Source organism: Ruegeria sp. BE9 (assembly GCF_056538765.1).
The window spans coordinates 226,478-281,684 of record NZ_JBQFTS010000001.1 but is presented as its reverse complement, the minus strand read 5'-3'; the positions used below and the strand labels follow the sequence as shown (position 1 = coordinate 281,684).

Below are 55,207 nucleotides of genomic sequence, written 5' to 3'. Positions count from 1 at the left end.
TGCTTGTTTCTTCAGCCTCAGGCTCCTCAACCGACAACGGTTCCTCAACACTGCTTTTCTCATCGTCCGGGCCATCAAATTCCGGAGATCCTCTTGGGGGATAACGTAACGTGCCCTCAAGCCTGTCGCGTTCGGCAGTTGCAAAATCCGGGAATGGAAGTTCACGCCGGCGGCGCCACTGTTCAACCTGTTCGACGGCATGCTTTGACTTTGCAGCATCAAGCCCTCCGTCCTGAGACATGTAAACCGTTTGGCTGGGAAACGCGAAGCCAGTACCCGAAGCTTCGACAATTTCCTTCATTCTGAACAAGACATCTTCCTGAATAGCATAAAAAGCGTTCCACTCGCGGGTTTGAGCGTAAACACGGATTTCAATATTCAGAGATGAGTCTCCATACCCTATAAACCTCACCCGCGCTGTATCTGAAGTGATACGTGGGTGTGCGTACATCATTGAACGAGTTTCGGCGAGAACATACCTCAACTGGTCAGTATCCGTTTCAAGTCGCAAGCCAAGCGTTGTCCGGATCATCATTTCATCACAACGGGCCCAGTTGACGAGCTCCATATTCACAAACTTTGAATTCGGAATGGCTATCGTGGTTCGGTCCAATCCACGAACATGGGTTGATCGTACTCCAATGCTTTCAATTGTTCCTTCCTTGTCGAGGAACGAACAATAATCACCAACCTTCACAGCCTTTTCCATATAGATCACAAAGCCGCTGATCAGGTTCTCAAGGGTCGGGCGGATCGCGAGCGCGACTGCAAGACCGCCAACGCCAAGTCCTGCTATAATGCTTAAGAGCGGGAATCCTAGGGTTTGCGCACCGTAGGCGAGAATCCATGTGGCTCCAACAAGAGCGATAATATGGTTGAGCAAACGCATCATACTTTCATCATACTGACGCACAATGGACGTTTTTTTCTCGGCTACCCTGTCGCTTAAGAGCGACATAAATCGCCAGAAGGTTACAGCCGCAGCTGCATAGATCGCGATTGTTGCAAAGAACGTCTCCGTTAGAGCCAAAGAACCTGTCAAAAAGAGTTGGTTGTTAAAGAAATTGTTGAGCGCGAGTAAGATCAAAAGCCCTGCGCTGGCAAAAACGAACTTCCTTGTCGACTCTGGCATTTGTCCCGAAGCAACGCGACGGTTAAGCAGAAACCTAAGCCCGTAAAGAAGTGCCAGAGAGACAATTAAGAAGAAGACAGTGAAACAAATCTTCCAAATTGGAGTTCCCCAAAAGATTTTACGGGAGGCGGGGGGAAGGGCGTTTTCGACAAACAAAGGGATAAACGGTCCACTCAGTTGAAGAAAACGAGTGCTCCATAACTCGCCGATGCGATGCGGTGACTGCATTGCAATTTCACGCAAGTAGCGTGGAGCGATTTGCGACGAACTCGCCGAGAAAAGAAACTCACCCTCCCGGTTTCCCGCGTTGACCCTTTGGATTATTAGTGGGGTATTGGGCACCAAAAAAGTAGTTCGATCCTCCAAGTACACCGTCTCATCGTCGGGTAGAGCTTCCGCTTCTTCCGTTCCAACTTCACCAATGATGTCGATGAGAGCCAGGGCAGTTCTAATGCTCGCATCACGTCTCTCCGCAACGTTTTCTTCCGTTAGATCAAGAAGTGAAATGAGCGCATCACCGATTAGAACCAGTTGCTCCCATTGTTGAGCTGATTTCCCAACCTGGTATTCCAAGTAGATACCAATGAGTGCATCGCGCAAATTTTCCAATGACTGCAACGTGTCTCGTGGCGAATGCGTCAAAACTGGCGGCAGGCTTTCGAATGGCTCAATATCTTCCGTAATTGCCTGCGCAATCACTTGCTGACCGATAAATATCCAGCAAAGAAATGCGGCGATGACCTTTGTCCAGCGGCGTAAACCAAGAACACTCAGCACTGACGTGCCAAAAGAACATCTTTTTGCAGCACACTTCGCGCAAAAATCTTCTTGCTTTCGGGTGACGCGTAGCTCGTGTTCTTGGCTTGCTGGAAGGTTGATCATGCGCTCATTTTTTCCTCAAACCCCCTGATCCAATGCTTCCCGGAGATCATTCGTCCAATCAGCATCCCTAGGCCAATCGCGAGGAGATTACCAAACAGCGGCATGAGGTCTGCAATACCTGTCATCTCACCATGAGAAATCCACGTTTCGATTTCACGAACACCGTGAGATCCCGGCGACAACGCAAAAACGACCGGCACCATCAGCACAAACGTCGGAACAGCGCGTGGTTTTTGTGAAATCCACAAGCTTACGTACATACACACTGCTGCTGAAACCAACGTCCCAAAGATACCATTTGTGCCTATCGCTACGGCCTGCGCTGTTGCCGTGGAGAGCAGCAAGACGCCCAGTGCAGTCAGGAAATGGTCTTTGTCCATCTGAAACGCCCACATGATACCAAGAAGGAATGGAATTCGAGCAAAATAGATGGCCCACCACGGAAACTCCTCGCCGTCAGGCGCAACAGGGAGAAGAGCTGAGACCGGTGTCGAAGTAACAACCGCAGCGAAGTATGCACCAGAAGCCAACAGCACCAGTATGAAGACACTGTAGAAAAATCGATCTACCGCAGGCGACCACCTACCCTGCGCCAGCTCGTAAGCCTGCATACTGATGGAGTCTCCTGGGATGAAGACAAAAGTGGATGCGATCAGCAAAAGTCCCGGTGCAGCTAAGGCATAACCCGTTTGCCAACCGACCATAGCAATCAGGCCACTCGCAAATGCTGCAATTAAGGGACCAAGCCTCGCCAAAGCCGGGTTCTTGTCCACGGCCAAAAACACAGCACCAGTTGCCATGCCCGTCAAAATACCGAAAAAGATACCTTCCCACGTACCGACGACTTCAACAGCAAAAGCCGCCGACACCGAGACGACGCCAAGCCAAACGAGCAATGGCGAATAAGGAGGTTTACTCGACTTCAGATCAGAAAGATTTTTGCAGGCTTCTTCCGGAGTCAGCTTGCCTTCAAAGACATCTGCGAGGTGGTTCTTTAGTTTTTGAGTGTTCGTGAGCGCCGGGAACCCAGGCATATCTACCTTCACGAGAACCGTCTGACCTTTGTACTCCAATATTGCAGACTCTGCACCATAGACGACCGTGACATCCTTTACACCAAAAGAGGCCGCAGCCTTTTCTACGACTTCCTCATGGCCTACGACGCCTTCCCAACTCCACGATAGAAGGAGCTGCATTAGATCGACCAAGTATTCCCTGATTTGTGCGTCGGGTTTCGCCGGGTCTGGTGTTTTGTTAGTCACTCGTTTTCCCTCTCATACGCTGGTCAAAGAAATCGTGTTGCACGCTTGGCCTACTATTCCATCTCCAGGAATTCGACTGTGATGCCGTCTGAGTTACGGACCCAAGCAACGGCATTAACCGGGCTGGAAAAATGATCGCTGTCCACCTCAATGAAGTCACCCAGAAGCGCAAAGCCGTGCCCGGTGGCTTTGGCAACCGCAGCCTTGGCATCATCAACGTAAACTCCGATGTGGACGGACCCCGTATCTACTGGCGTTGAGGAAATGACCGTGCGATTGGGCGGCGACTGGTAACAAAGCAACTCGATACGACTTCCGTTACCGGTCAGAAAAGCCTGCTCTGCCGTCGCATCTGCCACACCGATAAGGCGTCCGATCACCCCCGGCACCTGCTGCCGGAGCTCTACTTGGTAACCGAGACATTCCTCGAAAAACTGAATAGTCTTTCCAATATCGGTGACCGTAAAGCATGTATGATTCAGACTAACACAGTCGCTTTGTTCCACGAGCCTCTATCTCCGGTCCTAGAATAGTGCGATGTGGGCCGCGCGAAAGCATACGAGCGGCCCATCGATATTCAACCGCCTGCCAACTGCTTTGCCGCTGCGCGCATATAGCCGGGGTTGAGGTCCGGCGCGAGATTGACAGGCGACGTCGAGAAGAACACGCCCACGACATCGCGAGCCGGATCGGTGTAAATGCCCTGATACAAGTTACCGTGCTTGAAAAGCGCTCCGTCTTCCCACACTGCATCCCACTGGTGCGAGTTGAAGATTGGCATATCATTACCAAAGCACATCTTTACCCACGAATGGTCGGTAAAATCACCCGCCAGGTAGGCCTCTTTGCTGCTGGCGGTCTGCATCTTGCGCAGCACATCCGGCGACACTACGGGCTCTGCCGAAACCTTGCGCCAGCTTGGCGTAAATATCAGCGCATAGCGCGCTAGGTCTTCAAGCGTGGAATTCAATAAACCATAGCCAATGGCCAAACCGGCAGGAGAAATATTGATCGCCAATGGCGACCGCGCGCCGATTTTCGACCAGATACGCTCGCCAAGATAGGCGGTGTAGGTTTGTCCGGTCACGCTTTCCACTGCTGCGCACAATACTTTGGTGATAACGGAGCTATAGCGCGCAACTTTGCCCGGCGACTCGCCTGCTATGGGGGCTACGTCGCGCAGCACCTCATATTCATCTTCCTTTACCCCATCCGCATTCGGGATCCCAAAATCAGCCGCCAGCATCCGTTGAAACACAGAATGGGGGTCCATCGTGGCCTTGGCATCCTCGGAGATATCGAGACCTGACGCCATGTTCATCGCATCGATGAGCGCGACCTTGTCCCACTCGGACCCTTTTAGCATAGCCACAAAATCAGTAACTGGCTTGGATGTGTCGACCTTGCCTTCAAGCTCTAGCATCGTAAGCAGAGTGCCCACGGCCGACTTAGCGACTGAAGCCCAGATGTGCATCTGTTCAGGATGCATGCCCGGAAAGGCTTCGTAGACGACCTCGCCTTTGTGCAGGATCATCACGCCTTGAAGCCTCGTGTCAAAATCCGCGATGTGGTCATCCAAGGTTGCACTTTCACTGCCGTCACCCAGCATGTAGGTTAAGTCCCCCAGCGATGGGTTTGGTCGACGAGCTAGTTCACTGACCGGACCTTTGGAATAGGTAAAGGCAGCCGGCACGAATTCGGTCATGTTTGTGGTGTAATACAGCGCGTGGTCGCCACCCAACTGCATGTGCGTGTTGCTAAAGTTTTTTCGGGCTGCGGCGACGAACTCGAGGTCGAACCCATCGTGTACGGCACCTACTGGCAGCGTTACTTTAGCGCCTGGTACGCTCATTGGATCGTCTGGTGCATGAACAATACGATGGCCTAAGGGCAGAAAAATACCAGAAATCTCTGACAGGGGCGTTCGTGGTTTCATTTCAGTTTTTCCTTTTCACAGTGCATTAGTTTTGCTCAGTCAAAAAGCCCCGACGTCGCGATGGGCCTCAGGTATTGCATGATCGAATCGTCCGCCGCGTTCACCGAAAAATGCACGATAACCAAATCGCGAGACGACGACGCATAGATTGCCTGCCGTTGGAAGCCAGCCTTGAACATGTCGCCGTCCGGCCAGAGTGATTGTGCCGAAATTCTTGGGTTCAGTCGCGATTTTACCGATTTCCGGGTTGATGGGCTTCGGCAGGGCAGCTGGTGGCAACAGGTTCGGGGCGGGACCACTGGTCATAATTGCTTACTCCTATTGAAAAATCAGATCGGAGGAGGCAGAATCTTCTCACCTTTTTGGCTATTCACAATTCGGCTGGGTTGAGCACTGATCCGCCGCGCAACCACGCCAGTTCTTTTGATGGATTGAAACAGTCCGAAACCTCTCCCGTTGCTCGAATGTCCTTCTTAAGATCGAACATTACGACCGGCGCTCCGTCGCTCAGGTTGAGCTTGTGCAAATCTATCCAAGCGACTGTCGGATTCTGAGTGAACTCGAAATAATACCTTCCATTGGTCAGATCACTGATCGTGCGCCAGCGGGTGGGAGAGACGTTGGGCCGGGTTGGATCACTAATACCCCAAGGCGTTGACATGTTCCGAATGACGGCCAGTACATTTGCGACAGCCTCATGGTAGTCAGCCGGCTCCTCAGGCAGCGCACTGAGATAATAGGCGCCGCGCACAAAACGTTCGTCGGCCTGCGAGCCGCCCGGAAGCGGTTGATCCCCGCCAAGACCAACATACTTCTTCATGTTTTCAAGCTGTTGTTCGTATGGTGGCGAGTTCGTCATGATTGTGACATCACGGCCTTTGTGAACGCTGAACTTTCCGTCCAAAACCTCGATTACCGCCGAGTTGCCGGTCTTGTCGGCAATTGAGTAGTGGAAGGGTGACTGCACCTTGTCATCAAAATGCATCATGTAGATCGGCACGATCTGAATGCTGTCTAGCGCAGCGAGCACTTCGTCCACCGTCGCGAAGTTGTCGAGCATCCATTGCGCAAAAATCGAAACTGACAGACCGCCCTTTGAGGTATCGCGAGGGCCAAAGTCCGACTCCGCGAGATACAACAGGTTGGCGTTCAATCCCGCTTCGTTCATGCCATCAGTAATTGCCGCGCCGTAGCAGGCCCCAACTATACTTCCGTACTTCGATGTCCAGGTCTCAGGATTGTCGTCTACCGCGCCGTCACGCTTCATCCCTTTGGGAAACGCGTAAACTTTGGTTTGCAAGCTCTCGAACCAATCCTCATTCCGGCCTACCAGCATTGGTTGGCCATCCTTGTTGAAAAAAATGCGCGAACACATGGTCTTCTCCCTGTCTCAGACTCTACTGTTGATCTTGGCCTGACTGTCGCTTCAAAACTTTGAAGGTTACCTAGGCAGCGGATTACCGTTGATTGCCCGAACGATAGCACGCGCCATGCCTTCTTCCTGGTTTTCCCCATCACTGGTGCTGAAGAATGCCACGACGGTGTCGGTCTCGGGTGAGATGTAAATCCCCTGCCCGCCCACTCCGGCCTTGAACAGGTCGCCGTCTGAAAAGACAGCATCCCACTGGTAACGGTTAGAGATCGCGCCGGCATCATCCCAGAAGGTGATGCTGTTCTTCTTGCCGATCCAGCCCTTGTCGTACATGTCGAGATACGTCCGGTCATAGATCTTGGCCATGACCGCGTCAGGGATCAGTTGCTCACCAGCCAGCTTCGCGCAGCTTGGCGAAAAGGCCATGCCGAACCTGGCCAGATCGCGCAGCGTAGAGTTCATGCCGAAAAAACCGAGTGTATTTCCGGTCGGGCTGACCACGTAAAAAGCGTCATGCTCCATGCCAAGCTTAGACCACAACCGTTCTGAGAACTGCGCGTAGAGCGGTTTGTCGGCGATCCGCTCATTAATCCGGTTCATGACAAAGGTGTCGATGGAGTTGTATTCAAACTTCTGATGCGGTGGAGAATGCCGCTCCATATCGCGCAAGACATCAACCCATGTTTCATTGCGACCGCGCACATCGGGCAACATGCCGACCGCGCTCGTCGCCGCCCAGCGAAACCAGATTTGGTCAGGATCGGTGCGCGAGTTTGGCTCCGGCTCATCGTGCTCTGTGCCGTTGAGGCCCGTGGCCATGTCCATGGCTTCGACGACTTTCACCGTGTCCCATACCGATCCTTGCAATTCTGTCAGGTAGGAACTGACCGGCGCGTCCACATCGACATTCCCCTCATGTTCATGCATCGCCATCATGGTTGACCCGGTGACTTTGGTGACGGACATCCACAGATGCTTCTCATGCGGTTTCATCGTGCGATAGCGTTCGTAAACGATCTCACCACCTTTCACGACCATCATGGCGTCGATTGGTTTGGTGGCAAAATGTTCATCCACGCTGACCCAGTCACCATGCTTGTTCCGGTATTCGATATTCCCGATTGACGGGTCGACTGCGTAGGGCAGGTCGACCACGGGTCCACCGCGCATTACCTGCGCCGTTGGTCTGATTTTTGAGAAGTTCACATAGGAGTACTGCGTTTCAGGAGATGGAAACTGTACCTTGACCATATTCTCCGGCGCGTTGAGATAGGCGCTGATCTCGAGAACGCGGTCAAGCGGCACGTTTGTACTAAGATCTTCGGGTTTCGCGAGGATAGGTCCATCGGTCGATGTATTCGCCACTTTTTTGCTCCCAGCTGTAATGAAACTTGCGTTTGTCCAATATCACAATGAAATCAAACAAGATCATGAATCGAGATAGATGCAACTGTTTTCTGGTCAAACTTGTGGGTCATTCGCTTGGCGCCCCTATCTTGACCAAAGGTGCCTTACCAAAGACGTGGAAAGTAACCTTCCCCCGGTCTTTCGCGTGATGGGATACAGCCCGCCAGACCGGATCAAAGTCGGTGAATTCCTTGGTATCGAGGCGGAAGCCTAAAGTTACCCCTGAAGCTTGCGAGTCGCCGTTGAAAAAAGCTGCCCACAAGTAGGCACTTCGACAGATTTTTCTTTTTTCGCACTTTCACCAGTCGAGAGATGCACGTGCACCTCGCGACCTGTTTGATCAACAGCAAGACAATACACAATCGATTGAGAAACCGATCCAGTGGCGGCAAGAAGTCTTTTCAGGGCACTATGGCCAGAATGACGAGTCCGACGACGATAAATGTCAAGCTGGATACAGCGCCTGGTAAGCCAAAGGCAACAGCCGGTGCGGAACTCTTGGCATCCTTGCAGACCTCAGCGATTGCGACGCCTGTCATGACGCCAGTCGTGGCACCGGCGTTCTCAGCAACGTTCAACCTCATGATGAAGTGCCCGAACAAGAAACAAGAAATCGTGCAAACCGTCGTCACAAATGCTCCGGCAATCAGAAGGTTTACCCCAAAAGCCTGCATGGTCGAAATCAACGAACCACCTGCGCCAATTGCGACAGCCGCGATAAAGAGTGACAACCCTAGGTCAGAGAGCGCCGTTGCCGCGGGCGCGGATACCGACCCCATGCTGGGGCTGCGGGTCCTTAACCAACCGAGAATAGCCCCGCCAAACATGGCACCCATTGCGGACCCCCCGAGGGGTGGAATTTCAATCCCGGCTACGGTCACTGAAATCGTACCCAAGGCCGCAAATATGGCGATGAAAAATGAAGTATTCATCAAATCAGTCGTCATCTGGTTTGTGACCTCGTAACCGACTTCGTCGGCAAATATCGACACACACCGTGCTGAACCAAACACAAACAGCACGTCCCCAGCGATCAGTTCAAAATCCTCGTCGTCTATTGGCATTTCTGTACCGAGCCGCACTACGCGCTCCAGGCTGACACCGTAGCCATGCTCGTTTAGCAGTTCCGAGAGTCTTCTGCCGACGTGTGCATTGTTGGTGAGAACGAGTTCTGCCGATGCCATATCCACGGCCAAAGCGTCATTATCCACAACTTCCGGCCCCAGCGTCTCATTACCCCTCAAGAGCAAATGGCTGGGCGCAAGGAAGGTCAAGATATCATCTTTTGCAAGGACCAGATCATCGGTGACGGTCAAACGTTCTCCATTGCGAATTACCTGCTCAAGTGAAGGTAAAGCTCCTTCTTCTCGCCGCTTTTCAACGTTTTTGACAAGCTCGCCAGTTGTACTTCCGATGTACTTCGGTAATTCCAGCCTCCAGGCCCGAACGGATGGCGCTACGCGCTTCTGGGGCACACTCCCGACTGCGTCAAGTTTCGCCGCTTCTTTAGCTATGTCTGCTCCCACAAGCGTTGGGCACAATTTAATAAGGATAATTAGTCCAAATGTGCCATACAGATAAGTGATGGCGTAGGCGCTGGCGAGGATATTGCCCGCATCTGACGGCGCCATACCCTCTGGAAGCTGGACCGATCCGGAAAACACAGCGCCTTGAGCGGCGGCTAGGACCGCAGATGTTGTGACCGCGCCGGCAGTCAGCCCACCGGCGACAATGTTGTTCAAGCCAAACACCAAAGCCATGAGATAAACCGAGACCCCAGCGACCACGGCAGTAAAAACGCACATTACCAAGTATTTGAAAGCCGACTTACTTTTAAAACACGCACCAGGCCAGGTCCAACCATCGTTCCCAGAACAAAAAGGTAAATTGTAAACGTCAACCCTTTGATTATTTCCGGAACTTCGATTTGTGCCAATCCGATAACCAACCCGACAATCAGTATTCCTGTAGTTGGTCCAAGCCCGATACCGGCAATCTTCAGCTTGCCGACCAGATACCCCAATCCGATGACAACAAAGAGAAGAATGACAACATTTTCTCGAGCATAAGAAATCAAAGCTTCCACACGTCTCTCCCGATCAGGCTAGTTCCTCAACTGCAATATTGCGGCACACCAATCGATGTCCAAGGCCAAGTATTTTGTTTCAAACACCTTCGTTTCTGGCTGCTTTAGGCAAGTTATTCAGCAAAATATGACTTGTCATCAAGCGTTTTCAACAGCTTCACAATGTAGGCAATCATTCTGTGACACAGGGCTGTCACACGGGGCAAGGCTAGCTAAGGAGGAGAGTGAACGCGCCATTTCAGCCTGTTTAGGATTGCAATTGGAAAACTCATAAGATCAAGATACATCTCGATTAATGCATTATTGTGATCTCATCAAACGATGCCATGACCATGGACTCCTTGCGCCTTAAAGCTGCTATCAAATTGGCGTTGGCTTTGGTGCTTGCGTATTGGATCGCTTTGTCGATGGACTGGGCTAAGCCCTACTGGGCCGGTCTCTCAATAGTTGCTTGTTCGTTGACAACATTTGGCGAGTCCTTTCACAAAGGACTACTCCGGCTGGGTGGCACGTTCTTGGCAATTGTCGTTGCGATTGCTCTGCTGTCGCTGTTCCCGCAGGATCGTTGGCTATTTATCGCAGCGCTCAGTTTATGGCTGGCATTCTGTTGCTTCAATATGTTTCGAACGTCTCGCTCATACTTCTGGATGACTGCCGGATTTGTGGTGCCCATATTGGTCATTGGAGGCGGCGAAAACCCGGTCAATGATTTTACTGTTGTGGTTCTTCGGGCTCAGCAAACCGTCCTTGGTATTGTGTGCTTCAGTGTCGTCTACTCACTGCTATGGCCCTACAGCAGTCGGGAACAGTTCGAAGAAGAAGTACGCAAAGCACTTACTTTAAAACGACGTCTTCTCATGGCGACCTTGGACATCTTGACTGGAAATGAGCGCAAGGAAGACCTGCCAAAGCTTCGGATGCAGATCGCTCAATTGCGCTCCACTGTCGAAAGGCTTTTGGATGCCGCAATTGTCGATAGTTATGACGTCTGGGATAGACGCCTTGTCTGGCGGCAATTCGTGGCAAATATGGCGTCACTGGACCGAGAGCTTCAGCGTTTATATTTGAACGCAAGAGACTTGGAAGACTCCCGTGACACAGCCCAAGTCCAATCTCTTTGCTCCGCGATACTGAGTACCGAGCAATATCTTCTTGAAGCGGAGAAAATTCTGTCCGCAACCGCATCGCAAGCTGGGTATCACACCGAAAACCAGATTACCCAAGAAATGGTCAACAGCGGGCTAGGACACTTCCAACTTGCTGCCATGACTGCCACCCGTCACAATGTCCAACGGTCGCTAGAATACAGTCGGTCTTTGTCAGATTTGATGACCAACATTAAAGATGCAAGCTGGAAGGCAAACACCCGGCATTTGGCCTCATCCCAACAACCTAAACCCACATCCGAATTCCTTGATCGGGATATGTGGAGCGCGCTAATCCGTGTTCAGGTTATATTTCTTGCGACAGTGGCATGTGTCCTGTTTGTTCCAGGCTTTCCCAATCCGGCTCTTGTAATATGCATAGGCGTTTCTCTCGCTCTGAACCTTGCTTTACATCCGCAGGCGTCTGTCTCCGTCGCGCTGCCTTTCGCAGCGATCCTACTGTTGATTGTTGGAACTGTGCACCTTGTTCTATTACCGCTATTGGCCACCTTCTGGCAGTTGGCTTTATTAATCTTCGGCACCACAGTCCTGGTGGCTTACTTAACTTCCCGCCCGGAACAAATGATTGTTCGAAGTTTTTTCCTGAACTTGTTTCTGGTCGGCCTTCAGATCGATAATCAGCAGCAATACAGTTTCCTCTTCTTTGCAACCATGTTCATCGGTTTGTTCTGTGTAATTGTGATCATCGAATGCACGCGTTTTTTCCCGGTTTCTTTAAGGCCGGAAATCCGTGTGGAAGCTCTAATAAAGCGTTTCTTTTCTAGCGCGGATTATGTGGTCCGACACAGCCTTACCGACCAAAGAGAGCAACCAAACTGGTTTAATCGGATGCGCCTTTCGCTACATGTCAGCGAGATAGATAGCATTCCGACCAAACTTGTTCCTTGGCTATCTGCATTGTCGGAACCAGCACTGGGCAATACCAAAAGGACGGATGCGCTTCAAATCGCGACAAGTTTGGAAGCGCTGAGCAGCAAGCTAATTGAATTTGCCGCAACCCGAAGACTGTCACAGGCAGCTTCACTGAGAGAAGGCGGTGGCGAAGCAATGAAGCAGTGGCGCTTGGCCGTTGCGGATGTAATGTTGGATATTGAACGCGACCCAGGGGGGATTGACCCTGAATATCTGCAAAACAGGCTTCAAAGCGCTACTGTAGCCCTTGAGAAGACTGTAGAAGTCCTAATTAACAAAGAGTCTAGTTCAAATTTGAATACCGCTGACTACGAAAACATGTATCGTCTTCTTGGCGCGTATCGCGGTCTTGCGGAGGGTGTTTTGGGGTACACCGGCAGAGCGGCGTTCATTGATTGGCACGCACTACGAGAGTCCCGTTTCTGAAGTCGAGGAAAAAATGCTACCTGTTCCAAGCGAATTCGACTTTTTTGGCGTCTACCTCTCACCACTTTTCATATCTTCCCTACTGGCAGTCGTTCTAACTATGATGACGGCGCGTGTTTTGAACCGTTTCCGAATGTCGCGTTTCATCTCTCATCCGGCGTTGGTTTTTGTTGCACTTGTAGCAATCTATACGTCCGTCATCGGAACCTTTCTTATCCCGGCATAGTCAAATGAACCGAAACACCAAGTTGATCGTCACAGTTGCAATCGTACTCGTCGCTTTGGGCGCCGTGTTCTTGAAATATGCCATTTACGTATCCAACCCATGGACGCGCAATGGGCAGGTTCGCGCAAATGTTCTAGAAGTTGCACCGCGCGTTTCCGGGCCAATCGTCAACCTTCCGATACGAGACAACCAGTTTGTAAAGGCTGGGGATCTTCTCTTCGAAATCGATCCGCGCACTTTCGAAGCAGCACTGTCGCAAGCACAAGCGAGATTCGACAAAACCGTCGAAGATCTGGCTTCTTTGGATAAGCAAATTGAGGCCGCCCGTGCGAGTGTTCAGCAATATGAATCGTCGATCCAACAAGCCGAGTCTCAATTGTCTTCCGCAAAAGCCCAGCAGTCAGAGGCACAACGTCAATTTGACCGGGCCTCTGTTTTGGTAAGCGACGGTCGCATCCCCGAGTCACAGTTCGACGAATTACAAAGAGATTTGGACGTTGCTCAAGCAAACACCGCCAGAGCACAAGGCGGAGTGGTTCAAGCCAAAGCCGCGCTCGCCCAAGCGCAGGCTTCGCTGGAGGGCTCAATTGCAAGCCGCGGCGTAACTGGTGAGGAAAACTCAAGCCTCCGCGAGGCTAAAGCTGCTCTAGAAGCTGCGCGCCTCAACCTTGAATTCACTAAAGTACATGCCTCAGTTGACGGATATGTGGCAAATCTGACATTGCGTCTCGGCAGCCAGGCTGTCGCTAATCAACCGATCCTTGCACTCATTGATGCCCAAAGCTTTTGGGTCGACGCTTATTTCCGCGAAAACTATGTAGGCGATATATCCCCTGGTAACCGCGCCGCCATAACGCTCATGTCTAACCCCGATATCGTAATTCCTGGGGTGGTGGATAGCATCGGGCGAGGAATTGCCAAAAGTGATGGGAGTGTTGGAGTCAATCTCTTGCCAAACGTGAGTCCAACGTTTGAATGGATCCGACTGGCACAGCGAATTCCGGTAAGAGTAGAAATTGACCAACTCCCCGAGGGAGTCGAATTGCTTGTAGGCACAACGGCGTCGGTTCTTGTGATGACTAATACGGATTCAACCGATGTAAATGAAGCGTTACCACCGCCGGCGCCGACAATTCTACAATAGTCGGTTCAATAGGTTCGGTACTCGCGAGGCCTACAAGACGACTGGTTGGTGATACGTGAGTGGTTGGAAGCGCACGGTGTCGCTGCCCCTGATCGCGTCTTTTCTAAAGTGCCTGAGTTGGCGGGCAACATGTCCGATTGGCGCCCTATGTCAAAGCATGGCGCACAAGACTAGTGACGAGACGCCAGTTCTGCTGGCCACCAGTTGTAGTGCCGCATTCCTAGTTATAACAGTGCTTTGTCAGTATCGAGAGGCGCAAAATGAGCAGAAGACACCCCATTTGGTATGGCATAGGCGTTACTATTATCCCGTTGGTCGTTCTGATTGTCGGGTACTTTAATATCCACCCAGAAATCTATCGAGGAATCCCGCAAGGCTTTGGATCGGAGCGAGACTCTTCGCGATCTGGTATCGCGTGGGACGATGATGAAAAGGAAGATCCGCCCTTGGATTATGTGTCTGATTCTTTCGAGGGATTGTACATTTCAACCGAACGGGCGTCCGTGACTAGCTTTTGGAGCCTTTGGAACGCACCAAGCTCAGAAATCGAGTATGAATGGCGATACCGAGTTAAGAACCTGACTGATGATGACCTACGAATTTCCGTCGAATATGAACTCGTTGGAAAACATGATCGGGTTTTTGCCACGTCTGACGGCTACGAAGATGCCAAACCCGGCGAAACGGTGGAAATCACCGGCAAGGGCCGTATCGACTATTTCGACGCCAGACAGGTTTTGGGTTCAAGATGGGGAATTCGTCGAAGGCCAGTTCCTGGATCGTAGCACCGAGAGATTACAACGAGCACAGGGTTTGCCGCGAAACGAGGACTCAGGCACAGTGTCCGCACGGGGGTAGCTGGATAGGATTGTGCCCGCGGACACATCTAAGTGTGGCATGAGAGGCACTTCACAACTGTGACGTCTTGAGCTATGCCTAAGTTATGACTTGCTGCGTACACCAATTGAGCAACCGAATAACTCGCTGATTCAGCGAGCCTTTGGGAGTGCCATGGTGGGCCAGGAGTCTTATAAGCTCTTTACGCCAGATTAGCGTCGACGGTAAGGGATCATGCCCCTCCACTCCTACCATTTAGGAGGAGTCCGTCATGTCGGATAGCAATATCGGCGTCGTCGATTATGGCGACATCAAGAATTCAGTTGAGAAAGAGCTGGGTTACACGCCCGACGGCTGGGCAGGTCATGTCACGATCTTTTCCAGAAGATCAAGGAGCACTGCGACAAGCAGGAGATCGAGTATCCTGTGGTCTCTCAGATAAAGCAAAAGTTTGGCCAGTTGCGTATCTATTTCAGGACTGTGGTTAAGGACGAGCGGATCGACAGCTTGTTTCAAGCGACAATCGAACGAGCCAATCACAGCTGCGAAAAGTGCAGCAACGCAGCCCAGGTGCAGCTCGTAGAGGGCTTTGTCACAACGCTGTGCTGTTGGTGTGCACATGAGCTCGTGTCGTCCAGGCGTCCGCAGAGTAAGCGCCTATTCGGAGATGGGCGGCCTTTGAAGGATGGGATGGCCTGCAATGTGTGTGGCTATAGGGGTCAGATCGACCGGACTGATGAGCACGGACGTTGCCCTGCTTGCGTGAAGAAGAATTGGTGAAACATGCTCAAAGTCGTTGTCTTTGTGAATGAGAGAGAGGTTGCCAGGGCGCACCTGAGCAACATCAGCGACCTCGCTGAAATCTCCGACTATGAAGTCCAAATGAACGAAAGAGAATGCGCCAAGCTCGGCATTGCAGAGCGAGGCATCAAGGGCGAGATCCTGAGCCACAAGCGCAAGCAGACCGTCTGGGCTTTGGTCGAGAAGGCCGCAACGCTCTGGATGCGGAAAACAGGTGAGCGAGGTGATGAACTGACTAGGGCATTCCTGGCAAGGAGAAAGGCCGAGTTTATCGCCGGGCGACTGCCGCTGTCTGATCCGATCACCGCAGAAGAGATCAGGGCGCGCAAAGTGTATGATGAGAATGACGATGAGAGTGATTGAGCCGGTTTACACCGAGACTGAAGATCCGCGTTTTAGCGGATGACATTTGCTGTCAGAGACGACGAAAGCGGCCGGTGGTTTCCCATCGGACCAAAGGATCGCGCAGACCTGACTTATGAAGAGATGGCGGAAAAGCGGAGCTCTGAGTTCATCGACGCGAAGGCGGAGTAGCTGAAAGGAGGGCGAAATGAACGGAATCCATTTGAGGCCTGAAGAAATCGCCTATGGCTGGGCCGCATGGCGAGAGCAGATGGTCCTTCAACTCGAAGACGATGATGCGCCTGAGTATATCAAGCGAACCGTTAGGGAGTGGTTTTTCGAGGAATACGAGAAAGCCACCCTCCGCGGCATGGAGATGCCCTGCCCTGATTTCTTCGACATCCGGTGGACCGGCAATGATGGACTTATCACGCAACATGAGGACACGCCCATGGCAGACATCCTAGCATCGACGCTGCGAACGAAGCTCCAAGCTAACGTCATCCAGATCGAGAAGTTCATTGATCGGTGGCAGTTGTGACTATCGTCAGAGTTGTTTTCTGCGATAGATTCAATGTCCAGAGGTGTACCGAGAGAAATCGCTAGATTCTACTCAGCTTCTTCTTCAATTTCGGATACCAATCTGGTCAAAGATAGACCAAGTGCGCCACTGAGAAGTTGTAGCGTTCCGAGAGTTGGTTGGTGGTGGCCGGATTCCAGAAGTGAGATGTATTGCATGCTTCGGTTAGCCTGCGTGGCGAGCTCTAGTTGCGATAACTTCTTGGCGAGTCTGTGGCGACGCAAAACTCTTGAAAATGCCAATAGCAGAGGGTCGTTTTTTGCGTTCGCCATATTTTGACAAATCGCCCACGTAACGCTAGTCGTCTATACAGTATACTTTGAATCTCGGGGTAAATTTCAACTGCACAAAGGTTTGGCAAAAAGCGGGGGCCGTTAAATGGCGGAAAGAGTTCATCTGACAGAAACCCAGATGATTGAAATACTGAACAGACTGGAAATGCGCTTTTTGGAGCGATTGGCTCTCGAAAATGAACACAAGATTTTTGTCAAACCGCACCTTGCATCAGGTGAAAAACCAACTCGAACAGGTAGAAGGCCAAGGTCTCAATACGTTGGGCAACTGCATCTCTCGATTTTGGAGGAAGATGAAGCTTGGTTCAAAAAGACTGCACAAGCCAACAACCTTCAATACGGAAAGTTCTTCACCTGCTTACGCCAAATTTTCGAGCGACACGGTTAGGTTCGTAATGAAAGAAGGTCAAAAGCCAAACAGCTTTATGCTTAGCAAAGGCGCGAAAGTATAAACGGGATTTGAATCCAAATACCTGGTGGGGGTTCTCAAGGGCTACCGCACCGCAATCTAGGGCTGCGATGATTAAGGTCGCCGCCCCAGATAGCAGTGCTGTATCCCGCTTCGTCTAGTTTACCAGCCCCGCTCACCGATCCGTTCGCCAGTATCCCGAGTTAAAGGGCTGGCTCATCAACCGTCCGATCTTCTAATGAACCGGTCACTCAATATGCGCTCTCACGGACACACAGCCGTTGAATCGGGAGCGCATGATGGTTCAGACCACGCAGCAACCTGAAATCTGGACGCAGGCTGCGCCCTATAGTAGGCGTAGCGGGCAACCTTAAAAAGTTTGTTGCACCATTTGGTTAAAAGCCAAGCTCTGCTAATTCTACCGACCCGGGAGCAAGTTACCCATTGTCTAGCCGTACTGAAAAAGATGCTGAAACGCAGCATCCGACTACGCTAACTGCGATGGCAGTCGACGTGCTCTCCACGAAGGATGGTCACGCAAAAACAGCCAAATCACGAGCTTACGCTTCTGTTTGGAAAACTGCGCGGACTACAGGTGAAGTCATTGAAATCGGACGTTCTATTCCACCAGATCATCCTGCCCGCCCGCGGCAACCAGAGTTGCTCAGCCCCCGCAACGTACCAAAGCGCAAGCCGGGATCTCCGGCAGGAAGAATAGCGCTCCTGCATGCAGTCGCTCATATCGAACTCAATGCAGTCGATCTGCACTGGGATATTATCTCACGTTTCGCCCACGTACCGATGCCGATGGGATTTTATGACGATTGGGTGAAAGCCGCAGACGACGAAGCAAAACACTTCAATCTAATCTGTGATTGCCTGGAAACGATGGGAAGCTACTACGGAGCCCTGCCCGCTCATGATGGAATGTGGCGTGCGGCATCAGATACTGCAAATGACCTGCAAGGGCGGTTAGCTATCGTTCCAATGGTATTGGAGGCACGAGGGCTAGATGTAACGCCAGGAATGATAGAAATTTTCGAGAAAGCCGGCGAGACCGCGGCCGTTGAAAGCCTCAAAACCATCTACAGCGAGGAAGTCAGCCACGTAGCGTATGGGGCGAAATGGTTTAACTTCGGCTGTGGCAGAGACAATAGTGATCCAAAAGAAGTATTCCATGCGCTAGTAAAGCGCTATTTCAAAGGAGGTTTGAAGCCTCCGTTCAACGAAGAAAAACGCGCAGATGCCGGATTGCCACCTGACTTTTATTGGCCGCTCGCTGAGGAGCTTCCTGCTTATGTTCGCTGAGAAAATTGGCATTTGACCGCGCCATTGAAGCATTTTCCTTTGCGGACCTCGTGCTTCAAGTAATCACCCTGCGCGCTGATACACAAGGCGACAGTTACAACTCATCAAGGGCGAGACCGTTTCAACAAACGGGATCATTCTGTGTTTTCTTCCTCTTGCTCCGCTTCCAGAATTAGCTGGCTCAAGGGCGGTCTCAGAGCACGACTTAATCGGATTAATGTATCCAGGGTCGGTTGATGATGGCAGCTTTCCAGCAAGGAAATATAACGCATGCTTCTTTCGGTTCTGTGTGCGAGCTCCTCTTGGTTGCAGAAGAAGTTGGCTTGTGATGATGTAATGATATGGCCACGAAAAATATTTCTGAAAATCTCGATGTGTTTCCTATTTCTTCGAAACGTCCAAAACGAAAACATCAATGAAGCCTCTAATTTCTAATGAGATTTTGGCTTCTAGGTCGCGCTTTAGCTCCACCGGTTTTTTGATGCCGTGTTTCTTCTTTCCTGCAACTTTTTCTTTTTCGCCGAACCAAAGGACAAGATAGTTACCTTGTTTCTCTGCGTCTGGATGGATTGCATACAAGTTATTCAATTGTTCAGTGGCAGCCTCGTAAAGCTTTGGATGCCATTGCCCTTTGACCTCGGTTACAAGCAGACGTCTTTCGCTGCCTAATAGCTTTCCAGCCGTAAAATCGCAGCGCTTATCATGCTTTAGATGGTGTTCTGGCGTGATTGTAATGCTTTGAGGCCGCAGTATCAGGTCCAGCCGTTCAGCAATGATCTTGGTGCACGGTTCTTCGTCTAGCCTCTTATCTCCAGCGTAGAACAGAGATGCCGTATCGAATTCTCCACCGTCTATTGCGCCTTGAAGTTTGAATAGCTCGTGCAGCACGAGTTTTCTTAACCCATCGACGGTAACAACTGCGCCGTGGTCTAGCATCTCCACAATTTGCAGTGGTGTCGGTGGGGTGAAATCTGCAAGAGCTTTCTTTCTGGTCTGTGCGGAGCGTATGCTTTTGAGGTCTTTGACCATATCAGCGCAACGGCTATCCGAGATCAGGCGTTTCAACACGGGTATTGCCGCGTCAGGGTGATCGCTGGAAATTGACCACACCAGTTCAGTGAGGCAACGATAAGCCTTTTCTCCATTTGGGCTTTCCGATCCGTGGCTAATGGGCAAAGGTACTTTTGGCCATACTCCTATGAATACATCAAGGATGGCCTCGACTTTGCAAGAGGACAGGCTTGCTCGCTTTGGAAGATCGCAAGCTGCTGCGGTCTGACCAAGAAAGACTCGCTTGGGCCATGCGGAACTTTGCGTGATCCGAGCAGGCCCAGCTTGCACCAATGAGTAACCGCCTGAGCCTTCCAACCTATCCTAGTGAAGCAGAAGGATTACCCAAGCCAAACCTAATGCTCTTCCCGTTCGCCGTTTCTGTCCTCGTTTCGATCAAGATTGGAACTCAAGTACATGGGACTTTTGATCGGGTTTTGAGGCGAAAAAGTTCCACAATGTACGTGGAACTTTTTGAAGTGGAAGTATCTCGGTTCGATGTATTGATTGTTTTCAAGGGGATTGCACTGATGAATACAATGATAAAACGATTTTAGTTGGTATAACGAATCTCTGTGCGGGCGTGAAAACGCCGATCCAAAGGACGTCTTCCACCAGCTGGTCCGGCGCTATTTCCATGGCGTTCTCAAACCACCCTTCAACGAAGAAAAACGCGCCGAGGCCGGGTTGCCCCCCGACTTCTATTGGCCACTGACCGAAGAGCTGCCCCCGCCCGGTCACGCGTAAGATTTGCGCTCAAGTTGACGTTATCGGCAATTTCCCGCCGAGAATTGGCGGGAAATTCCTGCTTTGTTGTGTGAACTGGTTAACATTCTTGCCCAAATCAACATGGCGCTCTATGCACGTCGCCCAAGGGACGGCTACAACTCACGACCGATCCCGATCTTGGGGATGAGAGGTGAGGACGCGTGCGAACACGTCTTGCAATCAAACTACATTCACTGCTTGAGCGGCATTTTCCAGAGCGCCGTGTTTTTCTGAAGTCTGACAACGACACGCGGTTTATCCGGCTGAGCTCGGAAACGCAGGTGGTCGCTGTTGCCGGCGTTGCAGTTATTGTTGGCTGGACGGCGGTCGCCACTGCGATTCTGCTGATGGACAGCATTGGATCTGGCAACTTCCGTGATCAGGCAAAACGCGATCAGGCGACCTATCAGGAGCGCCTTAATATCCTGTCGGCGGAACGTGACGCTCGTGCTCACGAAGCTCTGGCCGCGCAGGACCGCTTTAACGCGGCACTTGAGCAGATTTCCGCGATGCAATCGGAACTGCTGGCTTCGGAAAACCGTCGGCGTGAGCTGGAAACCGGTATCGAAGTTATTCAGACCACCCTTCGCGCCACTATGAAACAGCGCGAAGATGCCCGAACCGAACTGGCAAACATGCAACAAGGGACAGGTGAAGGCGAAATGTACCTCGCCGCGATCGCCGATCCTGAGCAAATGAACTTCATGACCGAAGCTTTGGCCCGTACGGCACAGGAACGCGATCTGATAGCAGCCAATGCCAAGGACGCATTGGACCAAAGAGACGAACTTGAGTTGGAAATTCAGTTGATGCAGGAGCGCAGCGACGAGATTTTCCGCCAGTTAGAAGAAGCAATGGTTATCTCGGTCGAGCCACTGGACAAAATGTTCCGTCAGGCCGGTATGCCTACTGACCGTATCATCGAAGAGGTCCGCCGCGGATACAGCGGTATGGGCGGGCCTCTGACTCCCATCTCTTTCAGCACGCGCGGTGAGGAACTGACCCCCGACGAGATCCGCGCAAATGCACTGCTGCAACAGATGGACCAGCTAAATCTGTACCGCCTCGCCGCCGAAAAGGCCCCCTTTGCCAACCCCGTTCATTCTGTAGTGCGCTTTACCAGTGGATTCGGCAACCGCCGTGACCCCAAGACCGGTGGGCGGCGCATGCACAATGGTGTGGATTTTGCTGGACCACAGGGCACTGATATCTTCGCCACTGCCGACGGCGTTGTGACCCACGCGGGATGGCAATCCGGTTTTGGCCGTTTGGTGAAAATCAAACACGCCTTCGGAATTGAGACACTTTATGCCCATAACACCAAGATCCGGGTTAAGGTCGGTCAAAGGGTCTCGCGCGGAGATCATATTGCTGATATGGGTAGCACCGGACGGTCTACCGGAACGCATCTGCATTATGAAGTGCGCGTAAACGGAAAACCTGTTAACCCAATGACTTACATCAAGGCTGCGAGAAATGTTTTCTAAGAGCAAAATCAACGAGCCCGGAACCAACGCCCCCGAGGCAGCCAAGCCTGCCGCTCCGGCGACTCCGGCAACGCCAGCGCCGGCGGAACCCAAGGCCAGCACCGCGCCCAAGCCCAAGCCTCCGGCATCGGTTCTGTCATCGGACCTGCACATCACCGGTAACCTCAAGACATCCGGCGACATTCAGGTCGAAGGCACAGTAGAAGGCGACATCCGCGCGCATCTGCTGACCATCGGAGAGACTGCGACCATCAAGGGTGAAGTCACCGCTGATGATGTCGTGATCAACGGCCGTATCGTGGGCCGCGTTCGTGGTTTGAAAGTGCGCCTGACTTCGACCGCACGTGTCGAAGGCGACATCATCCACAAGACCATCGCAATCGAAAGCGGTGCGCACTTCGAAGGTTCGGTGCAGCGTCAGGACGACCCGCTGAACCCAGGCCGCAGCGCCAAGTCAGGTGCAAACCCAGCGGCTGAAGTTAAGCAGTAACTCTGCGCGAATAATCTAACAGCCAAACGCCGCAGACCATTCTGCGGCGTTTTTCTTTTACCCTTGCTGCAGGAATTGGTCGGTATAGGGTTCTGACATGCTGATCTTTTTTTCCATTCTTTTGTTGATCGTGGGTTTCTTTCTGTACCGTCACTGGTCCAAAACCCAAGTTCGGCAAACTTTGCTGTCCACGCCTCTGACCGTCCACCAACGGGATGTGATCGAACAGCAGGTTCCCCTAATACGTCGCCTTCCACCTGATCTGCGCGCAAAGCTGGACGGCAAAGTGAACCTGTTTTTGGATCAAGTGCAGTTTATCGGTTGCGATGGGCTGGAAGTCACCGAAGAGATGGAACTCGCGATTGCCGCGCAGGCAAGCTTGCTGCTGGTTAACAGTGACCTTTGGTATGATCACTTAACAACCATCCTGATCTATCCAAATGCCTTCAAGTCACGCCAACGCAGGCAAGACGGCTACGTCGTGAGCGAGAAGGAAATCGTTCGAACTGGCGAAAGCTGGGATCGTGGGCCAGTGATCCTGTCATGGCGGCACAGCAAAGAAGGTGCTCAGAATGATCGGGACGGTCACAATGTTGTACTGCACGAATTTGCTCACCAGATTGATGACCTTTCAGGTGGTACCAACGGCGTCCCGATCCTCAGCGACGGACAAAGCTTTGCCGAATGGGAGCGTGTGTTTCTGACTGCCTACGATGCCCATGTTCGTGCAGTTGAACACCGCCGGCACACGGTTATTGATCCCTATGGTGCTGTTGGTCACGAAGAGTTCTTTGCCGTCTCTGTCGAAGTGTTTTTTGAGCAGCCAAAACAGCTGAAGGCAGCTGTGCCGGAAGTCTACGAACAGCTTTCAAAACTGTTCCTGTTGGACCCAGCGACCTGGCCTTAGACAAACGCAGTTATCCTCATATCGCTTGATTTCCATTCGCGAAAAGAGCCCAAGAAATTTCCCCTTACCGCACCGTTTCACAAAATGTGATTTTTGAATTAACCTTAAAGTGGTGTTTTCAGGAGGATTTTTCATGTCATCAAAACTCATGGCCGAGTTTTTCGGCACGTTCTGGCTGGTGCTGGGCGGTTGCGGCAGTGCCGTACTGGCAGCGGGCGTTGCCGATGTCGGCATCGGCTGGCTAGGTGTTTCCTTTGCATTTGGCCTGACGGTCCTGACAATGGCATACGCTGTAGGACACATTTCGGGCGGCCACTTCAACCCCGCTGTCAGCTTGGGTTTGATGATCGGTGGCAGATTCCCTGCCAAAGACCTGATCCCCTATTGGATCGCACAGGTGGCCGGCGCGATTGCTGCTGCTGCAGTGCTTTACCTGATTGTCAGCGGCGCGCCCGGTTTCGAAGGCGTCGGCGGTTTTGCGTCCAATGGTTACGGTGAGGCATCGCCAGAGGGCTACTCGATGATGTCTGCTTTGGTGATAGAAATCGTGATGACCGCCTTCTTCATTGTGGTCATCCTTGGCGCCACTTCAAACTTTGCACCAGACGGCTTTGCCCCTCTGGCAATTGGTTTGTGCCTGACGCTGATCCATTTGATTTCGATCCCAGTCACGAACACTTCGGTCAACCCGGCGCGTTCTACTGGTGTGGCCCTGTTTGCCGACGGCCCGGCCCTCGCACAGCTTTGGCTATTCTGGGTTGCTCCGCTGATCGGTGCTGCCATCGGGGCAGTGATCTGGCAGGCAATGGGCGACGACTAAACTCAAAAGTACAAAAAGCCCCGGCGTTTCGAGCGCCGGGGCTAGCTTTTTAGTCTGTGACCGTGACTTTTTTCATCACGTCCGGCTGACCAATTACAGTGCCGTTGGGGCCGTCGCCGCGCTTAATCGCGTCTACCACGTCCATGCCATCAGTCACCTGACCGACAACCGTATATTGACCATTCAAGAACGGGCCCGGCTCAAACATGATGAAGAATTGCGAGTTGGCACTGTCGGGGTCCTGTGCTCGCGCCATGCCTACAACCCCGCGGTCATAGTTATAGTCCGAGAATTCGGCCGGCAGATCAGGGCGGTCTGACCCACCTGTACCCGCCCGGCGCATGTCGCCACCGATACGACCGTACTGAACATCACCAGTCTGCGCCATGAAGCCCTCAATCACGCGATGGAAGACCACCCCGTCATACTTACCTTCTGCGGCCAAAGTGCTGATCTGTTCGACATTTTTCGGAGCCAGGTCTTCGAACAAATCGACAGTGACGGTGCCGTTGGCGCCCTCACCCTCGATATCGATCTGAAGCCCGGTGGCCAGCGCAGGGCTGGCCAGAAGGGCAAAAGCAGCGGCCAGCTTATACATCTGCTGCCACCTTGACGCTGATCATGCGGTCAGGGTTCGCTGGCGGCTCACCGCGTACGATTGCGTCTACATGCTCCATCCCGTCAATGACGCGGCCATAGACGGTGTACTGACCGTTCAGGAAATGGTTGTCCTTGAAGTTGATGAAGAACTGCGAGTTGGCCGAGTCAGGGTTTTGCGAACGGGCGGCACCCAGCGTGCCACGGTCATGCGGCAACTTTGAGAATTCAGCCGGTACATTCGGCAGCGATGAGCCGCCTGTGCCCGCCATACGCAAGTTGAACCCGTCTTCCATGTCACCGTGCTGAACGTCGCCAGTCTGCGCCATGAAGCCATCAATCACACGGTGGAAAGCCACGTTGTCGTACTCACCGCCGCGGGCCAGTTCTTTCATCCGCGCGCTGTGCTGCGGGGCAACATCCGGCAGCAATTCAACGACGACATTACCGCCTTTCAGTTCGATGATGATTGTGTTTTCGGGATCCTTGATCTCGGCCATGAGGCCCTCCTGTCGTTTGTCTTGCGCAAATACCTATGACGCGGGCGCATGAATGCCAAGTGACGCATTGACCTGAGGGCAAAATGCAGGAAAAGAACCGCCTAAATCACTTTCAAATCTTCGAGGATTGCACGATGGCCTGGAAAACACTGGACGACATGGATCTGAACGGGAAACGCGTGCTGGTGCGCGTGGATATCAATGTGCCAGTCGTAGACGGGGTCGTGACCGATGCAACACGTATTCAGCGCATTGTGCCAACCGTCCGCGATATTCTGGCTGCAGGCGGCAAACCCATTTTGCTTGCGCATTTCGGACGCCCCGGCGGCGAACGGCGCGAGAACCTTTCACTGAAGCAACTCATCCCAACCCTTGAGGCCGCCTTTGGTTCCAAGGTTCTGTTTGCAGCCGACTGCGTCGGTACCGAGGCGGAACTGGCAGCTGATGCACTGCAGCCCGGTCAGGTTCTGCTGCTTGAAAACACGCGCTTTCACGCGGCTGAAACTAAGAACGACGCTGATCTCGCCGCCGGAATGGCCAAGCTTGGCGAAGTCTACTGTAACGATGCATTCTCTGCCGCACACCGCGCGCACAGCTCGACCGAGGCCATCGCCCGCTTGCTTCCCTCTTGCGCAGGGCGTTTGATGCAAGCCGAACTGGAAGCTCTAGAAGGCGCTTTGGGCGCACCTAAGCGCCCTGTCACGGCGGTTGTGGGCGGTGCTAAAGTTTCGACCAAGTTAGAGCTTTTGGGCAACCTGATCGACAAGGTGGATTACCTTGTTATCGGCGGCGGCATGGCCAACACCTTCCTTGTTGCCAAGGGCTTGAACGTGGGCAAATCGCTTGCTGAACGGATCATGAAGGACACAGCCGCTGAAATCCTGGCCAAAGCCGAGAACTCTGGCTGCACCATAGTTCTGCCTGTTGACATCGTGGTTGCCGAAAAGTTTGAGGCTAACGCCCCTCACAAAGTGTTGCCAGCCGACCAGTGCACCGACGAAGGCATGATTTTGGATGCCGGACCAGAGAGCGTGGCGGCCATTACCGAGATCTTCGCCAAAAGCCAAACCCTGATATGGAACGGACCACTTGGCGCGTTTGAGATTGAGCCTTTTGATGCAGCAACCAACGCCGCCGCTTTGAAAGCCGCAGCACTTACCCGTTCTGGTCAACTGACTTCGGTTGCCGGTGGCGGAGACACGGTTGCCGCACTGAACGCTTCTGGGGCAGCCAAAGACTTCTCCTATATTTCGACCGCTGGCGGCGCGTTTCTTGAGTGGATGGAAGGCAAAACACTGCCCGGTGTTGCTGCGCTGGAAGGCTGACCGGTCGGGAAAATTGGTCGCAAACTAGGTCTTGTGGTAAAATCCCCATCATTCGGTGGAGGTTTTGCCATGAGATGTATTGCCGGCCTTTTTGCCCTCCTCTTGCCCATGCCCGGCCTCGCACAATCCAGTTGCAGCGGGCAAACGCAGTTGGATGCGAATTTTTGCGCTAAGGAAAAGTGGGAGATCGCGGACCGCGAACTCAACCGGATCTGGAAAGAGGTCAAACCGCTGGCAGATACGCGCGGCAGCGGGCAAGCCTTGCTAAACGAGCAGCGCGCTTGGTTGAAAACCCGAGATGCAGCGTGCGAGCCAGAGTTGGAAAGCGATGGCAGCGCAGCACCCATGTTCTATTGGGTCTGCATGGAAGAGCAGACACTAACCCGAAATCAGGCACTCGAAGCGTGGCGATGACGGCAAGCAACAAACAAAGTGAAAAAAGTGCGAATCAAGGGATTCACAACCCGAATCGCCTGTGACATAGTGCGGACAGATGCCCGGAAAGGGCACGTTTTTTGAGGCAAGCTTCATACGGCGGTAAACAGAGTGTCCCGTTCCCATCGGCCCGGTTTGGGCGCAGTCGTTTTCTTCATGGTGGCATTTATGCTGGGTGTCTATTTCACCTTCGCTGCCGTGCAGGGCGACTATGGCCTGTTCAGACGGGTCGAAATTGCGGCGGAACGGGACGCCCTGTCACGCGATCTGGAAAAGCTTGAAGCTGAGATCGCCGAAATGGAAAACCTGACCCGTCGTCTTTCGGACACCTATCTGGATCTCGATCTTTTGGATCAACAGGCCCGTTCGGTTCTGGGCATGATCCGTTCGGACGAGATCGTCATTCGCTGATCCAGCCAGCCAAATCTTCTCCACCTTAGCTGCAGCCCCTTTGGTCTAGGCTTAAACCAGCCATGTTTTGCGGGTTCCGACGCTGCGTCACATTTACCCTCGCCAGAAAGCCGGAAATGCTTTATGAGATAGTTTAACGCTAAACTATCTTGCCGAGAGGGGGAGATCGCCACAATGGCTGCGCGAAAAACCACAAAGAAACCAAACGTTTCTGCGGAAGAGCTAACTACCTACTACCGTGAGATGCTGCTGATCCGCCGATTCGAGGAAAAAGCTGGCCAACTCTATGGCATGGGTCTGATCGGGGGCTTCTGCCACCTTTACATCGGACAAGAAGCGGTTGTTGTCGGCCTTGAGGCCGCCGCCAAGGAAGGCGACAAACGGATCACATCCTATCGCGACCACGGCCATATGCTGGCCTGCGGCATGGATCCGGGTGGAGTTATGGCCGAACTGACCGGGCGTATTGGCGGCCTGTCCAAAGGTAAGGGCGGCTCAATGCACATGTTCTCGAAAGAGAAGCATTTCTATGGCGGCCACGGCATCGTTGGCGCCCAGGTTCCGCTTGGTGCGGGTCTGGCTTTTGCGGACAAGTACAAAGAAAACGGCGGCGTCACATTCACCTATTTCGGAGATGGTGCTGCCAACCAAGGACAGGTCTACGAGACATTCAATATGGCTGCCCTTTGGGATCTGCCTGTAATTTTCGTGATCGAGAACAACCAGTACGCGATGGGCACCGCTCAGGCGCGCTCGACCTCGACCAAGGACATCTACCATCGTGGTGAAGCCTTTGGCATCCCGGGTGAGATCGTTAACGGTATGGATGTGCTGGCGGTTAAAGAAGCCGGTGAAAAAGCCGTCGCGCACTGCCGCGCTGGCAAAGGCCCTTACATTCTGGAAATCAAAACCTACCGCTATCGCGGACACTCGATGTCGGACCCGGCCAAGTACCGAACACGCGAAGAGGTTCAGAAGGTTCGCGAACAAAGCGACCCGATCGAACACGTCCGCGAGTTGCTTCTGACTGGCAAACACGCGACCGAGGATGACCTGAAGGCGATCGACAAAGAGATCAAAGAGATCGTTAACCAGGCCGCCGAATTCTCGAAAGAAAGCCCTGAGCCTTCGGTTGAAGAGCTCTGGACCGACATTTACGCCTGAGAGGACGAATAAGACATGGCAACCGAAATTCTCATGCCCGCCCTTTCGCCCACGATGGAAGAGGGCACGCTGGCCAAGTGGCTGGTCAAAGAAGGCGACACCGTTTCCAGCGGCGACATCATGGCCGAAATCGAAACCGACAAAGCGACGATGGAATTCGAAGCTGTCGATGAAGGTATCGTAGGCAAAATCCTAATCGCTGAAGGCACCGAAGGGGTGAAGGTGAATACCCCCATCGCGATCCTCGTCGAAGAAGGTGAGGACGCTTCCACCCTGCCCGCGGCCGCCCCCGCAGCCGAAGCGGTGGCTGAGGCCGCCCCGGCGGCGGTTGAGGCCCCCGCTCCTGCCGCTGCCCCTGCTGCGCCGGTTGTAGACCTGTCGCCCGACTGGCCTGCAGACGCTCCTATGGCACAGCAAACCGTCCGCGAAGCCTTGCGCGATGCAATGGCCGAAGAAATGCGTGGCGACGAAGACGTCTACCTGATGGGCGAAGAAGTCGCCGAATATCAGGGCGCCTACAAAGTTTCTCAAGGTCTGCTGGACGAATTCGGCGGCAAGCGCGTGATCGATACTCCGATCACCGAGCATGGTTTTGCTGGTATCGCAGTTGGATCGGCCTTTGGTGGCCTGAAACCGATTGTCGAGTTCATGACCTTCAACTTCGCCATGCAGGCGATTGACCAGATCATCAACTCGGCCGCTAAGACGCTTTATATGTCCGGCGGCCAGATGGGTTGTCCAATCGTGTTCCGCGGCCCGAACGGTGCTGCGGCTCGTGTGGCTGCTCAGCACTCTCAGGACTACACGGCTTGGTACATGCAGATCCCCGGCCTGAAAGTCGTGATGCCCTATTCGGCAGCCGACGCTAAAGGCCTGCTGAAATCGGCGATCCGCGACCCCAATCCGGTGGTCTTCCTTGAAAACGAAATTCTCTACGGCCGCTCGTTCGACGTACCGCAGGTGGATGACCTAGCCATACCGTTGGGCAAAGCGCGCATCTGGCGTGAAGGTTCGGACGTGACCATCGTCAGCTTCGGCATTGGTATGCAATACGCGTTGGAAGCCGCCGACAAGCTGGCCGAAGAAGGCATCAGCGCCGAAGTTATCGACCTGCGCACCATCCGGCCCATGGACACCGGCGCGATCATCAACTCGGTGATGAAAACCAACCGCCTGGTGACCGTTGAAGAAGGCTGGCCGCAAGGTTCGGTCGGCAGCTACATCTCGTCCGTCGTGATGCAGGAAGCGTTCGATTACCTCGACGCCCCGGTTATCAACTGCACCGGCAAGGATGTTCCAATGCCTTACGCCGCCAACCTCGAAAAGCTGGCCCTGATCACCACCGATGAGGTGATCGCCGCCGTCAAACAAGTTACCTACCGGTAAGGAGCGACAAACAGATGCCCACCGAAATTCTGATGCCCGCCCTTTCACCGACAATGGAGGAAGGTACGCTCGCCAAGTGGCTGGTTAAGGAAGGCGACACTGTCTCCTCAGGCGATTTGCTGGCTGAGATCGAAACCGACAAGGCCACGATGGAGTTCGAGGCCGTTGACGAAGGTACGATTGGCAAGATCTTGATCGCCGAAGGTACCGAGGGGGTCAAGGTCAACACTGCCATCGCAGTCCTGCTAGAGGACGGCGAGAGCGCTGATGATATCGCATCTGCGCCTGCCGCAGCGCCAGCGGCTGCCCCAGCAGTCGCTGCGGGCAACGAGGCCGCCCCTGCGGCGTCCGAGGCGTCCGCCCCTGCCCCGGCTGCTCCGGTCAAGGCCGATGGCGGTCGTATCTTTGCCTCACCTCTTGCGCGCCGGATCGCATCACAAAAAGGCCTGGACCTGGCGCAAATCACAGGCACCGGTCCGCATGGTCGTATTGTCAAAGCAGATGTAGAAGGTGCGTCGGCAGCACCCGCCACGACAGCCGCTCCGGCCGCAGCTTCTGCGGCAGCCCCTGCAGCGGCTGCACCTGCCGGTCCATCAGCAGACGCTGTTGCCCGTATGTACGAGGGACGCGAATACGAGGAAATCAAGCTCGACGGTATGCGCAAGACCATTGCTGCGCGTTTGTCTGAGGCCAAGCAGACCATCCCGCATTTCTACCTGCGCCGCGACATCAAGCTGGACGCACTGCTAAAATTCCGCAGCCAGTTGAACAAGCAATTGGAAGGCCGGGGCGTGAAGCTCAGCGTCAACGATTTCATCATCAAGGCGGTAGCCAACGCGCTGCAACAGGTACCAGCCTGTAACGCGGTCTGGGCCGGTGACCGTGTGCTGCAACTGAAACCTTCGGATGTGGCTGTAGCGGTAGCAATCGAAGGTGGCTTGTTTACGCCGGTCCTACAGGATGCCGACATGAAATCGCTGTCTACGCTGTCGACCGAGATGAAAGACCTCGCATCTCGCGCACGCGAACGCAAGTTGGCACCGCACGAATACCAGGGTGGTACTTTTGCGATCTCGAACCTCGGTATGTTTGGCATCGACAACTTTGACGCAATCGTGAACCCACCTCATGCCGGTATTCTGGCTGTGGGTTCTGGCGTTAAGAAACCGGTCGTTGGTGATGACGGAGAACTAACCGTCGCCACCGTCATGTCGGTTACCATGTCGGTAGATCACCGTGTTATCGACGGCGCGTTGGGTGCAGAACTTCTGCAAGCCATCGTCGACAATCTGGAAAACCCGATGGTCATGTTGGCGTAATCGTTCGCAGAAACAAAAAAAAGCCGCCTCGGATACGAGGCGGCTTTTTTTGTTCATAAGCTGACGATTACTTATCTTTGCCCAGCATGTGATCCATCGAGATCGACGGCTGATCACACCCGGCCTCACCCACAATCTTGGCTGGAATGCCAGCAACCGTCGTGCAAGCCGGAACCTCTTGCAAAACCACCGAACCTGCGGCGATGCGGCTGCAATGGCCCACCTCGATATTACCCAAAACCTTAGCACCAGCCCCGATCAGAACTCCATCACCAATAGTGGGATGGCGTTGCTCTTCTTCTTTGCCGGTTCCGCCAAGGGTCACCGAATGCAACATCGAGACGTTGTCGCCAACCACGGCCGTTTCACCAATCACGATCGAGTGAGCGTGATCGATCATAATGCCCTTGCCGATACGGGCAGCCGGGTGAATGTCGATTCCGAAAATCTCGGAAGAACGCATCTGGAAGAAATATGCCAGATCATGGCGGCCTTTATTCCATAGCCAATGCGCTACGCGATAGGCCTGCATTGCCTGATACCCTTTGAAGTACAGGATCGGCTGCAAGAGACGGTGGCACGCTGGATCGCGTTCGTAGACGGCCATCAAGTCCGCACGGGCGGCCTCGACCAGAGACGGGTCATCCGCATAAGATTCATCTACGATTTCACGCAGCACCATCATCGACATTTCATTCGAGCACAGCTTGGCCGAAATCCTATAAGACAGAGCTCTTTCCAAACTGCGGTGGTGCAGAACACACGCGTGCACCAAGCCTCCCATCAACGGCTCGTCGTCGACGGCCGCTTGGGCTTCGGTGGTAATACGGGTCCAAACCGGGTCAACCGGTGTCACGTGACTGCGCTTTTCCAACATGGCTTTTGATCCTTTGCTGCGCCTAGAATGCCATTTAGTTGTAAAAACACCAAACGCAAACCCGTGATCTGCTGAGTAACAAAAATGAATGAAACCGAGTTAGCGGAATTTGAGGCCCGTATAAGAACTAGGCTAACCGAACTCGAAGAGCATTCTGCTTCGGGTAAAAGCGCGCAGGCTATTGTAGAATTGGACCAGCAAGCAGTTGGCAGGCTCAGCCGAATGGACGCGCTACAAAGCCAAGCGATGGCCAAGGCCCAGCAAGCAAATCGTGATCTGGAAGCGCGCCGGTTAAGCGCTGCCCTAACTCGGATACAACAAAGTGATTTCGGATATTGCGAGGATTGCGGCAGTGAGATTCCAATCGGACGATTAAACTTGGACCTTGCCGCAACAAAGTGCGTCAGATGCGCATCCGGGTGATTTGTAATCGGATCAGGTGGCGCAAAACGGTTTCAAAACACAGGCAATAATTCAAATCGTCGAATCCCGGCTCGTCAGCAAGCTGTCTGATGCGTGCAACGGCCATCAAGGAACCGTTGCCAAAAACGGGGTGTAATCGCCCGGTTTGGCCAACATGTTTGTCGGCCAATTCCGCTTCTTCTAGCATCCGCGAACATAAGTCTTCGCGCATTTCTGGGCGCGCGCTTACAAAGTGCGCGCGCCGCAGCCGAGACATCTCCATGCAGGACAGGTCGCATATTTTTCAACCGACCCTTAACGCTGCGGGCAAACCCGGCCCATAGCTCGCCGAAACTTGCGATACCTGCACTTGATAGCTGTCAGTCACGCCATCGGACGCTTTCAACGACGTCGGATAAGTCCATTCTTGCGCTGCCAATACGTGCTCACGAACAAGGCTGCCGTCAGCAAAAACTCGAAGAAGATACGACTCGCTTTCTTCCCCTAAAGGCACGTCCAATCCGGCCCAATCATCACCGTCTATCCGGGTGCGACGAATCCACGATATCCGGTCACCAGCGGAAGAATGCGTCGCCTTCAAATGAACTGGTGCGTAAGGACGCAGGCCATTCCCTTCAAAGGCTTCTACCAGATGAACAAAAGAAGGGTCGTCGTATCCTCGCACCCCAGGACCGATGCGGTAGTGTTTCGCAATGCGTCGCTCCGCGCGCGACAGGTTCGTTTGGTACACACGCTGATCGAGCAACACGAACATCGAACCTTGCGGCCACACATCAGGCATATTTGCATCAGTACCCAATTGACCTCGTAACCGACTGGAAAGGTGATAAATTCCCGTCTCTTGCAATGCTGCTTCCGCGAACTGAAAAACCTCCCAATTTCCGGGCGTTCCATCGCCAATTGCGGCTAGATTTGCTCCGTTCAGCAGAGCTTCCCTTGGTCGAGAAGACAGCACCCCGTCGATTAGGTTAACCGGTAGCGCAGCGCCTTCGTCCCAGACACCGGCGCTTGCACGGTTCAACGGGGTTTCGGTGAAACCGATGACCGCTTGTCCCGAAATCACATCTTGCAAGGCATAGTCTTCATCGCGGGCCGCTGAATACACAGCTACACTGCCTGGCCAAGGAGATGCGGATGTCGCCAGATACGGAGCGTGCGGCACTTCTGATCCAGTGATTAAAGGCAGATCCATAAACACAGGCAGCACCGGTACTGGGGCTACAAACTGTTTAGGGGTTACAACATCATCTGGCAGGTCAGCCGGAGCGTATACAGCGGGCTCGATCCGAACGGCTTCGGCCAATTGAATATCGGCTTGCTCCAATCGATCGATACGATAGCGCGCCTCTCCTCCTTCTCCCGGCAAGGTGACAACATCGCCCGCCCCGACATGCAAAAGTGAAGGAGGCAAAGCGAACCGAGCCGTTTCGCGAGATATCCGCGCTTCGCTCAACCAACGCTCGGCGGTTTGTCGTCCCTCGGCGCGCGTCAAGGACAAGGGCATTTCGTTAACCGACACTGCGTGCGTCCGCGTATCGGGCAGAACGGCCTCTTCCGAAACGATGTCATGATTAGCATCCGACTGCACAAAGCGCAGGCGCACGCGCCCGGTCATCTCGGCCTCGGCTTCTCTACGGTATTCAACGCGGCCTTCGACTTCGGAACTGTCGACAAGTTTCTCGGAATCCAATTCAATGACACCGCGCCCATCCCGCATCCTAAACAGAAGCAAACCTTCTCGCTCGATTGCGTCGAATCCATAACTCAGCATAAGCGGTTGCAAGGCGGCCCGAGCGCTGGAGACATCCTCAACGGCATAACCGCGTACCACTCCATTAAGCTGTGTTACGTCGATATCGGTCACACCGGCGCCATGACAAATCTCTGTAACGACAGAAGACAACGTCCGGGACCCGGACCGCCCGTTCAACCAGTGGCCTCGCGCGTAATTTTCACCGTCGCTCCATTGGCTGCGCAAGTTGGGGAATGTTGGAAACGGGCGTGCGTCCCATGCCCAAACATAAGCATTCGCCAGGTCAACCATTGGGGCTAGGTACAAGTCCGAAACCGGATTTTTCTTGGGGTCAGACCAATACCCTAGCATCGCCTTCAGATATTGAGTCTGAATAAAATCATCCCGCAATCCGTTGGAGTACTTAGGTAATTTGGACTCCGAGGACTTCGCGTCCAAAAACTTATTCGGCTGATTTGTGCCTTTATTGATGGCAGCACAACCCAATTCCGTAAACCAAATTGGTTTCGAACCAGGAACCCAACTGGTCCGGTTACTCTGCCGCACACCACCTATGCGTTCATGATGTGGCTTTGACCACCAGTTACGCAAATCTTTGTATCGCCAAATCCATGCTTCGCCGTGGTCGGCGTCTGCTATTGGGGTACGTACCTGCGCCTCAGCTTCTTCCGGGGACGCGTAGTACCAATCATAACCTTCACCGCCTTCGATATTGCTGCGAAGATAGTCGAGATCATAAATCGAATCCGCACCGGCCAAGGCATCCAGATGGTCTTCACCATCCCGCCAGTCTGACAGGGGCATGTAATTGTCGATGCCAACAAAGTCGATATTCTCATCAGCCCACAAAGGGTCCAGATGAAAAAAGCGGTCACCGCTCCCATCTTTAGGTTGGTAGCCGAAGTACTCGCTCCAGTCCGCTGCATATCCAATTTTTGTTCCAGCGCCCAGAATTTCCCGCACTTCCGCTGCAAGCGAGCGCAACTGTAACACGGCCGGAAATCCAGATAGTCCGCGGATCTGTGTCAGCGCTCGCATTTCAGAACTGATGCAGAATGAATCCACACCACCAGCGGCTTTGCAAAGCACAGCGTAGTGAAGAATGAACCGCCGCAGTCCCCATTCATGTGGACCGCTGTAAATGACCGTTCCATCGGCGATTGCAAAGTCGCTGGCCCGCGCATGCCCAAAGAATGAAGCCACCTGGCTATCAGCCTCGGCAGTTTGATCAGGCGATCCCTCACGCCCCGGAGCGGCGCTCAGAGTAATACGTCCTCGCCAAGGCAATTGCGGCTGGTTAGCAGCACCAGACCAAGGATCGGGCAAACCGTTTCCCAGCAGTTGATCCATTAGGATAAACGGGTAAAACATCACGCGTTTTCCCGTCGATTTCAGGTGCTGTATCGCTTGCACAACGGAAGCATCAGCCGGAGTCGCTCCGTAAACAGGGCGCTCATTATCGTGGCGGACCACTTCAGCGTTCGCGCGATCGACCCCGGCCACATGCCACGGCATATTTTCGCCTTCTAATTCCTTATGGAGTACCTTCGGCTGAATTTGGCAATCACCACAACGCAGGTCATTCCCGAACCACGAAACGATAAGCGAAGCGGCATCACACGCTGGCAATTCTGTTTGCAATGCACGCGTCGAGGTCACCAAATCGGGAAGACCAGAGGCCGAGTTCACATTAGCGGCCCAACTCTGCCCCGGCCCTTTGGTATAGTTTACCTGTTCGCTGGCCAGTGCATATTCGCCCGTACCCGGCATGAGGGCCACGCCGCGCACAGTTTGGGAAACCGAGTTTTTTGTGTCTGGAAGCTCAGGTTGTTCCTGACGAACAACTTCAAATGAGAACTGTGGCACCCGGTTCCCGAAAGGCGCCAGTTGCAAGTTTTCAATCACGACATAAGCTGTTCCACGATAGGCTGGAACATTACCGGCTCCTTCGATGGCTTCGATCAACGGGTCCGGCAGTTGGCCTTCTGTACCGCGGTAGATGCGCATGTTGAGCCCAGCGCGCTCTAGTTCTTCTCCGTCCGCCCAGATACGCGAAACGTCAGAGATGCGGCCCGCTCCGACAGCAATGGCCAACGAAATCGAGTAGCTATAGCTGTGCGTCGTTGTCGTAACTTCGGGCGATCTGGAGGAGCCCTTGCCCCCACCACCGCCTGATTGTGTCGTCGTACTCGTACTTTGGGTTTCCAAAAAACCCGAGGCCCAAATAACCTGACCTCCGACGCGCATCCGCCCAAAGATTGTTGCGATTGCAGCTCCTTCTCCGGACTCCGTAAGACGAAATCGATCCAGTCGTCCGGTCTCAACAACTTCACTTCCGCCGCCCATTACGGATTGGCTCATTAGTCGTTGATCGATGACTCGTCCCAATGTTGCGCCAATCGCGCGCCCGATAACAGCCGTAGACAGCCCAGCAACTGTGCCGCCAACGGCCCCGCCAATCGCAGCACCTGCCGCCGAAAGAACAATCGTAGCCATTTACTTTTTCTCCAACGGAAATTCAAAACAGGCGACAATTCTTCGACGCCAAGGCTCACTCAGTGAGTTTTCGACCACGCCGTATCCTGAATACGCGTGAATAAACCGGGGAAGGTCGCCATCCTGACTGACGATGCCAACATGTTTTGCGACCCGCCCATCACGCATCCGAAACAGCAAAACATCCGCGCACTTTAGGCAACCTGGATTTTTTTCGATCAAGTGACGCCGGGCCGCAGCCCACATACGTTCTTCGCCCTGGGGTTCGGACCAATCCATACTGTAGCTTGGGACAGGTTCAGGTTCGTGACCCAGTTGAGCACGCCAGACGCCGCGCAATAGCCCCAGACAATCAGTACCGGCGCCCTTCACCGAAGCTTGATGGACGTAGGGGGTACCCATCCAACTGCGAGCCTCTTCTACAATGCTTTGGCGGCTTACCTTCATCTCCGGCTGCCCCCTGTATTTGGATTTCCTTGCTTGGGCACAGCCATAACCCAGTCTTCGCCCGGTAAATCCGGGAAACCCTGAAAGTTCAGCATGTTATTGAACTTCTTTCGGCAAACGCTCATCGTTTTATTGCAGCCAGCCGTCAGCCTAACCCGATCCCCAACAGCCAAGCCTCCCCTGATTGTTGACCACAAAGTTACATTGCGCCCTAGCTCCAGCTGCTGATCTTGTTTAATCGCCGCCCAGAGCCCTGCTGCGCGGCCAGATACGACATCCAACCTTCCCCGCTCGAACCAAGCGGTATCGTGCGCTTCTGCCCCCTTAAGCTGCAGAGCACTGTTCCCGGTCAGGTTTACGATTTCCGCGGTGGCCCAATAGCCAGGGGACTGTAGGTTAAACTTGCAGTTTCTATCGCCCAAAACGGCTGTACACGGCTTTTGGTAAATTCTACCCAACGGACGGTTCAGAAGGTCGGTCAGGCCACGCAACTCTGCGTGAAAGGCACCTCCCGCGCGGCGCAGTTCTCCGATTGAGCCCCTGAACTGTAGTGCACGTTGTTCGGGCGCAGCCCAATTCACCAGCCAGGCACGAACCTCGGCACCGTCAAACCGGCCTGCCTCAATATCTTCATCTGTGACAGCCGCATTTGAAAGGGCACCCATCGCCTCAGAGTTGTCGATAGACAGTCCTGTCGCTTGCTCGATCGCTGACGCTGTCAAACCTGTGCTTGCTTTAAAGTCCACGCCCTCAAACTGAAGATCCAAATCATGATCTGTAAAACCGTAAACCTGCCCGTCTGAACGTTTGATTGCCCAGCATCGGCATGTTGTCGTCAAACCGCTTTCCAAGTGCGCCCGTAAACCCGATTTATCCCCTCCCATCAGACGCGCACCTCCACCACAGGAACGTTGGGAACGTCACCCGCCTGAAAACTGGCCACACTTGTTTGGATAACGTTCGTGTCGAACCGAACCGGAACGTCGAATTCAAAACCTGCGGTAACCTCAACCTGTTCGGGCGGAGGATCTGAGAAGGTCACCACCCCTCGGGTTACATCCACTTCAAAATCGACGCCCTCACGCACTTCGTCCTGCTCAAGGCCCATCTTAACCGTCCCAAGCACCGGTTTTACGATTGGCCGAACGTAGCTAAACCCGCCCGAGCTGTATGTCTTGACCAGTTGAAAGGTGGTTTGTGTGCCGTCACCGCGGGCAATGACCTGATCGCCCTTGTCTGCATCTGCGGTCGCAGCGCCCGACTTGTAATCCGACCAGTCCTTCCAGCGGAACCCATACATTTGGCCTTGTCTTGCCTCGAAAAACGAAATCAAGGTTTCGATATCGTCCAGAGACCGCATCCCCAGCCCTGCATCGTAGCGCCGCCTTGAATGTGCCCACGGCGTGTTGCGTTCTTCAAACCCGTTCGCAAGCGTTACAATATCCGTGCGCCGCTCAGGACCGCCGACCGAACCAAAGCTTAGGCTGGCCGGAAATCTAACCTCATGGAAATTCATTTTCTGCGCCTCGTATTAGCCGTTGCGATTGCCGCGCCCCAAAGCGCGGCTCATCTGTGCTGCTATCTGTCCCTGGCTACGGCGAAACCCCTGTACGTCGGGCGTAGAAATGTTCATGACCACGTTCACTGCACGACCGCCTCCGGATGTCCGAACACCAAGTTTGCCGTCTGAGCCACGCGCCAATGGCATGATAGCTTCTGGACCCGCTTCGCCCATCAAGCCGGTGCCACCGCGCATGGGGAAAGTCGTCGGACCGCTTACAACTCCTCCATTTGCAAATGGCATCACGCGGCCTTGCGAAAAGCTGCCTTCATCTGCAAAGGGCAAAATCCCCTGCACCAAACTACCTACCCCGTTGGCCAACATTCCGCCGAAGTGTTCCGTCACCGGCCTGATAGCCGCAGAATAGGCCGTGCGGATCATCGAGTTCTTCAACACGTCAAGAGCGTTAGACAAGTTCATCCCGTCCAGAACAACACCGTCAAAGGCCTTGCGCAATCCGCCGGACATTCCCCGCTCCAAAGTGGCGACATCCTTGCCGGTCTCTTCAAAAGCTGCACTGATACGTTTCATCTGGTTATCGAATGCAGCAGCCATTGACGCAGCATCCCCCAGCGAGTCGCCCAGCGCCTCGCCCCTTTCCTGCAGGTCGTCCAACCCGTCACGATTGGTCATCTCGCTCTCCTTGTTTTTTATCGGGGTAAGTCGCAAGTAGGGCAGCCAGCCCCGCCCGATTCATTGCTGGCATGCTGGCACCCTGCCCAAGCATCAGTCGAAACTCGGCCGGGGTCAGTTGCCAGAACTGATCGGGCGTTAGGCGAAGGCCGACAAACCCGGCTCTCATCAACGCGGACCAGTCAAACCCGCTCATGACGGCTCTGGTACCATGAAAGCCCGCGCCAAAAGCTCAGCCGCTGCACGTGCGCCGGCCAACGGACCACCCTGGATCTCGGCCTTAAACAGGTCAGAACGGTTTGCATCGGCCCCACCTCCGCGCAATCCCGCTACGATCAGCGCAAGCACATCACCGCTGGAAAACGTCCCGCTTTCAAACCGCTGCACCAACTCAACCAATGAACCAGTGCCCAGTTCTTGTTCCAATTCCGCCAAAGCACCCAGCGTCAGCTTGAGCACTCGTTGCTCCCCATCGATGGTCAAAGCCACCTCGCCCGTCCACGGATTGGCCATTGGATTACAGAGCCGTGAAGGCCAGAGCACCAGCGCTTGCCATGCTCATTTCGTATGTGGCCTCGCCGTTGTGAGAGCCCGCATATTCGATGCTGGAAACCTGAAAGGCCCCTTCAACAATTCCGAAATCAGGGATGATCACCTGAAAGCTCGGCGTTTCTCCGTCAAAGAACAACTGGCGCGCCCGCTCATCTGTATCCGCATCCTTGAATACGCCCGAGCCCGAGATCGCGGCTGATTTGACCCCTGCACCAGATAGCAGTTCACGCCATCCGCCTTGGCTCTCAAGACTGGTGACATCAACACTTTCTGCGTTGAAGCTAATCCGCGTGGCTCGCAAGCCTGCGATGGTTTCGAACAGGCCCGAGCCGTTCATGTCCACTTTGACCAACAGGTCTTTTCCGTTCTGGGCAGCCATATGCTCTCTCCGTTGATTGCTTAGTCGTCTTCCACGCGGGCGCGGAATCTCAGGTCGATCTGGCGGATTGCGCCCCCTGTTCCCGTCCGCCGGGCGGAGGCGCGTTCGAACCACAGCCCGACAAGGCGGCCTCGGTTCAGTGACAGTGCGGCACCTTCCAGCGCGTCGCATACGGCCCCTGCAAGTGTCTTCGCAGCACCAAAACCCGCAGCCTCTGACATTATGGACACCGTGAAACGATGCATTGCACCGGCTCCGGTTTGATCCGAAGCGTCCCGCACCTCTTCCGGGCCGAGTGTCACGTAGGTCTGAGGCAATGATCCGCTGGGAACTGCGTCGTAAACCGCTCCACCGGCAAGAGTTTGGACCTGTGCGTTAGTCGCAAGCTGTTGGTACACCGCCGCCTGCAAATGGGCTGAAATGCCATAACTCATGCCGCCACCTCTTCGTCTGCAAAGCAGGTAAGGTATTGACCACGAGGGTCGCGCTCGGCGACCGCGCGGATGACAAAGCGCCTAGAACCTTCCGTAAAGCGCTGTTCCGGCGACGGGCGTGAGGCCGATCCTTCGGGCGCACCGCGCACCACAATGCGATATCCGACACGCGATACGGGCACTCCGGCCACCTGGCGCTCAGACCCACTGCGTGCCGTAACTTCGGCCCAGACCGCTCCAAGAGATTGCCAGGTCTCGGTATACCCACCGGCTCCATCAGCGATGCGAACTGGCGCTTCGAGCACGAGCTTTCGGTTCAACCGTGGTGATTTCATAGTACCCCCCCCGCTCCAAAGCGCACTGCGCGGTAACGCTGGATCAGGCTCGTCACACCGAAAGGCATACACCCAGCGCCTAGGGACGTTTCATCGCGGTATTCGTAGTAATGCGCTGCCAAGAGCAGTACCGCTTGCCCTAGGTCTGCAGGTAGGCCTTCCCAATCAGGCGCCATCCCAGCTGTAAAGGCGATTTCAACCGACCCGCCCGTAACAATTGCCGGCAGCTTTGAGCCCGTGGTGCGTAATCTGGGACGCTGACTGTCACGCTCTAAGCGGTACACACTGGCCGCCATTTCCTGGTCGTTGCCTTGTGCGTTGGTCAAGGTTACGGCATCAATCGACGTTACTGGCGCCACTGGGAGAACCTCAGCCTCTTGGCTGCGCCACCCATTCAACCTCCACGAAAAACCACGTTCAATAAGGGCTTTGCCCGTGCGTGCTTCGATCGCCGCTATCGCGGCCCGCAAAAAGCCCTTCAACACCTCGTCCTGCACATTGTCCTCGGCAAAGCCTGTGCCAAGCCTGAGGTGCGCCTTGAACTCGTCCACCGGCAGCGCCGCATCCGCGATGGCGGTTTCTTCGATCAACATCATCCATTTACTCCGCAATCTCGGCCCCCTCCGGGGTCGTCACTTCAAGAAATTGGCAGGCACGCGTCGCCCCACGTTGCTCGGACGGAGGGGAGCAGCTAGACAACGCAGGGGATCTCACCCCGACACGGGCCCGCCACCCGAAGGGCTGGTTGCCCAGCCCCCCGGTTTCGCCACCGCTTATGCAGTGCCGAATTTCACTAGCTTGATCGCAGCAAAGTCGCTGACATCGCCGCCGACGCGCTTGGTCGCATAGAATAGGACATGCGGCTTGGCGCTGAACGGGTCGCGGAGGACGCGTAGATCTGGTCGCTCAGCGATGGTGTAACCGGCCTGGAAGTCACCGAAAGCAATCGAGAAACTGTCAGACGCCGCGTCGGGCATGTCCTCAGCGATGAGGACAGGATAGCCCATCAGTCGCGCAGGTTCCCCTGCCGCCAACCCGTCCGACCATAGGAAGCGGCCGTCGCTGTCTTTTAGCTTGCGGATCACACCTGCGGTTTTCGAATTCATCACGAAGGTGCCGTTCACCCGGTACTGCGCGCCCAGCGCATAGACCACATCGACAATTGCATCGGCATCAACACCGCCATCAACGCCAGTCGGAACGTAACCGATGTTGCCCCACGCCCAAACATCGTTGTCGACTTTGGCATGGTCAAGAATGCCTTTCGGCTTGTCAGCTCCGTCCCCCGAAATGAACGCCGCCGCTTCAGCCCGAGCGAACTTGTCCGCGATACGACCAGCCAGCCAACCTTCGACGTCAAAAGCGCTGTCATCCAACAAACGCTGAGAAGCTTTGGGAAGTGCACTCAGCTCATGCAGAGCAATGGAAATACGGTCAATCGAGGGGGTCGCGGTCTCTGTAGCGGCCGAGGCCTCATCGGCCCAACCCGCGCCGACATCGGTGTGGTCGATCAATACATCGAACGAGTTTGCTTCGACGTTGACTACCGACGCGATCGAACGGATCGACGCGGTAGACTTCAACACCGACTTGATGATTTCAGCAGTCTGAGGGTCAACAAGAAAACCACCATCGCTGTTGACCGCACTCGAAAGCGACTTGGCCTCCATCTCCAAACCTCGGAGGCCATCATCGTCGCCCGATCGCACATAGGCATCAAAGGCTTTTTGGTGTGGAGCACCGTCTTCAATCGATGCCGCAAGATGCGGGCGCGCCGCGATAGTTGATTTACGATCCAGCATATTCAGTCGCTCTTCTGTGTGTTGGAGTTTGGTCTTAACTTCGGACTTCAGGCCTCTGAATTCATTTACGAAGCCAGCCATCGCCTGCTTCACCTCCTGAACCAGGGGCGCACCCTTTCCGGTCAAGGCCAGGTTCTCGGTCTTGCTCATCAGCACTTCCATTTCTTGGGTGAGTTTGAGGCGCGCTAGGGTCGCGCCAGCTCCCGCCGGGCGTGGTCAAACACCTCGGCGATTCTGCGCAAAGTGTCTTCGGCGTACGGGGATGTCCCTTTTGCCGCCACTCGCGCACTAGGCAGCATAGGGAATGTCACTAGAGACACTTCCCACAGCTCCAGTTCGGTGAGGACTCGTTGGCCCTTTTCGTTATTTAAAGCCCGCTTTGTGCGGTATCCAATCGACAAACCGTCCATCGCTCCGGCTCGGACCAACTCGGCTGCCTCGTGGCCTTTTTGCGTGCTTTCCAACAAACGGCCTTTGACCCAAAGCCCCTTGTCGTCTTCTCGCACTTCGTCCCAAACGCCAATGGGTTGCGCCGGGTCGTGCTGCCACAACATTTTGACCCGCTGTCCTGATTTCGCCAGAGCGTCCAGTGACGCACCGTAAGCGCCTCTCTGCACCACGTCGCTACCCTGATCCACCTGGCCGAACAGACTGGCGTAGCCTTCGATCACCGCATCTTCGGACACAGTCAGACCATCACCAAACCGTGCGAACTTGTGCTCCAAATCCATGAACATCTCCTCGTAAGACTCTGACTTCACGGCGTTGCCGCAAGGAAAGACTGGAAAGCCTGCGCCAGTATCACTGCCGCGACGCCGTAGACCGTTAGCCACAGCCGGCGCTCCAACCGCCCCATCATCTCTTCGATCTGATCCAGCCTTTGGCACAGATGCGCGTGCTGGATCTCGGCCACTCTCTCATGCGCGGCCAGACGCAAGCCTGGCGCACAGTCGAACGGCTGATACCCCTCAGCCATCCGTGTCCTCCGCTAGTGCCGGAAGTCCTAAAAGAGACCTCTTCTCAGCATCCGTTAGGAATTCGGCACGGCTGACCCGCGTCCATTGCGCATCCCTTTCGGTCGCCAACGCGGGCACCTGATCCAGGTCGGGCTTCAGCATCAAATCTTCGCCGGAGTAACCTGAGAGCCACTCTGACACCGCCGCCGCCACCCGCGTCACCAGAGGCAGCACGGTCAGGCGATAGAACGCCCGGTTGGCCTCTTGATAGTTCGAATAGGTCGCGTCCCCTTGGATCCCCAGCAGCATCGGCGGGACTCCAAAGGCCAACGCGATCTCGCGGGCAGCGGCTTCCTTGGTCTTTTGAAACTCCATATCCGAGGGCGAGAAGCCCATCGGCTTCCAATCCAGCCCCCCTTCCAGAACCATCGGTCGCCCGGCGTTCCGCGCGCCACGATAGTTCTGCTCAATCTCGTCGGACAGCCGGCGGAACTGATCCTCTGCCATCACACCGTGGCCATCGCCGCCTTTCCAAACCAACGCGCCAGAAGGCCGCGCGGCATTATCCAACAGTGATTTTGACCACCGAGACGCGCTGTTGTGCACATCAATCGCCATGGCTGCAGCTTGCATTGGCGAAAAACCGTAATGGTCGTCTTGTGGGTGGAAAGACTTGATGTGGCAAATGGCATGCGCCGGGAAACGATGCGTCTTACCGCCGGCTGTATAATCATACGCCTTAGGCCAACCATCTGCCCCCGGCACGACACTCATCCGGTCCGAACGCAAAACATGAAGTTCAACAGGCAACCCATCTTCGGCCTGCACCGCTTCGATGTAAGCATTGCCTGACAAAAGAAGCTGACCAAAGACAGCCTCCATTAACTCTGCCCGTCCCTGGGCAGCATTCGGGCGGCGCATCAGGGTTAGAATTGGGTGCACGTCGTAGCGGTGTTCACGGTTCTGCAAAACCAGTGGCAACGCAGCTGCGGCCTCAGCAATCAGCTTGACCGAACGAAACCCCACCGGATTACCGGAAAACCCGGTACGCGTCAGAGACACGGCATCACGAGGGCTCCAGGCAACGCGTCCATCTGTTTGCCAGGCCACAACTTTTCCCGCTGCACTTGCCTTTGCTTCGGGCGCTTCTTCAGCCGCTCCACGACGTAAGAAATCGAATACCATGTTCAGATGCTCCTTTCTTTCGCCGCTCTGTCCGGCTTGTTGAAAAGAGTTATGGAGGAAAGAAGTTTAAACCTTGGGAACTGGGCGTTCGGAGCTTAAGCAACACGTCCAATAAGAAAGGGCGCCCCAGTGGGCGCCCATCCAAGCCTGTCAGAAGTAGTGCGTCAGGAATGAACAATTCGGCTAGTACTAAGCGACATACCGTTTGCGCCTTACCTGTTCAGCTAAACAAAGGGTCCAGCTTCAGAGGCACCAGGTACTTTTCGGTCATCTCTTTTTCAGTTTTCTCAAACATCTCACTAAAATACTGGAAATCGCGGATATTACGGGCTCTTTTGATTTCCCGTTCTCCTTTGTTTTCCTGCTCGACATACCGAGCAAACCCTTGAGTGTTCTCCTGAATCGAAGCTTCTAACCTCTCCTGATCCACAACATGGCCGTCCGTCGAGACGAACTCGATTATGTCAGACAGGGTTTGACGTGGATTATCGTACAGATCCTTGTAAGCCACCCACTTTATCGAAGGGTGGTCTCGTACGGCTTCATCCAGGCACCACTTATCAACAAACCGTTTCCAGTAAGCCAGGTTGCCCAGAAAGAAGGCGTTCCATATTTCTTCGGTGTTTTCGTCATTTCCATGTCGAACAGCAAACTCAAAATATGAGGCTATGCTCTCCAAGGGATGCCTGTATTGAACCAGATATACCTTCCCTTCCTCGAGCTGAGCAGGAAGGTCATTGGCGGCACATTCAAAGTCATGATCTTTTATATAGTTTGCCCGTTCAAGGGCCTCGCCATCGTGATTGTACACGCTCGCGAACCGCATGGAATCCTGAAAGTAACTACTGCACAAGTTACGTAAAAACCTATGCCCTGAACGCGGGAAACATGGGTTTAGAACGGGTTTCATCACCTCTGCGTCAGAAGCACGACCCCAGTACCTATCAGAGATAAGGCGAAATTTTTGTCTTATGTTCATAGATTTCATATTCGGCATACTTTTATCTAAAACGCCATGCAGTCAACCAGAACCAGTGATTTGCAGATCGCTTCATAGCATCCGCATCCTTGGCCGCCGGAAATGCGCCGCAGGTGCAATGATCAGATCATGTAATGCCCAAACCAAAGAGTCCACGCGGTCTGGCGAACCCTGCCCTTCGTAACCGCGAGAGGTCATCTGGCACATTTCCTCCTCCAACGCGTTTAATCCTTTGACGTGTGACACCCTACCTTGTTCGTACAAGGCAGCTGCTGGTTCTGCACGGGCTATTTTTCCGCGTGAGGCCCGCACCGCTCGGAACGGAACCAAAGGATCGATTTGCCGGACGACTTCTTCAACAAGTTGACCACCTTGGTTAACCTCGGCAACCAACCGCTCCGCCTTGAACTCATCCATTGCTTCTACCGCGGCGCGTGCCCAACCTGACGGGCTAGCGCCCTGAATCGTGCGATCCGCCAATACACAAGCCCGCCAATCCTCGGGCGGTCCTTGCAATTGCGCTCCAACGACCACGATACCACAGGCGTCAGCCTCAGACCCAGACGTGACTGCTGGGTCCAAAGCGACCACAACCCGATCCAATTCAGGTGCACACTCGACCCGCGCGGCATCTAATATCGAGGCCGTCCAAAGCGCCCCTTCGGCATCTGAAAGCAAAACACCGTCCAATTCCTGTCGCCCTAGTCGTGTATTCGCATAGCGAGCACGAACTTCCAGCAAAAAAGACTCTGCTAAGTTAGCCCGGTTCGCCTCGGTTGGGGCATGGGTCGTGACGGTCGACGGTGACGCCAGCAAGTCCTTCAAAACCTTAACGTTCCGAGGTGTTGTCGTGGCGCAGACCCGAGGTTGATCTCCTAGGCGCAGTGCAAATTGCAACATGTCCCAAGTCTCACCAGCCTTTTTCCATTTAGCCAGTTCATCCACCCAAGCCGCATCGAATTGCGGCCCCCGCAATCCTTCGGGATCGTGCGCTGAGAACGCCTGAGCTTCGGCACCGTTAGGCCAGATCAACTTGCGCTCAGAGGCCTTCCAACTCGGCCGCCGATCCGGAGGAGAGCACTGCAATATCCCGCTATCCCCAAAGATCATCACATCACGTACTTGGTCAAAGGTCTCGCCCACCAGCGCCACGCGGCACGCTTTTCCGTTATCAAGTGGTTTTGGTCCTTCAACCATCGACCGAACCCACTCAGAACCGGCGCGTGTCTTTCCAGCACCGCGCCCGCCCATGATCACCCATGATCGCCACTCGCCCTCAGGCGGCAGCTGGTGTGGGAACGCCCAAAACTCGAAAAGAAAAGGGAGGGCGCACAGCCCTCCCTCCCCGATATCACTCAGAAATCTTTCCTGAACCGCAGCATCTGCGGAGGCGAGCCAACCTGCACCCGATTTCAAATCGAGCGCCCTCAAGGTCGAGTGCATAGCCCCCTTGGGCGATTCCGGCTTGTCTGTGATGTTGTTCGACAAAGCTTGTCTCCACTTTTTGGCAACTTCGGATCAGCCCCTCTAACTGCCCGAGTTGTTTGCTGGCTCCAGCAAGATCTGCATCCTCCCCGGCATCAATCTGACTGCGCAGTTCTTCCGCTGCTTGGCGCAGACCGCGAATGGATGTCTCAAGCGACTGCAAAAGTTCCGCAGTTTGGGACATCCGCTCTTCCGGGGTAATCAAAGTCATGTTTGCCTGTGACCTCATGCGTGAGTTTTCTCCGCACGAGAGAAACGAAAAACGGCCACCGGGTTTCCCCGGGGCCGTTGCCCACTTCCTCTAGCATGGCACAACTTATACGGGTAATCGTGCATTATGTCAAGATTTCACGCAACGGCGACGCAACACTCAGCGCACGGTAAGACCCTGTGTACGAGCAGCCGGCATCGCTTCTCCTAATCGTGGCTTTAAAGTCGCGACCTTGGAATTCCGCGCAACACTTGGGCGACTTGAACTTCAGCCTAGCGTTCAAACCTTGACATTTCGCTGCGCAACGATCATGTGCCCCCAATCACAGCGCTGACGCGTGAGCAAAAGTGGGCCGTGCTGCCCCTACCAGCGCCAATACATATCTCCTAGTTCCCCTTCACGCAGGGTTCTTGACGCGATGACCGGATGTCTCAGGATTGGCCTGAGTATCCTGAGGTCTCGCACAACCCCTGCCGGTCGCTGGAATGCGGCCAGTCTCGACACGTCCGTGGGCCTTTGCCTTTGGGCTGCAAAGGATAATTATTTGTTCGACTTCGACATGCTGGGTCTAGCCCCAGCTCTTAACGATGCGCTTAAAAACGCAAACTTCACTCAACCGACCCCAATTCAAAACAAAGCCATCCCGCTGGCTCTGGAAGGTCACGACATATTGGGCCTTGCGCAAACCGGCACCGGTAAAACACTTGCTTTTGGCTTGCCGTTGATTGACCACCTGCTCGCCCAGCCGGGCAAACCAGCCCCTAAAACCGTGAAGGCATTGATCCTTGCCCCCACCCGTGAGTTGGTTAACCAGATCGCTGATAGCCTCCGCAACCTGACAAAAAAAACCAAGTTGCGCGTTGCTACTGTGGTAGGAGGTCAATCGATCGGCAAACAGATTTCTTTCCTGTCTCGTGGCACGGATATTCTGGTCGCAACCCCCGGTCGCCTGATCGACCTGATGGAGCGCGGCGCAGTTGACCTCAGCTCTGTCCGTCATCTGGTTCTGGATGAGGCTGACCAGATGCTCGATATGGGTTTTATCCATGCTCTGCGCAAAATTGCCCCCGCTTTGGGCACACCACGCCAAACCATGCTGTTCTCGGCCACTATGCCGAAACAGATGGAGGAATTGAGCCAGTCCTATCTAACAAACCCCCAACGGGTTCAGGTCTCGCCTCCTGGCAAAGCGGCAGACAAGATCACACAATCCGTACATTTTCTCAGCCGCCCGGAAAAACCGCAAAAACTGCGAGAAATTCTGTCTGCGGATATGGGAGCCCTTACGCTGGTTTTCGCCCGCACAAAACACGGAGCTGAGAAACTGATGAAAGGCCTCGTGGCGGATGGTTTCAATGCGGCCTCGATCCACGGCAACAAAAGCCAAGGACAACGTGACCGAGCGATCAAGGCGTTTCGGGCCGGAGAGGTCAATGTATTGGTCGCGACCGACGTGGCTGCTCGAGGAATTGACATTCCCGGTGTTGCTTACGTGATCAACTACGACCTGCCGGAAGTTCCAGACAACTACGTGCATCGGATTGGTCGGACAGCGCGCGCCGGTCGTGAGGGTGAGGGCATTGCCTTCTGTGCCCCTGACGAGCTGGATCAACTGCGCCAAATTCAACGTCTGATGAAGATCGAAATACCGGTCGCCAGTGGTACGATGCCTGAGTTCGCCGAACCCAAGAAACCACGCAAGCGCGGAGGGTTTCAGGGACGTAGGCCGCAAGGTGCGAATAAGTCGTCGAAGCCTTCGTCCTCCAAGCGTCGCCGTTCACGCCAACGCCCTGCTGCTTAAGCACCTAATAGAAAGGGCCGCGCTTTCGACGCGGCCCTCAAACTAGTTGCCCGAGCTATTCCTCTCGGCCTCAATCTCTCGCCATTTGGCGACGTTGCGATTGTGCTCCTCAAGAGTCTCGGCGAAAGCATGACCGCCTGTTCCATCCGCCACAAAGAAGACGTAGTCGGTGTTTTCTGGGGCGACAGCAGCCTCAAGGCTTGCCAAACCAGGGTTGGCGATTGGAGTGGGCGGAAGACCGTCAATCACATAGGTGTTCCAAGGCGTTGCCCGGCGAAGCTCACTTCGGCGCAAACCCCGTCCAAGCACACCCTGCCCCTTGGTTACACCGTAGATTACTGTCGGGTCAGTTTGCAGCTTCATGCCGCGCTCAAGCCGGTTGACAAAAACGCTGGCCACCTGGCCACGTTCGTGTGGAACACCAGTTTCCTTTTCGATGATCGATGCAAGGATCAGCATTTCTTCGGGGTTGCTGATAGGTAGGTCGCCCTGTCTGCTCTCCCAGACAGCATTGATCCGCAACTGCTGTTTATCCTGCATGCTTTGCAGAACTGCACCGCGATCGCTCCCCAGCGCCACATCATAACTGTCAGGCGCTAGCATGCCCTCGGCCGGGATTTCTGTTACATCGCCGGCCAAGGCGTCGATGGCTTTGAGCGCTTCGACAACCTGCCACGAAGTCACGCCTTCGGCGACAGACACGCGATACCGTGTGTCAGCGTCCTGACGCTTTTCAGCATACTCAGCTGGCGCTTCCTCTTCACTGGCTTCAAAGCTGGCGATCTCAACGAATTCGAGTGTACTCGGGTCCAGTTCCCGCACTCGGGTCTGAACCCGAGTTACACCAATACGATACTCGATCTCAGATCCGCACGTGCTGGCACCGCTGCTTGTAATCTCGTCGATGATCTGTTCCATCGACGCGCCTTCGCGGACCAGAAAACTACCTGCCTTGAGCTTTTGCGCCTTATCAGTGTAGTCCGCCGCCATGCGAAAGATCATGGCGTTGCTGATGGCGCCCTCATCCTCAAGCTGCTGGCTGACGCGAGTCATGTTAGACCCACCCTTCACCTGCAGACAAATTGCGGTTTCCAGGGGGCCTGCGGATTTATATTGCGACTGCCCCCACAGAATTAGACCGCCCATCAGGAACAGGCCGACCACCAGAATGGTCAGCGCGTTCGAAGCCAGGGCCCGCCACATTTAGCTGACCTTTCCGAAGATCACACTGGCGTTGGTTCCGCCAAACCCGAACGAGTTCGACAGCGCAACGTTGATCTCACGCTCACGCTTGGCATTAGGTGCCAGATCAATCGGTGTCTCAACTGCAGGGTTATCCAGGTTAATTGTCGGCGGCGCCACTTGATCGCGGATCGCAAGGATCGAGAAGATCGCCTCGATCGCGCCTGCCGCGCCCAGCAGATGGCCCGTGGCAGACTTGGTCGAGGTCATGGTCGCATTGCTTGCATGATCACCCAAGAGGCGTTCCACCGCGCCCAATTCGATCGTATCCGCCATGGTCGAGGTGCCGTGGGCGTTGATATAATCCAAATCCTTCGGCTCAAGCCCGGCGCTACGAAGAGCTGCTTTCATCGAGCGCTCGGCACCATCGCCATCTTCGGACGGAGCGGTGATGTGGTAGGCGTCGCCTGACATACCGTAGCCCAAAACTTCGGCGTAGATTTTCGCTCCACGCGCTTTGGCGTGTTCGTATTCTTCAAGAATAACGATTCCCGCCCCTTCACCCATAACGAACCCATCGCGGTCAACGTCATATGGACGGCTGGCCTTCTTTGGATCGTCAGCGTACTTGGTCGACAGAGCCTTGCATGCGTTGAAACCTGCAATACCGATTTCACAGATGCACCCTTCGCCGCCGCCGGCGACCATTACGTCTGCGTCACCAGCACGAATAATGCGGCTGGCATCGCCAATCGCGTGAGCGCCAGTTGAACACGCGGTCACAACCGAATGGTTCGGGCCTTTAAATCCGTGACGGATCGACACCTGCCCCGAGGCCAGGTTGATCAGAGCGCCAGGAATAAAGAATGGCGAAACTCGGCGCGGACCCTTGTCGCGGATCAGGTTTGCAGTTTCCGCGATGGACCCAAGCCCGCCAATGCCGGAACCAATCAAAACACCTGTGCGCAAGAGCGCCTCTTCGTCCTCTGGAAGCCAGTCAGCATCCTTGCAGGCCATTTCGGCCGCGGCGATCGAATACAGAATAAAGTCTTCGATCTTGCGCTGTTCTTTCGGCGGAAGCCAATCATCAGGATTGAACGTCCCGTTGGTTCCGTCGCCACGCGGAACTTCGCAGGCATAGGTCGTCGTGACCCCGCTTGCTTCAGCATCGAACTGAGTGATCGGTCCCGCGCCGGATTCTCCGTCCAGCAGCCGCGACCAGGTTTCCTCGACCCCGCTGGCCAAAGGAGTGACCAATCCAAGACCGGTTACAACGACTCTGCGCATGAAGTGCCTCTTGCCTGCTTCCTGTTTGAGAACCGCTCATACCCCGGCCCGGGGGCCGGGGGCAAGAGCAACAGCAGATTCCCTTCCGGCATCATCTCGCCAAAGCCGAAAGAAATTAAAGTTTGCCGTTACGTTTGAGGTTCCAAAAATAAAAAACCGCCTGCTGCTTTGACGGGCATCAGGCGGCCTGTTTTTGACTATCGTCTTATTGGAACTGCGCAACCGGTTCGTGTGCAGCCTGCGCAGTCTGCAGCGCTTCAACCAGATCGATCGACTTACGGAACAATGCCCGCCCGACAATCGCGCCCGAGATGTTCGGAATGTACGCCAAACGCGAGATGTCATCCGAAGTCCGAACCACACCGCTGGCGATGATAGGAGTTCGGGATTTTTCGGCAACTCCGGAAATCAAGCCCAACTGCGCCTCTACGTCTTCCATGTCGCTGTCGATGTCCGTCACAACAATGGCGGCAAAGGGTGTGTCAGCAAACGCCTCGATAAACGCCTCGGGGGTGAAGGCACTCTGGCTGCGCCAGCCCTCAGTCATGACCAGGCCTTGCCATACGTCCACGGCCAGAACGATCTGGTCCGGATACAGCTTAGCCAGCTCTTTCACCAGTATTGGATCGCGTGCAGCTAACGTGCCAATCACAACACGCCCAGCGCCTTTGTCGATCCAGTGCTCAACCTGCTCGCGGCTACGCATACCGCCTGCCAATTGAACAGGCATCTCAGCCGAGCGAATGATCTCTTCGACCAGCTCCGAATTGGTATCACGCCCTTCAATCGCATCGAAGTCCGTCAACTGCATCCATTCCGCACCTGCAGCGGACCAGCTACGGGCCGTTTCGACAGGGTCTACGTGCCAGATCATTGCTTCGTCCAGACGGCCTTTCTCGAGTGTTACACACCGGCCGTTCTGCAATTCCATAGTGGGATAAATCCTCATGAGCACGCTCCTCCGCTCAATCGCTTTGCACAACCATTACACCATACACAGCGAGTCGCCCACGGATTTACCAGTTTCGGCAAACTACAGACAAATTGCGGCATTGCAGCAGACGACGTTTTTTAGATACGAGCCGGAGGACCGTTCCGACGCAACAGTTGAACAGGAGTGTTGTTGTACTGGCACTCTCGCATCATTATATAACCAAGCTTTTCAGCCAGCTTTTGCGAGGCCGAGTTCGCGGCATCGATCATTGCGACCAGCGGCCCCGGCATAACTCTGTCGAACCAGTCATGAGCGGCCTGAGCGGCCTCGAGCCCCAATCCCTGCCCCTGAGCCTCGGGGACAAGAACCCAACCAGCTTCGGGAAAACTGTCAAAGTCTTCACCTATTTGGCGGTTTCCATAAAAAAACCCGGCCTGACCGATCATTTGGCGATTCGACTGCTGAAGAACCGCCCATTGGCCAAATCCAGCCATTTGCCAGTGCCCAGCATTTCTAAGGAAAGAATCCCAAGCTTCGCCGCGTGAACGCGGTTTGCCACCGATATGCCGCACGATGCACGGATTCTGCCAAATCTCGGCGAACCGGTTGAAATCTTCAGGCCGCATGGCGCAAAGCGTCAGGCGAGCCGTATTTATCATCGGGGTGGATCGTATCATGCCCTGCCCGCTCTGAATTATTGCGCCTCACACGAGAGCGTGCGAACGAATACTATAGCTGGCAAGCCTGAATTCGGTTCAAGCACAAAAAACGGCGCCTCCGTTGCCCGGAAGCGCCGTTTTTAAGAGATTTCGAAGCGATTAGGAAGCTTCGGAGATGAATTTGACGGCGTCGCCAAAGGTCTGGATGGTTTCGGCTGCGTCATCCGGAATCTCGATGCCGAACTCTTCTTCGAAGGCCATTACCAGCTCAACAGTGTCCAGGCTGTCTGCGCCCAGATCGTCGATGAAAGACGCGTTTTCAGTAACTTTGTCTTCTTCAACACCCAGGTGCTCAACAACGATCTTTTTAACGCGATCTGCGACGTCGCTCATGTCTATTCCTCATTCCATTTCAGGGCGTATTGCCCGGTTCTGCCCTTGCCCGCTCAGGCTGGCTTTGATTTGCCCGGTCGGGCGGTTTGGGTCCCCGATTACCGGGAAAGTAGAAGGCCGACCAAACGGTCGACCCCTGCATTCATGTGCCGCCTATAGCACAGACAACGCCCGAGGCAAACGCTTTCGCACCTGCCTCGATCCGCGTTTACAACATGGCCATGCCGCCGTTCACATGCAAGGTTGTTCCGGTAACATATCCAGCTTCGGGGCTGGCAAGGTACAGAACTGCTGCGGCAATTTCAGATGCCTCGCCCATACGTCCGGCCGGAACCTGTGTCAGGATTCCGGATTTCTGGTCGTCCGTCAGCTTGTCCGTCATCGCGGTCGTAATGAAACCCGGAGCCACCGCGTTTGCCGTGATTCCGCGACTTGCTACCTCATATGCCAGCGACTTGGTCATACCAACCATACCTGCCTTGGACGCGGCATAGTTGACCTGACCCGGGTTGCCGGTCGCGCCGACCACGGACGAGATATTGATAATCCGGCCCCAGCGCGCCTTCATCATTCCGCGCAGAACACCTTTGCACAGCTTGGCTGTGGCGGTCAGGTTCACGTCGATCACGCTCTGCCATTCGTCGTCAGACATGCGCATAAACAGGTTATCTCGAGTGATGCCCGCGTTGTTGACCAGAATGTCGACCGAACCCATCGCATCCGCCGCCTGTTTCGGCAGCGCCGCAACGGCTTCGGGGTCGCTCAGGTTACAAGGCAGAACATGGGCGCGCTCGCCCAGCTCATCTGCCAACGCCTGCAGAGGCTCGACCCGCGTACCGGACAGCCCGACAGTAGCGCCAGCGCCGTGCAGGGCGCGTGCAATATCGCCTCCGATACCACCCGAAGCGCCGGTGATCAGCGCGTTCTTACCTGTCAAATCAAACATTCGGTTTCCCTCTTGGTGCGCCCCAACGGGGCGTTTTCAACTTACGATTCGGCCTGGGTGACCTTTTGCACGTCTTCCGGCGTACCTACGGCCTTGCCTGCGATGTCGCGGTTGATCTTGCGGATCATGCCCGACAGCGCCTTGCCTGCGCCGATCTCCCATGTCTCGGTCACGCCTTGCGCTGCCATATACTGAACGCTTTCGCGCCAACGGACCGAGCCGGTGACCTGCTCGACCAGCAATTGACGGATCAGGTCGGGATCGGTGACAGCTTCGGCACGCACGTTCGCTACCAGCGGCACGGCAGGTGCCTTTAT

Annotated in this window: 60 protein-coding genes and 1 pseudogene (2 of these 61 cut by a window edge); 21 read left to right on the top strand and 40 right to left on the bottom strand. The window is 54.5% G+C overall.

Annotation, left to right across the window (positions count from 1 at the left end; genetic code table 11):
• The 9 genes from ACR0EO_RS01390 to ACR0EO_RS01350 all read right to left on the bottom strand — a co-directional run.
• A protein-coding gene (locus ACR0EO_RS01390) for a mechanosensitive ion channel family protein (RefSeq protein ID WP_170724472.1) crosses the window boundary here: on the bottom strand, window positions 1-2,014 show its 5' portion. 74 nt of this gene lie to the left of the window's left edge; 2,014 of the gene's 2,088 nt are visible here — the first part of the coding sequence; the start codon lies at window positions 2,012-2,014; its stop codon lies beyond the left edge, outside the window.
• Window positions 2,011-3,276 carry a threonine/serine exporter family protein gene (locus ACR0EO_RS01385; RefSeq protein ID WP_170724471.1) on the bottom strand — a complete coding sequence of 422 codons (1,266 nt, stop codon included), beginning with the start codon at window positions 3,274-3,276 and terminating at the stop codon, window positions 2,011-2,013. The genes ACR0EO_RS01390 and ACR0EO_RS01385 overlap by 4 nt, the downstream gene beginning before the upstream one ends.
• 53 nt (window positions 3,277-3,329) lie before the next feature.
• Window positions 3,330-3,782, bottom strand: a complete 453-nt coding sequence (locus ACR0EO_RS01380; RefSeq protein ID WP_171127162.1) for a VOC family protein — start codon at window positions 3,780-3,782, stop codon at window positions 3,330-3,332.
• 71 nt (window positions 3,783-3,853) lie between these two features.
• The gene (locus ACR0EO_RS01375; RefSeq protein ID WP_480686599.1) at window positions 3,854-5,212 is read right to left on the bottom strand and encodes a serine hydrolase domain-containing protein; all 1,359 of its coding nucleotides are present in this window, start codon (window positions 5,210-5,212) and stop codon (window positions 3,854-3,856) included.
• A 39-nt stretch (window positions 5,213-5,251) separates the two neighbouring features.
• Window positions 5,252-5,518: a hypothetical protein gene (locus ACR0EO_RS01370; RefSeq protein ID WP_170621461.1), complete on the bottom strand. Its 267-nt coding sequence runs from the start codon at window positions 5,516-5,518 to the stop codon at window positions 5,252-5,254.
• Window positions 5,519-5,582: 64 nt separating this feature from the next.
• Window positions 5,583-6,587: a linear amide C-N hydrolase gene (locus ACR0EO_RS01365; RefSeq protein WP_170621463.1), complete on the bottom strand. Its 1,005-nt coding sequence runs from the start codon at window positions 6,585-6,587 to the stop codon at window positions 5,583-5,585.
• A gap of 66 nt (window positions 6,588-6,653) precedes the next feature.
• Window positions 6,654-7,949, bottom strand: a complete 1,296-nt coding sequence (locus ACR0EO_RS01360; protein WP_170724468.1) for a serine hydrolase domain-containing protein — start codon at window positions 7,947-7,949, stop codon at window positions 6,654-6,656.
• 443 nt (window positions 7,950-8,392) lie between these two features.
• Window positions 8,393-9,796, bottom strand: coding sequence for an aspartate-alanine antiporter-like transporter (locus ACR0EO_RS01355; protein WP_480686598.1), 1,404 nt, complete (start codon window positions 9,794-9,796; stop codon window positions 8,393-8,395).
• Window positions 9,796-10,077, bottom strand: coding sequence for an aspartate-alanine antiporter-like transporter (locus ACR0EO_RS01350; RefSeq protein WP_353392278.1), 282 nt, complete (start codon window positions 10,075-10,077; stop codon window positions 9,796-9,798). The genes ACR0EO_RS01355 and ACR0EO_RS01350 overlap by 1 nt, the downstream gene beginning before the upstream one ends.
• A 326-nt stretch (window positions 10,078-10,403) precedes the next feature.
• Between ACR0EO_RS01350 and ACR0EO_RS01345 the strand changes: the two genes are divergently transcribed.
• The 4 genes from ACR0EO_RS01345 (at window position 10,404) to ACR0EO_RS01330 (ending at window position 14,736) form a co-directional block, all read left to right on the top strand.
• Window positions 10,404-12,581: an FUSC family protein gene (locus ACR0EO_RS01345; protein WP_480686596.1), complete on the top strand. Its 2,178-nt coding sequence runs from the start codon at window positions 10,404-10,406 to the stop codon at window positions 12,579-12,581.
• A gap of 13 nt (window positions 12,582-12,594) precedes the next feature.
• Window positions 12,595-12,807 (top strand): DUF1656 domain-containing protein, encoded by a 213-nt coding sequence (locus ACR0EO_RS01340; RefSeq protein WP_353392282.1) that lies wholly within the window; start codon window positions 12,595-12,597, stop codon window positions 12,805-12,807.
• A 4-nt stretch (window positions 12,808-12,811) separates the two neighbouring features.
• Complete coding sequence (locus tag ACR0EO_RS01335; protein WP_480686595.1) at window positions 12,812-13,951, top strand: HlyD family secretion protein; 1,140 nt, start codon at window positions 12,812-12,814, stop codon at window positions 13,949-13,951.
• A gap of 260 nt (window positions 13,952-14,211) precedes the next feature.
• Window positions 14,212-14,736 carry a hypothetical protein gene (locus tag ACR0EO_RS01330; RefSeq protein WP_480686594.1) on the top strand — a complete coding sequence of 175 codons (525 nt, stop codon included), beginning with the start codon at window positions 14,212-14,214 and terminating at the stop codon, window positions 14,734-14,736.
• 415 nt (window positions 14,737-15,151) lie between these two features.
• On the opposite strand, the gene ACR0EO_RS01325 is transcribed toward ACR0EO_RS01330, so the two are convergent.
• The gene (locus ACR0EO_RS01325; protein ID WP_480686592.1) at window positions 15,152-15,409 is read right to left on the bottom strand and encodes a hypothetical protein; all 258 of its coding nucleotides are present in this window, start codon (window positions 15,407-15,409) and stop codon (window positions 15,152-15,154) included.
• Between the two features lie 261 nt (window positions 15,410-15,670).
• Between ACR0EO_RS01325 and ACR0EO_RS01320 the strand changes: the two genes are divergently transcribed.
• Together ACR0EO_RS01320 and ACR0EO_RS01315 are read left to right on the top strand one after the other, a co-directional pair.
• Window positions 15,671-15,952 (top strand): hypothetical protein, encoded by a 282-nt coding sequence (locus ACR0EO_RS01320; RefSeq protein ID WP_480686591.1) that lies wholly within the window; start codon window positions 15,671-15,673, stop codon window positions 15,950-15,952.
• A gap of 187 nt (window positions 15,953-16,139) precedes the next feature.
• On the top strand, window positions 16,140-16,472 hold the full coding sequence (locus tag ACR0EO_RS01315) for a hypothetical protein (RefSeq protein ID WP_170724462.1): 333 nt from the start codon (window positions 16,140-16,142) through the stop codon (window positions 16,470-16,472).
• Between the two features lie 68 nt (window positions 16,473-16,540).
• Here the strand turns inward: ACR0EO_RS01315 and ACR0EO_RS01310 are convergent, their stop codons facing one another.
• Complete coding sequence (locus tag ACR0EO_RS01310; protein WP_170676400.1) at window positions 16,541-16,783, bottom strand: helix-turn-helix domain-containing protein; 243 nt, start codon at window positions 16,781-16,783, stop codon at window positions 16,541-16,543.
• Between the two features lie 106 nt (window positions 16,784-16,889).
• Here ACR0EO_RS01310 and ACR0EO_RS01305 point away from each other — a divergent pair, with 106 nt between their 5' ends.
• Together ACR0EO_RS01305 and ACR0EO_RS01300 are read left to right on the top strand one after the other, a co-directional pair.
• Complete coding sequence (locus ACR0EO_RS01305) at window positions 16,890-17,192, top strand: hypothetical protein (RefSeq protein ID WP_170724461.1); 303 nt, start codon at window positions 16,890-16,892, stop codon at window positions 17,190-17,192.
• 522 nt (window positions 17,193-17,714) lie between these two features.
• Window positions 17,715-18,521 carry a ferritin-like domain-containing protein gene (locus ACR0EO_RS01300; protein ID WP_170724460.1) on the top strand — a complete coding sequence of 269 codons (807 nt, stop codon included), beginning with the start codon at window positions 17,715-17,717 and terminating at the stop codon, window positions 18,519-18,521.
• A 381-nt stretch (window positions 18,522-18,902) separates the two neighbouring features.
• Here the strand turns inward: ACR0EO_RS01300 and ACR0EO_RS01295 are convergent, their stop codons facing one another.
• A complete protein-coding gene (locus ACR0EO_RS01295) occupies window positions 18,903-19,865 on the bottom strand; it encodes a hypothetical protein (RefSeq protein ID WP_480686588.1) in 963 nt (320 codons plus the stop codon).
• A 264-nt stretch (window positions 19,866-20,129) separates the two neighbouring features.
• On the opposite strand from ACR0EO_RS01295, the pseudogene ACR0EO_RS01290 reads away from it, so the two are divergent.
• The 5 genes and pseudogenes from ACR0EO_RS01290 to aqpZ all read left to right on the top strand — a co-directional run.
• A pseudogene (locus tag ACR0EO_RS01290) lies at window positions 20,130-20,318 on the top strand (DUF455 family protein); the annotation flags it as partial.
• A 182-nt stretch (window positions 20,319-20,500) separates the two neighbouring features.
• Window positions 20,501-21,826, top strand: a complete 1,326-nt coding sequence (locus ACR0EO_RS01285; protein WP_480686586.1) for a DUF5930 domain-containing protein — start codon at window positions 20,501-20,503, stop codon at window positions 21,824-21,826.
• Window positions 21,816-22,316, top strand: coding sequence for a bactofilin family protein (locus tag ACR0EO_RS01280; RefSeq protein WP_480686585.1), 501 nt, complete (start codon window positions 21,816-21,818; stop codon window positions 22,314-22,316). Before ACR0EO_RS01285 ends, ACR0EO_RS01280 begins: the two co-directional genes overlap by 11 nt.
• Before the next feature lie 97 nt (window positions 22,317-22,413).
• Window positions 22,414-23,223: a M90 family metallopeptidase gene (locus tag ACR0EO_RS01275; protein ID WP_480686583.1), complete on the top strand. Its 810-nt coding sequence runs from the start codon at window positions 22,414-22,416 to the stop codon at window positions 23,221-23,223.
• A gap of 133 nt (window positions 23,224-23,356) precedes the next feature.
• Window positions 23,357-24,043, top strand: coding sequence for an aquaporin Z (gene aqpZ / locus ACR0EO_RS01270; protein ID WP_480686582.1), 687 nt, complete (start codon window positions 23,357-23,359; stop codon window positions 24,041-24,043).
• 49 nt (window positions 24,044-24,092) lie between these two features.
• Here the strand turns inward: aqpZ and ACR0EO_RS01265 are convergent, their stop codons facing one another.
• On the bottom strand, window positions 24,093-24,641 hold the full coding sequence (locus ACR0EO_RS01265; protein WP_480686581.1) for a peptidylprolyl isomerase: 549 nt from the start codon (window positions 24,639-24,641) through the stop codon (window positions 24,093-24,095).
• Complete coding sequence (locus ACR0EO_RS01260; RefSeq protein ID WP_480686580.1) at window positions 24,634-25,140, bottom strand: peptidylprolyl isomerase; 507 nt, start codon at window positions 25,138-25,140, stop codon at window positions 24,634-24,636. Before ACR0EO_RS01260 ends, ACR0EO_RS01265 begins: the two co-directional genes overlap by 8 nt.
• A gap of 134 nt (window positions 25,141-25,274) precedes the next feature.
• Between ACR0EO_RS01260 and ACR0EO_RS01255 the strand changes: the two genes are divergently transcribed.
• The 6 genes from ACR0EO_RS01255 to ACR0EO_RS01230 all read left to right on the top strand — a co-directional run bounded on the left by ACR0EO_RS01255 (window position 25,275) and on the right by ACR0EO_RS01230 (window position 31,180).
• Window positions 25,275-26,465: a phosphoglycerate kinase gene (locus ACR0EO_RS01255; protein ID WP_480686579.1), complete on the top strand. Its 1,191-nt coding sequence runs from the start codon at window positions 25,275-25,277 to the stop codon at window positions 26,463-26,465.
• Window positions 26,466-26,534: 69 nt separating this feature from the next.
• Window positions 26,535-26,879 (top strand): lysozyme inhibitor LprI family protein, encoded by a 345-nt coding sequence (locus ACR0EO_RS01250; protein WP_480686578.1) that lies wholly within the window; start codon window positions 26,535-26,537, stop codon window positions 26,877-26,879.
• Between the two features lie 132 nt (window positions 26,880-27,011).
• The gene (locus ACR0EO_RS01245) at window positions 27,012-27,311 is read left to right on the top strand and encodes an FtsB family cell division protein (protein WP_480686577.1); all 300 of its coding nucleotides are present in this window, start codon (window positions 27,012-27,014) and stop codon (window positions 27,309-27,311) included.
• Window positions 27,312-27,485: 174 nt separating this feature from the next.
• Window positions 27,486-28,475: a pyruvate dehydrogenase (acetyl-transferring) E1 component subunit alpha gene (pdhA, locus tag ACR0EO_RS01240; protein ID WP_480686576.1), complete on the top strand. Its 990-nt coding sequence runs from the start codon at window positions 27,486-27,488 to the stop codon at window positions 28,473-28,475.
• Between the two features lie 15 nt (window positions 28,476-28,490).
• Window positions 28,491-29,861, top strand: coding sequence for a pyruvate dehydrogenase complex E1 component subunit beta (locus ACR0EO_RS01235; protein ID WP_480686574.1), 1,371 nt, complete (start codon window positions 28,491-28,493; stop codon window positions 29,859-29,861).
• Between the two features lie 14 nt (window positions 29,862-29,875).
• Complete coding sequence (locus ACR0EO_RS01230; RefSeq protein WP_480686572.1) at window positions 29,876-31,180, top strand: pyruvate dehydrogenase complex dihydrolipoamide acetyltransferase; 1,305 nt, start codon at window positions 29,876-29,878, stop codon at window positions 31,178-31,180.
• A 67-nt stretch (window positions 31,181-31,247) separates the two neighbouring features.
• On the opposite strand, the gene cysE is transcribed toward ACR0EO_RS01230, so the two are convergent.
• Entirely contained in the window at window positions 31,248-32,057 is an 810-nt protein-coding gene (gene cysE, locus ACR0EO_RS01225; protein ID WP_480686571.1) for a serine O-acetyltransferase, read from the bottom strand.
• Window positions 32,058-32,141: 84 nt separating this feature from the next.
• Between cysE and ACR0EO_RS01220 the strand changes: the two genes are divergently transcribed.
• On the top strand, window positions 32,142-32,480 hold the full coding sequence (locus tag ACR0EO_RS01220; RefSeq protein WP_480686569.1) for a TraR/DksA family transcriptional regulator: 339 nt from the start codon (window positions 32,142-32,144) through the stop codon (window positions 32,478-32,480).
• Here ACR0EO_RS01220 and ACR0EO_RS01215 read toward each other — a convergent pair.
• The 18 genes from ACR0EO_RS01215 to ACR0EO_RS01130 form a co-directional block, all read right to left on the bottom strand.
• Window positions 32,461-32,691 (bottom strand): DUF7742 family protein, encoded by a 231-nt coding sequence (locus ACR0EO_RS01215; RefSeq protein WP_480686568.1) that lies wholly within the window; start codon window positions 32,689-32,691, stop codon window positions 32,461-32,463. The genes ACR0EO_RS01220 and ACR0EO_RS01215 overlap by 20 nt on opposite strands.
• A 72-nt stretch (window positions 32,692-32,763) precedes the next feature.
• Window positions 32,764-36,729 (bottom strand): baseplate multidomain protein megatron, encoded by a 3,966-nt coding sequence (locus ACR0EO_RS01210; RefSeq protein WP_480686567.1) that lies wholly within the window; start codon window positions 36,727-36,729, stop codon window positions 32,764-32,766.
• Window positions 36,730-37,176 (bottom strand): C40 family peptidase, encoded by a 447-nt coding sequence (locus ACR0EO_RS01205; protein WP_480686566.1) that lies wholly within the window; start codon window positions 37,174-37,176, stop codon window positions 36,730-36,732.
• Window positions 37,173-38,060 (bottom strand): DUF2163 domain-containing protein, encoded by an 888-nt coding sequence (locus ACR0EO_RS01200; protein ID WP_480686565.1) that lies wholly within the window; start codon window positions 38,058-38,060, stop codon window positions 37,173-37,175. The genes ACR0EO_RS01205 and ACR0EO_RS01200 overlap by 4 nt, the downstream gene beginning before the upstream one ends.
• Entirely contained in the window at window positions 38,060-38,692 is a 633-nt protein-coding gene (locus ACR0EO_RS01195) for a phage distal tail protein, Rcc01695 family (protein ID WP_480686564.1), read from the bottom strand. Before ACR0EO_RS01195 ends, ACR0EO_RS01200 begins: the two co-directional genes overlap by 1 nt.
• Window positions 38,693-38,707: 15 nt before the next feature.
• Window positions 38,708-39,370 (bottom strand): phage tail tape measure protein, encoded by a 663-nt coding sequence (locus ACR0EO_RS01190; RefSeq protein ID WP_480686563.1) that lies wholly within the window; start codon window positions 39,368-39,370, stop codon window positions 38,708-38,710.
• On the bottom strand, window positions 39,357-39,566 hold the full coding sequence (locus ACR0EO_RS01185) for a rcc01693 family protein (RefSeq protein ID WP_480686562.1): 210 nt from the start codon (window positions 39,564-39,566) through the stop codon (window positions 39,357-39,359). Before ACR0EO_RS01185 ends, ACR0EO_RS01190 begins: the two co-directional genes overlap by 14 nt.
• The gene (locus ACR0EO_RS01180) at window positions 39,563-39,883 is read right to left on the bottom strand and encodes a gene transfer agent family protein (protein WP_480686561.1); all 321 of its coding nucleotides are present in this window, start codon (window positions 39,881-39,883) and stop codon (window positions 39,563-39,565) included. Before ACR0EO_RS01180 ends, ACR0EO_RS01185 begins: the two co-directional genes overlap by 4 nt.
• A gap of 4 nt (window positions 39,884-39,887) precedes the next feature.
• Complete coding sequence (locus ACR0EO_RS01175) at window positions 39,888-40,301, bottom strand: phage major tail protein, TP901-1 family (RefSeq protein ID WP_480686560.1); 414 nt, start codon at window positions 40,299-40,301, stop codon at window positions 39,888-39,890.
• 20 nt (window positions 40,302-40,321) lie between these two features.
• Window positions 40,322-40,735 carry a DUF3168 domain-containing protein gene (locus ACR0EO_RS01170; RefSeq protein ID WP_480686559.1) on the bottom strand — a complete coding sequence of 138 codons (414 nt, stop codon included), beginning with the start codon at window positions 40,733-40,735 and terminating at the stop codon, window positions 40,322-40,324.
• Window positions 40,732-41,070, bottom strand: a complete 339-nt coding sequence (locus ACR0EO_RS01165; protein WP_480686558.1) for a phage head closure protein — start codon at window positions 41,068-41,070, stop codon at window positions 40,732-40,734. The genes ACR0EO_RS01170 and ACR0EO_RS01165 overlap by 4 nt, the downstream gene beginning before the upstream one ends.
• Window positions 41,067-41,666: a head-tail connector protein gene (locus tag ACR0EO_RS01160; protein WP_480686557.1), complete on the bottom strand. Its 600-nt coding sequence runs from the start codon at window positions 41,664-41,666 to the stop codon at window positions 41,067-41,069. Before ACR0EO_RS01160 ends, ACR0EO_RS01165 begins: the two co-directional genes overlap by 4 nt.
• A 177-nt stretch (window positions 41,667-41,843) precedes the next feature.
• Complete coding sequence (locus ACR0EO_RS01155) at window positions 41,844-43,022, bottom strand: phage major capsid protein (protein WP_480686556.1); 1,179 nt, start codon at window positions 43,020-43,022, stop codon at window positions 41,844-41,846.
• 35 nt (window positions 43,023-43,057) lie between these two features.
• The gene (locus ACR0EO_RS01150) at window positions 43,058-43,603 is read right to left on the bottom strand and encodes an HK97 family phage prohead protease (protein WP_480686555.1); all 546 of its coding nucleotides are present in this window, start codon (window positions 43,601-43,603) and stop codon (window positions 43,058-43,060) included.
• A gap of 26 nt (window positions 43,604-43,629) precedes the next feature.
• Window positions 43,630-43,848, bottom strand: coding sequence for a GTA head formation protein, RCAP_rcc01685 family (locus ACR0EO_RS01145; protein WP_480686554.1), 219 nt, complete (start codon window positions 43,846-43,848; stop codon window positions 43,630-43,632).
• Window positions 43,841-45,013: a phage portal protein gene (locus ACR0EO_RS01140; RefSeq protein WP_480686553.1), complete on the bottom strand. Its 1,173-nt coding sequence runs from the start codon at window positions 45,011-45,013 to the stop codon at window positions 43,841-43,843. Before ACR0EO_RS01140 ends, ACR0EO_RS01145 begins: the two co-directional genes overlap by 8 nt.
• A gap of 220 nt (window positions 45,014-45,233) precedes the next feature.
• Entirely contained in the window at window positions 45,234-45,839 is a 606-nt protein-coding gene (locus tag ACR0EO_RS01135) for a sulfotransferase domain-containing protein (RefSeq protein ID WP_480686552.1), read from the bottom strand.
• 225 nt (window positions 45,840-46,064) lie between these two features.
• The gene (locus ACR0EO_RS01130) at window positions 46,065-47,435 is read right to left on the bottom strand and encodes a DNA-packaging protein (protein ID WP_480688210.1); all 1,371 of its coding nucleotides are present in this window, start codon (window positions 47,433-47,435) and stop codon (window positions 46,065-46,067) included.
• A 797-nt stretch (window positions 47,436-48,232) separates the two neighbouring features.
• Between ACR0EO_RS01130 and ACR0EO_RS01125 the strand changes: the two genes are divergently transcribed.
• Window positions 48,233-49,489 carry a DEAD/DEAH box helicase gene (locus ACR0EO_RS01125; RefSeq protein WP_480686551.1) on the top strand — a complete coding sequence of 419 codons (1,257 nt, stop codon included), beginning with the start codon at window positions 48,233-48,235 and terminating at the stop codon, window positions 49,487-49,489.
• Window positions 49,490-49,531: 42 nt separating this feature from the next.
• Here the strand turns inward: ACR0EO_RS01125 and mltG are convergent, their stop codons facing one another.
• The 7 genes from mltG to fabD all read right to left on the bottom strand — a co-directional run.
• A complete protein-coding gene (gene mltG, locus ACR0EO_RS01120; protein WP_480686550.1) occupies window positions 49,532-50,692 on the bottom strand; it encodes an endolytic transglycosylase MltG in 1,161 nt (386 codons plus the stop codon).
• The gene (gene fabF, locus ACR0EO_RS01115) at window positions 50,693-51,958 is read right to left on the bottom strand and encodes a beta-ketoacyl-ACP synthase II (RefSeq protein WP_480686549.1); all 1,266 of its coding nucleotides are present in this window, start codon (window positions 51,956-51,958) and stop codon (window positions 50,693-50,695) included. It lies immediately after the preceding gene.
• Between the two features lie 205 nt (window positions 51,959-52,163).
• Complete coding sequence (locus ACR0EO_RS01110; RefSeq protein ID WP_480686548.1) at window positions 52,164-52,907, bottom strand: 1-(5-phosphoribosyl)-5-[(5-phosphoribosylamino)methylideneamino]imidazole-4-carboxamide isomerase; 744 nt, start codon at window positions 52,905-52,907, stop codon at window positions 52,164-52,166.
• A gap of 122 nt (window positions 52,908-53,029) precedes the next feature.
• Window positions 53,030-53,569 (bottom strand): GNAT family N-acetyltransferase, encoded by a 540-nt coding sequence (locus tag ACR0EO_RS01105; protein WP_480686547.1) that lies wholly within the window; start codon window positions 53,567-53,569, stop codon window positions 53,030-53,032.
• 141 nt (window positions 53,570-53,710) lie between these two features.
• The gene (locus ACR0EO_RS01100; RefSeq protein WP_005982462.1) at window positions 53,711-53,944 is read right to left on the bottom strand and encodes an acyl carrier protein; all 234 of its coding nucleotides are present in this window, start codon (window positions 53,942-53,944) and stop codon (window positions 53,711-53,713) included.
• A gap of 208 nt (window positions 53,945-54,152) precedes the next feature.
• Window positions 54,153-54,890 carry a 3-oxoacyl-[acyl-carrier-protein] reductase gene (fabG, locus tag ACR0EO_RS01095; RefSeq protein WP_480686546.1) on the bottom strand — a complete coding sequence of 246 codons (738 nt, stop codon included), beginning with the start codon at window positions 54,888-54,890 and terminating at the stop codon, window positions 54,153-54,155.
• Window positions 54,891-54,931: 41 nt separating this feature from the next.
• Window positions 54,932-55,207, bottom strand: partial view of an ACP S-malonyltransferase gene (gene fabD / locus ACR0EO_RS01090; RefSeq protein ID WP_480686545.1) — the 3' end only. It continues 663 nt past the right edge of the window; 276 of the gene's 939 nt are visible here — the last part of the coding sequence; the start codon falls outside the window, past its right edge; the stop codon is at window positions 54,932-54,934.

Excerpts from the sequence above, each read along its gene's own strand:
- ACR0EO_RS01375 (WP_480686599.1), bottom strand. The coding sequence starts at position 5,212 with ATGAAACCACGAACGCCCCTGTCAGAGATTTCTGGTATTTTTCTGCCC.
- ACR0EO_RS01370 (WP_170621461.1), bottom strand. The coding sequence starts at position 5,518 with ATGACCAGTGGTCCCGCCCCGAACCTGTTGCCACCAGCTGCCCTGCCG.
- ACR0EO_RS01365 (WP_170621463.1), bottom strand. The coding sequence starts at position 6,587 with ATGTGTTCGCGCATTTTTTTCAACAAGGATGGCCAACCAATGCTGGTA.
- ACR0EO_RS01355 (WP_480686598.1), bottom strand. The coding sequence starts at position 9,796 with ATGTGCGTTTTTACTGCCGTGGTCGCTGGGGTCTCGGTTTATCTCATG.
- ACR0EO_RS01345 (WP_480686596.1), top strand. The coding sequence starts at position 10,404 with ATGACCATGGACTCCTTGCGCCTTAAAGCTGCTATCAAATTGGCGTTG.
- ACR0EO_RS01340 (WP_353392282.1), top strand. The coding sequence starts at position 12,595 with ATGCTACCTGTTCCAAGCGAATTCGACTTTTTTGGCGTCTACCTCTCA.
- ACR0EO_RS01335 (WP_480686595.1), top strand. The coding sequence starts at position 12,812 with ATGAACCGAAACACCAAGTTGATCGTCACAGTTGCAATCGTACTCGTC.
- ACR0EO_RS01330 (WP_480686594.1), top strand. The coding sequence starts at position 14,212 with ATGAGCAGAAGACACCCCATTTGGTATGGCATAGGCGTTACTATTATC.
- ACR0EO_RS01325 (WP_480686592.1), bottom strand. The coding sequence starts at position 15,409 with ATGTGCACACCAACAGCACAGCGTTGTGACAAAGCCCTCTACGAGCTG.
- ACR0EO_RS01320 (WP_480686591.1), top strand. The coding sequence starts at position 15,671 with ATGAACGAAAGAGAATGCGCCAAGCTCGGCATTGCAGAGCGAGGCATC.
- ACR0EO_RS01315 (WP_170724462.1), top strand. The coding sequence starts at position 16,140 with ATGAACGGAATCCATTTGAGGCCTGAAGAAATCGCCTATGGCTGGGCC.
- ACR0EO_RS01310 (WP_170676400.1), bottom strand. The coding sequence starts at position 16,783 with ATGGCGAACGCAAAAAACGACCCTCTGCTATTGGCATTTTCAAGAGTT.
- ACR0EO_RS01305 (WP_170724461.1), top strand. The coding sequence starts at position 16,890 with ATGGCGGAAAGAGTTCATCTGACAGAAACCCAGATGATTGAAATACTG.
- ACR0EO_RS01300 (WP_170724460.1), top strand. The coding sequence starts at position 17,715 with ATGGCAGTCGACGTGCTCTCCACGAAGGATGGTCACGCAAAAACAGCC.
- ACR0EO_RS01280 (WP_480686585.1), top strand. The coding sequence starts at position 21,816 with ATGTTTTCTAAGAGCAAAATCAACGAGCCCGGAACCAACGCCCCCGAG.
- ACR0EO_RS01275 (WP_480686583.1), top strand. The coding sequence starts at position 22,414 with ATGCTGATCTTTTTTTCCATTCTTTTGTTGATCGTGGGTTTCTTTCTG.
- aqpZ (WP_480686582.1), top strand. The coding sequence starts at position 23,357 with ATGTCATCAAAACTCATGGCCGAGTTTTTCGGCACGTTCTGGCTGGTG.
- ACR0EO_RS01265 (WP_480686581.1), bottom strand. The coding sequence starts at position 24,641 with ATGTATAAGCTGGCCGCTGCTTTTGCCCTTCTGGCCAGCCCTGCGCTG.
- ACR0EO_RS01260 (WP_480686580.1), bottom strand. The coding sequence starts at position 25,140 with ATGGCCGAGATCAAGGATCCCGAAAACACAATCATCATCGAACTGAAA.
- ACR0EO_RS01255 (WP_480686579.1), top strand. The coding sequence starts at position 25,275 with ATGGCCTGGAAAACACTGGACGACATGGATCTGAACGGGAAACGCGTG.
- ACR0EO_RS01250 (WP_480686578.1), top strand. The coding sequence starts at position 26,535 with ATGAGATGTATTGCCGGCCTTTTTGCCCTCCTCTTGCCCATGCCCGGC.
- pdhA (WP_480686576.1), top strand. The coding sequence starts at position 27,486 with ATGGCTGCGCGAAAAACCACAAAGAAACCAAACGTTTCTGCGGAAGAG.
- ACR0EO_RS01235 (WP_480686574.1), top strand. The coding sequence starts at position 28,491 with ATGGCAACCGAAATTCTCATGCCCGCCCTTTCGCCCACGATGGAAGAG.
- ACR0EO_RS01230 (WP_480686572.1), top strand. The coding sequence starts at position 29,876 with ATGCCCACCGAAATTCTGATGCCCGCCCTTTCACCGACAATGGAGGAA.
- cysE (WP_480686571.1), bottom strand. The coding sequence starts at position 32,057 with ATGTTGGAAAAGCGCAGTCACGTGACACCGGTTGACCCGGTTTGGACC.
- ACR0EO_RS01220 (WP_480686569.1), top strand. The coding sequence starts at position 32,142 with ATGAATGAAACCGAGTTAGCGGAATTTGAGGCCCGTATAAGAACTAGG.
- ACR0EO_RS01215 (WP_480686568.1), bottom strand. The coding sequence starts at position 32,691 with ATGCGCGAAGACTTATGTTCGCGGATGCTAGAAGAAGCGGAATTGGCC.
- ACR0EO_RS01210 (WP_480686567.1), bottom strand. The coding sequence starts at position 36,729 with ATGGCTACGATTGTTCTTTCGGCGGCAGGTGCTGCGATTGGCGGGGCC.
- ACR0EO_RS01205 (WP_480686566.1), bottom strand. The coding sequence starts at position 37,176 with ATGAAGGTAAGCCGCCAAAGCATTGTAGAAGAGGCTCGCAGTTGGATG.
- ACR0EO_RS01200 (WP_480686565.1), bottom strand. The coding sequence starts at position 38,060 with ATGGGAGGGGATAAATCGGGTTTACGGGCGCACTTGGAAAGCGGTTTG.
- ACR0EO_RS01195 (WP_480686564.1), bottom strand. The coding sequence starts at position 38,692 with ATGAATTTCCATGAGGTTAGATTTCCGGCCAGCCTAAGCTTTGGTTCG.
- ACR0EO_RS01190 (WP_480686563.1), bottom strand. The coding sequence starts at position 39,370 with ATGACCAATCGTGACGGGTTGGACGACCTGCAGGAAAGGGGCGAGGCG.
- ACR0EO_RS01185 (WP_480686562.1), bottom strand. The coding sequence starts at position 39,566 with ATGAGCGGGTTTGACTGGTCCGCGTTGATGAGAGCCGGGTTTGTCGGC.
- ACR0EO_RS01180 (WP_480686561.1), bottom strand. The coding sequence starts at position 39,883 with ATGGCCAATCCGTGGACGGGCGAGGTGGCTTTGACCATCGATGGGGAG.
- ACR0EO_RS01175 (WP_480686560.1), bottom strand. The coding sequence starts at position 40,301 with ATGGCTGCCCAGAACGGAAAAGACCTGTTGGTCAAAGTGGACATGAAC.
- ACR0EO_RS01170 (WP_480686559.1), bottom strand. The coding sequence starts at position 40,735 with ATGAGTTATGGCATTTCAGCCCATTTGCAGGCGGCGGTGTACCAACAG.
- ACR0EO_RS01165 (WP_480686558.1), bottom strand. The coding sequence starts at position 41,070 with ATGAAATCACCACGGTTGAACCGAAAGCTCGTGCTCGAAGCGCCAGTT.
- ACR0EO_RS01160 (WP_480686557.1), bottom strand. The coding sequence starts at position 41,666 with ATGATGTTGATCGAAGAAACCGCCATCGCGGATGCGGCGCTGCCGGTG.
- ACR0EO_RS01155 (WP_480686556.1), bottom strand. The coding sequence starts at position 43,022 with ATGAGCAAGACCGAGAACCTGGCCTTGACCGGAAAGGGTGCGCCCCTG.
- ACR0EO_RS01150 (WP_480686555.1), bottom strand. The coding sequence starts at position 43,603 with ATGGATTTGGAGCACAAGTTCGCACGGTTTGGTGATGGTCTGACTGTG.
- ACR0EO_RS01145 (WP_480686554.1), bottom strand. The coding sequence starts at position 43,848 with ATGGCTGAGGGGTATCAGCCGTTCGACTGTGCGCCAGGCTTGCGTCTG.
- ACR0EO_RS01140 (WP_480686553.1), bottom strand. The coding sequence starts at position 45,013 with ATGGTATTCGATTTCTTACGTCGTGGAGCGGCTGAAGAAGCGCCCGAA.
- ACR0EO_RS01135 (WP_480686552.1), bottom strand. The coding sequence starts at position 45,839 with ATGCGGTTCGCGAGCGTGTACAATCACGATGGCGAGGCCCTTGAACGG.
- ACR0EO_RS01130 (WP_480688210.1), bottom strand. The coding sequence starts at position 47,435 with ATGCACTCGACCTTGAGGGCGCTCGATTTGAAATCGGGTGCAGGTTGG.
- mltG (WP_480686550.1), bottom strand. The coding sequence starts at position 50,692 with ATGTGGCGGGCCCTGGCTTCGAACGCGCTGACCATTCTGGTGGTCGGC.
- fabF (WP_480686549.1), bottom strand. The coding sequence starts at position 51,958 with ATGCGCAGAGTCGTTGTAACCGGTCTTGGATTGGTCACTCCTTTGGCC.
- ACR0EO_RS01110 (WP_480686548.1), bottom strand. The coding sequence starts at position 52,907 with ATGAGGATTTATCCCACTATGGAATTGCAGAACGGCCGGTGTGTAACA.
- ACR0EO_RS01105 (WP_480686547.1), bottom strand. The coding sequence starts at position 53,569 with ATGATACGATCCACCCCGATGATAAATACGGCTCGCCTGACGCTTTGC.
- ACR0EO_RS01100 (WP_005982462.1), bottom strand. The coding sequence starts at position 53,944 with ATGAGCGACGTCGCAGATCGCGTTAAAAAGATCGTTGTTGAGCACCTG.
- fabG (WP_480686546.1), bottom strand. The coding sequence starts at position 54,890 with ATGTTTGATTTGACAGGTAAGAACGCGCTGATCACCGGCGCTTCGGGT.